The sequence below is a fragment of the Halotalea alkalilenta DSM 17697 genome (assembly GCF_000621205.1).
Classification (GTDB): Bacteria; Pseudomonadota; Gammaproteobacteria; order Pseudomonadales; family Halomonadaceae; genus Halotalea; species Halotalea alkalilenta.
The window spans coordinates 112,887-168,620 of the sequence record NZ_KK211231.1 but is presented as its reverse complement, the minus strand read 5'-3'; the positions used below and the strand labels follow the sequence as shown (position 1 = coordinate 168,620).

The 55,734-nt window shown below is 66.5% G+C and carries 53 protein-coding genes (2 of these 53 running past the window's edge); 29 read left to right on the top strand and 24 right to left on the bottom strand.

The window, feature by feature from the left end; genetic code table 11:
- The 12 genes from nuoH to Q376_RS0117355 all read left to right on the top strand — a co-directional run.
- On the top strand, positions 1-752 hold the 3' portion of the coding sequence (nuoH, locus tag Q376_RS0117410; protein ID WP_027351389.1) for an NADH-quinone oxidoreductase subunit NuoH. 235 nt of this gene lie to the left of the window's left edge; 752 of the gene's 987 nt are visible here — the last part of the coding sequence; the start codon falls outside the window, past its left edge; its stop codon occupies positions 750-752.
- Between the two features lie 10 nt (positions 753-762).
- Positions 763-1,302: an NADH-quinone oxidoreductase subunit NuoI gene (nuoI, locus tag Q376_RS0117405; protein ID WP_027351388.1), complete on the top strand. Its 540-nt coding sequence runs from the start codon at positions 763-765 to the stop codon at positions 1,300-1,302.
- A gap of 29 nt (positions 1,303-1,331) precedes the next feature.
- Positions 1,332-1,856: an NADH-quinone oxidoreductase subunit J gene (gene nuoJ, locus Q376_RS0117400; protein ID WP_027351387.1), complete on the top strand. Its 525-nt coding sequence runs from the start codon at positions 1,332-1,334 to the stop codon at positions 1,854-1,856.
- Positions 1,857-1,914: 58 nt separating this feature from the next.
- Positions 1,915-2,235 carry an NADH-quinone oxidoreductase subunit NuoK gene (nuoK, locus tag Q376_RS0117395; RefSeq protein ID WP_043448474.1) on the top strand — a complete coding sequence of 107 codons (321 nt, stop codon included), beginning with the start codon at positions 1,915-1,917 and terminating at the stop codon, positions 2,233-2,235.
- Positions 2,232-4,088 carry an NADH-quinone oxidoreductase subunit L gene (gene nuoL, locus Q376_RS0117390; protein ID WP_027351385.1) on the top strand — a complete coding sequence of 619 codons (1,857 nt, stop codon included), beginning with the start codon at positions 2,232-2,234 and terminating at the stop codon, positions 4,086-4,088. The genes nuoK and nuoL overlap by 4 nt, the downstream gene beginning before the upstream one ends.
- A 177-nt stretch (positions 4,089-4,265) precedes the next feature.
- Complete coding sequence (nuoM, locus tag Q376_RS0117385; protein ID WP_027351384.1) at positions 4,266-5,780, top strand: NADH-quinone oxidoreductase subunit M; 1,515 nt, start codon at positions 4,266-4,268, stop codon at positions 5,778-5,780.
- An 11-nt stretch (positions 5,781-5,791) separates the two neighbouring features.
- Complete coding sequence (nuoN, locus tag Q376_RS0117380) at positions 5,792-7,330, top strand: NADH-quinone oxidoreductase subunit NuoN (protein ID WP_027351383.1); 1,539 nt, start codon at positions 5,792-5,794, stop codon at positions 7,328-7,330.
- A 241-nt stretch (positions 7,331-7,571) separates the two neighbouring features.
- The gene (locus tag Q376_RS23280; protein WP_245598987.1) at positions 7,572-8,492 is read left to right on the top strand and encodes a homocysteine S-methyltransferase family protein; all 921 of its coding nucleotides are present in this window, start codon (positions 7,572-7,574) and stop codon (positions 8,490-8,492) included.
- A complete protein-coding gene (locus tag Q376_RS0117370) occupies positions 8,492-10,042 on the top strand; it encodes an ABC transporter substrate-binding protein (RefSeq protein ID WP_043448471.1) in 1,551 nt (516 codons plus the stop codon). The genes Q376_RS23280 and Q376_RS0117370 overlap by 1 nt, the downstream gene beginning before the upstream one ends.
- A 4-nt stretch (positions 10,043-10,046) precedes the next feature.
- Positions 10,047-11,030: an ABC transporter permease gene (locus Q376_RS0117365; protein WP_043448463.1), complete on the top strand. Its 984-nt coding sequence runs from the start codon at positions 10,047-10,049 to the stop codon at positions 11,028-11,030.
- Complete coding sequence (locus Q376_RS23275; protein WP_081803632.1) at positions 11,020-11,928, top strand: ABC transporter permease; 909 nt, start codon at positions 11,020-11,022, stop codon at positions 11,926-11,928. Before Q376_RS0117365 ends, Q376_RS23275 begins: the two co-directional genes overlap by 11 nt.
- Positions 11,921-13,558: an ABC transporter ATP-binding protein gene (locus tag Q376_RS0117355; RefSeq protein WP_027351380.1), complete on the top strand. Its 1,638-nt coding sequence runs from the start codon at positions 11,921-11,923 to the stop codon at positions 13,556-13,558. Before Q376_RS23275 ends, Q376_RS0117355 begins: the two co-directional genes overlap by 8 nt.
- Before the next feature lie 103 nt (positions 13,559-13,661).
- Here Q376_RS0117355 and Q376_RS0117350 read toward each other — a convergent pair whose 3' ends face one another.
- The 3 genes from Q376_RS0117350 to Q376_RS0117340 are packed head-to-tail and all read right to left on the bottom strand — an operon-like array spanning position 13,662 to position 16,678.
- Positions 13,662-15,137: a PhnE/PtxC family ABC transporter permease gene (locus Q376_RS0117350; protein ID WP_027351379.1), complete on the bottom strand. Its 1,476-nt coding sequence runs from the start codon at positions 15,135-15,137 to the stop codon at positions 13,662-13,664.
- A 12-nt stretch (positions 15,138-15,149) separates the two neighbouring features.
- Positions 15,150-15,803: an ATP-binding cassette domain-containing protein gene (locus Q376_RS0117345; protein WP_027351378.1), complete on the bottom strand. Its 654-nt coding sequence runs from the start codon at positions 15,801-15,803 to the stop codon at positions 15,150-15,152.
- Positions 15,800-16,678 (bottom strand): putative selenate ABC transporter substrate-binding protein, encoded by an 879-nt coding sequence (locus Q376_RS0117340; RefSeq protein WP_027351377.1) that lies wholly within the window; start codon positions 16,676-16,678, stop codon positions 15,800-15,802. The genes Q376_RS0117345 and Q376_RS0117340 overlap by 4 nt, the downstream gene beginning before the upstream one ends.
- A 216-nt stretch (positions 16,679-16,894) precedes the next feature.
- Here Q376_RS0117340 and Q376_RS23270 point away from each other — a divergent pair, with 216 nt between their 5' ends.
- Complete coding sequence (locus Q376_RS23270) at positions 16,895-17,503, top strand: histidine phosphatase family protein (RefSeq protein WP_052365476.1); 609 nt, start codon at positions 16,895-16,897, stop codon at positions 17,501-17,503.
- A 241-nt stretch (positions 17,504-17,744) separates the two neighbouring features.
- Positions 17,745-19,028 (top strand): SLC5/6 family protein, encoded by a 1,284-nt coding sequence (locus Q376_RS0117330; protein ID WP_027351376.1) that lies wholly within the window; start codon positions 17,745-17,747, stop codon positions 19,026-19,028.
- An 11-nt stretch (positions 19,029-19,039) separates the two neighbouring features.
- Here Q376_RS0117330 and Q376_RS23265 read toward each other — a convergent pair whose 3' ends face one another.
- Positions 19,040-19,825 carry an endonuclease/exonuclease/phosphatase family protein gene (locus Q376_RS23265; protein WP_052365489.1) on the bottom strand — a complete coding sequence of 262 codons (786 nt, stop codon included), beginning with the start codon at positions 19,823-19,825 and terminating at the stop codon, positions 19,040-19,042.
- A gap of 146 nt (positions 19,826-19,971) precedes the next feature.
- Positions 19,972-20,607 carry a thiol:disulfide interchange protein DsbA/DsbL gene (locus Q376_RS0117320; RefSeq protein WP_043448462.1) on the bottom strand — a complete coding sequence of 212 codons (636 nt, stop codon included), beginning with the start codon at positions 20,605-20,607 and terminating at the stop codon, positions 19,972-19,974.
- A 323-nt stretch (positions 20,608-20,930) separates the two neighbouring features.
- Between Q376_RS0117320 and yihA the strand changes: the two genes are divergently transcribed.
- From yihA to Q376_RS0117265, 11 genes are all read left to right on the top strand, one after another.
- Positions 20,931-21,560, top strand: coding sequence for a ribosome biogenesis GTP-binding protein YihA/YsxC (gene yihA, locus Q376_RS0117315; RefSeq protein ID WP_052365475.1), 630 nt, complete (start codon positions 20,931-20,933; stop codon positions 21,558-21,560).
- A gap of 423 nt (positions 21,561-21,983) precedes the next feature.
- On the top strand, positions 21,984-22,817 hold the full coding sequence (locus tag Q376_RS0117310) for a transketolase (RefSeq protein ID WP_027351373.1): 834 nt from the start codon (positions 21,984-21,986) through the stop codon (positions 22,815-22,817).
- Positions 22,814-23,761: a transketolase family protein gene (locus Q376_RS0117305; RefSeq protein ID WP_027351372.1), complete on the top strand. Its 948-nt coding sequence runs from the start codon at positions 22,814-22,816 to the stop codon at positions 23,759-23,761. The genes Q376_RS0117310 and Q376_RS0117305 overlap by 4 nt, the downstream gene beginning before the upstream one ends.
- Entirely contained in the window at positions 23,758-25,284 is a 1,527-nt protein-coding gene (locus Q376_RS23260) for an FGGY family carbohydrate kinase (RefSeq protein WP_052365474.1), read from the top strand. The genes Q376_RS0117305 and Q376_RS23260 overlap by 4 nt, the downstream gene beginning before the upstream one ends.
- Positions 25,284-26,240 (top strand): sugar-binding transcriptional regulator, encoded by a 957-nt coding sequence (locus Q376_RS0117295; RefSeq protein ID WP_027351371.1) that lies wholly within the window; start codon positions 25,284-25,286, stop codon positions 26,238-26,240. Before Q376_RS23260 ends, Q376_RS0117295 begins: the two co-directional genes overlap by 1 nt.
- A 52-nt stretch (positions 26,241-26,292) precedes the next feature.
- Positions 26,293-27,084 (top strand): SDR family NAD(P)-dependent oxidoreductase, encoded by a 792-nt coding sequence (locus Q376_RS0117290; RefSeq protein WP_027351370.1) that lies wholly within the window; start codon positions 26,293-26,295, stop codon positions 27,082-27,084.
- Between the two features lie 44 nt (positions 27,085-27,128).
- Positions 27,129-27,926: a GolD/DthD family dehydrogenase gene (locus Q376_RS0117285; RefSeq protein WP_027351369.1), complete on the top strand. Its 798-nt coding sequence runs from the start codon at positions 27,129-27,131 to the stop codon at positions 27,924-27,926.
- Positions 27,927-27,978: 52 nt separating this feature from the next.
- Positions 27,979-28,938: a substrate-binding domain-containing protein gene (locus Q376_RS0117280; protein WP_052365473.1), complete on the top strand. Its 960-nt coding sequence runs from the start codon at positions 27,979-27,981 to the stop codon at positions 28,936-28,938.
- A gap of 40 nt (positions 28,939-28,978) precedes the next feature.
- Positions 28,979-29,632, top strand: a complete 654-nt coding sequence (locus Q376_RS0117275; RefSeq protein WP_027351367.1) for a DUF2291 family protein — start codon at positions 28,979-28,981, stop codon at positions 29,630-29,632.
- The gene (locus tag Q376_RS0117270) at positions 29,629-31,149 is read left to right on the top strand and encodes a sugar ABC transporter ATP-binding protein (protein WP_027351366.1); all 1,521 of its coding nucleotides are present in this window, start codon (positions 29,629-29,631) and stop codon (positions 31,147-31,149) included. Before Q376_RS0117275 ends, Q376_RS0117270 begins: the two co-directional genes overlap by 4 nt.
- 13 nt (positions 31,150-31,162) lie before the next feature.
- The gene (locus Q376_RS0117265; protein WP_081803631.1) at positions 31,163-32,281 is read left to right on the top strand and encodes an ABC transporter permease; all 1,119 of its coding nucleotides are present in this window, start codon (positions 31,163-31,165) and stop codon (positions 32,279-32,281) included.
- A 37-nt stretch (positions 32,282-32,318) separates the two neighbouring features.
- Here Q376_RS0117265 and Q376_RS0117260 read toward each other — a convergent pair whose 3' ends face one another.
- The gene (locus Q376_RS0117260) at positions 32,319-33,020 is read right to left on the bottom strand and encodes an HAD family hydrolase (RefSeq protein ID WP_027351364.1); all 702 of its coding nucleotides are present in this window, start codon (positions 33,018-33,020) and stop codon (positions 32,319-32,321) included.
- A gap of 221 nt (positions 33,021-33,241) precedes the next feature.
- On the opposite strand from Q376_RS0117260, the gene Q376_RS0117255 reads away from it, so the two are divergent.
- Positions 33,242-34,339: a glycerol dehydrogenase gene (locus Q376_RS0117255; RefSeq protein WP_027351363.1), complete on the top strand. Its 1,098-nt coding sequence runs from the start codon at positions 33,242-33,244 to the stop codon at positions 34,337-34,339.
- Between the two features lie 45 nt (positions 34,340-34,384).
- Here Q376_RS0117255 and mdtD read toward each other — a convergent pair whose 3' ends face one another.
- Genes mdtD through argH form a run of 7 tightly spaced genes read right to left on the bottom strand, consistent with a single transcriptional unit; the run spans position 34,385 to position 41,536 of the window.
- Complete coding sequence (mdtD, locus tag Q376_RS0117250) at positions 34,385-35,797, bottom strand: multidrug transporter subunit MdtD (protein WP_027351362.1); 1,413 nt, start codon at positions 35,795-35,797, stop codon at positions 34,385-34,387.
- 23 nt (positions 35,798-35,820) lie between these two features.
- Complete coding sequence (locus Q376_RS0117245; RefSeq protein ID WP_027351361.1) at positions 35,821-36,753, bottom strand: tyrosine recombinase XerC; 933 nt, start codon at positions 36,751-36,753, stop codon at positions 35,821-35,823.
- A 13-nt stretch (positions 36,754-36,766) separates the two neighbouring features.
- On the bottom strand, positions 36,767-37,462 hold the full coding sequence (locus tag Q376_RS0117240; protein WP_027351360.1) for a DUF484 family protein: 696 nt from the start codon (positions 37,460-37,462) through the stop codon (positions 36,767-36,769).
- Positions 37,459-38,304 carry a diaminopimelate epimerase gene (dapF, locus tag Q376_RS0117235; protein ID WP_027351359.1) on the bottom strand — a complete coding sequence of 282 codons (846 nt, stop codon included), beginning with the start codon at positions 38,302-38,304 and terminating at the stop codon, positions 37,459-37,461. Before dapF ends, Q376_RS0117240 begins: the two co-directional genes overlap by 4 nt.
- Positions 38,305-38,331: 27 nt before the next feature.
- Positions 38,332-39,603 carry a diaminopimelate decarboxylase gene (lysA, locus tag Q376_RS0117230; RefSeq protein WP_027351358.1) on the bottom strand — a complete coding sequence of 424 codons (1,272 nt, stop codon included), beginning with the start codon at positions 39,601-39,603 and terminating at the stop codon, positions 38,332-38,334.
- The gene (gene lptM, locus Q376_RS25670) at positions 39,600-40,136 is read right to left on the bottom strand and encodes an LPS translocon maturation chaperone LptM (RefSeq protein WP_027351357.1); all 537 of its coding nucleotides are present in this window, start codon (positions 40,134-40,136) and stop codon (positions 39,600-39,602) included. The genes lysA and lptM overlap by 4 nt, the downstream gene beginning before the upstream one ends.
- Complete coding sequence (gene argH / locus Q376_RS0117220; RefSeq protein WP_027351356.1) at positions 40,133-41,536, bottom strand: argininosuccinate lyase; 1,404 nt, start codon at positions 41,534-41,536, stop codon at positions 40,133-40,135. Before argH ends, lptM begins: the two co-directional genes overlap by 4 nt.
- Before the next feature lie 244 nt (positions 41,537-41,780).
- Between argH and Q376_RS0117215 the strand changes: the two genes are divergently transcribed.
- Entirely contained in the window at positions 41,781-43,517 is a 1,737-nt protein-coding gene (locus tag Q376_RS0117215) for a M14 family metallopeptidase (protein WP_027351355.1), read from the top strand.
- Between the two features lie 249 nt (positions 43,518-43,766).
- Here Q376_RS0117215 and Q376_RS0117210 read toward each other — a convergent pair whose 3' ends face one another.
- The 11 genes from Q376_RS0117210 to Q376_RS0117155 all read right to left on the bottom strand — a co-directional run bounded on the left by Q376_RS0117210 (position 43,767) and on the right by Q376_RS0117155 (position 53,717).
- Entirely contained in the window at positions 43,767-44,801 is a 1,035-nt protein-coding gene (locus tag Q376_RS0117210) for a trans-3-hydroxy-L-proline dehydratase (protein WP_027351354.1), read from the bottom strand.
- A gap of 28 nt (positions 44,802-44,829) precedes the next feature.
- Entirely contained in the window at positions 44,830-45,552 is a 723-nt protein-coding gene (locus Q376_RS0117205) for an amino acid ABC transporter ATP-binding protein (protein WP_027351353.1), read from the bottom strand.
- Positions 45,545-46,195 carry an amino acid ABC transporter permease gene (locus Q376_RS0117200; protein WP_027351352.1) on the bottom strand — a complete coding sequence of 217 codons (651 nt, stop codon included), beginning with the start codon at positions 46,193-46,195 and terminating at the stop codon, positions 45,545-45,547. The genes Q376_RS0117205 and Q376_RS0117200 overlap by 8 nt, the downstream gene beginning before the upstream one ends.
- Positions 46,196-46,207: 12 nt before the next feature.
- Positions 46,208-46,873, bottom strand: coding sequence for an amino acid ABC transporter permease (locus Q376_RS0117195; protein WP_027351351.1), 666 nt, complete (start codon positions 46,871-46,873; stop codon positions 46,208-46,210).
- A 141-nt stretch (positions 46,874-47,014) separates the two neighbouring features.
- Positions 47,015-47,833 (bottom strand): ABC transporter substrate-binding protein, encoded by an 819-nt coding sequence (locus Q376_RS0117185; RefSeq protein WP_027351350.1) that lies wholly within the window; start codon positions 47,831-47,833, stop codon positions 47,015-47,017.
- 260 nt (positions 47,834-48,093) lie between these two features.
- Positions 48,094-49,017, bottom strand: coding sequence for a dihydrodipicolinate synthase family protein (locus tag Q376_RS0117180; RefSeq protein WP_027351349.1), 924 nt, complete (start codon positions 49,015-49,017; stop codon positions 48,094-48,096).
- Positions 49,018-49,195: 178 nt separating this feature from the next.
- Positions 49,196-50,050 (bottom strand): AraC family transcriptional regulator, encoded by an 855-nt coding sequence (locus Q376_RS23255; RefSeq protein ID WP_081803630.1) that lies wholly within the window; start codon positions 50,048-50,050, stop codon positions 49,196-49,198.
- 127 nt (positions 50,051-50,177) lie between these two features.
- On the bottom strand, positions 50,178-51,449 hold the full coding sequence (locus Q376_RS0117170; RefSeq protein WP_027351348.1) for an NAD(P)/FAD-dependent oxidoreductase: 1,272 nt from the start codon (positions 51,447-51,449) through the stop codon (positions 50,178-50,180).
- A complete protein-coding gene (locus tag Q376_RS0117165) occupies positions 51,446-51,682 on the bottom strand; it encodes a (2Fe-2S)-binding protein (RefSeq protein WP_155834400.1) in 237 nt (78 codons plus the stop codon). Before Q376_RS0117165 ends, Q376_RS0117170 begins: the two co-directional genes overlap by 4 nt.
- Positions 51,679-52,788: an NAD(P)/FAD-dependent oxidoreductase gene (locus Q376_RS0117160; RefSeq protein ID WP_211266709.1), complete on the bottom strand. Its 1,110-nt coding sequence runs from the start codon at positions 52,786-52,788 to the stop codon at positions 51,679-51,681. Before Q376_RS0117160 ends, Q376_RS0117165 begins: the two co-directional genes overlap by 4 nt.
- Positions 52,785-53,717, bottom strand: a complete 933-nt coding sequence (locus tag Q376_RS0117155; RefSeq protein ID WP_027351345.1) for a 4-hydroxyproline epimerase — start codon at positions 53,715-53,717, stop codon at positions 52,785-52,787. The genes Q376_RS0117160 and Q376_RS0117155 overlap by 4 nt, the downstream gene beginning before the upstream one ends.
- A 439-nt stretch (positions 53,718-54,156) precedes the next feature.
- Between Q376_RS0117155 and Q376_RS23250 the strand changes: the two genes are divergently transcribed.
- Positions 54,157-55,584 carry a sensor histidine kinase gene (locus tag Q376_RS23250; protein WP_052365472.1) on the top strand — a complete coding sequence of 476 codons (1,428 nt, stop codon included), beginning with the start codon at positions 54,157-54,159 and terminating at the stop codon, positions 55,582-55,584.
- A gap of 90 nt (positions 55,585-55,674) precedes the next feature.
- Positions 55,675-55,734: the beginning of a MipA/OmpV family protein gene (locus Q376_RS0117145; protein ID WP_027351344.1), read on the top strand. The gene runs 762 nt beyond the window's last position; only the first 60 of its 822 coding nucleotides appear in the window; it begins with the start codon at positions 55,675-55,677; the stop codon falls past the right edge of the window.

The following is a 55,734-nucleotide window of genomic DNA, read 5'->3' as shown; positions in this document are numbered from 1 at the left end:
ACAAGCGCCTGTTCGTGCTGGCGCCGATGGTGTCGATGGGGACGATCATCCTCGCCTTCATGGTGATCCCGATCACCCCGAGCTGGGGCGTGGCGGATCTGAACATCGGCCTTTTGTTCTTCATGGCGATGGCCGGGCTCAACGTCTACGCAGTGCTGTTCGCCGGCTACGCGAGCGCCAACAAGTACGCGCTGATCGGTGCGATGCGCGCCTCGGCCCAGACCATCTCCTATGAGGTGTTCCTCGGCCTGTCGTTGATGGGCGTGGTCGCGGTGACCGGCTCGTTCAACCTGCGCGACATCGTCGAGGCGCAGGCCGGGCTCTGGTTCATCGTTCCGCAGTTCTTCGGCTTCGTCACCTTCCTGATCGCCGGCATCGCGGTCACCCACCGTCACCCGTTCGACCAGCCCGAAGCCGAGCAGGAGCTCGCCGACGGCTTCCACATCGAATACTCGGGGATGAAGTGGGGGATGTTCTTCGTCGGTGAGTACATCGGTATCACCCTCGTCTCGTCGCTGCTGGTGGTGCTGTTCTTCGGCGGCTGGCATGGGCCCTTGCTACCCCCGTTCGTCTGGTTCGCACTGAAGACGCTGTTCTTCATGATGCTGTTCATCCTGCTGCGGGCCGCGCTGCCGCGACCGCGCTACGACCGGGTGATGAGCTTCGGCTGGAAGATCTGCCTGCCGCTGACATTGATCAACCTGCTGGTCACGGGCGTCGTGATCCTGCTCAACGCGCCGACAGGACAATGAGGGAAACGTCATGATCATCAAGCTATTGCATGGCACCTGGACCCAGCTGCGCACGGTGTGGATGGTGTTCACCCACGCCTTCAGGAAGCGCGAGACGCTGCAGTACCCCGAAGAGAAGGTCTACCTGCCGCCGCGCTATCGCGGACGTATCGTGCTGACCCGCGATCCCGACGGCGAGGAGCGCTGCGTGGCCTGCAACCTCTGCGCGGTGGCCTGCCCGGTCGGCTGCATCTCGCTGCAAAAGGGTGAGAAGGAGGATGGGCGCTGGTATCCCGAGTTCTTCCGGATCAACTTCTCGCGCTGCATCTTCTGCGGGCTCTGCGAGGAGGCCTGTCCGACCTCGGCGATCCAGCTCACCCCGGACTTCGAGCTCGGCGAGTTCCAGCGCCAGGACCTGGTGTTCGAGAAGAAGGACCTGTTGATCTCGGGCCCCGGCAAGGACCACGACTACAACTTCTATCGCGTAGCGGGCATGGCGATCGCTGGCAAGCGCAAGGGTGAGGCCAAGAACGAGGCCCAGCCGATCAACGTCAAGTCGCTGCTGCCCTGACTACGACCAAGCACAGGTAAGGACAAGCCGTGGAATTCGCCTTCTATCTTTCCGCCGCGGTCGCGATCCTCGCGACCATTGGGGTGGTCACCGGGCTCAACCCGGTGCACGCGCTGCTCAATCTGATCGTCTCGCTGATCGCGATCGCGATGGTGTTCTTCTCCCTCGGTGCGCCTTTCGCCGGGATCCTCGAGATCATCGTCTACGCCGGCGCGATCATGGTGCTGTTCGTCTTCGTGGTGATGATGCTCAACCTCGGCGAGGTGGTGGTGGCGCAGGAGCGCGCCTGGCTGAAGCCAGGGGTGTGGGTGTGGCCATCGATCATGGCCGGCGTGCTGTTGGGGCTTTTGATCGTCACCCTGCTGGTCGACTCGACCGGCTTCGGGATCAGCGGCGAGACCCAGACCCCGCAGGAGGTCGGCACGCTGTTGTTCGGCCCCTACCTGGTGGCGGTCGAGCTCGCGGCCTTCCTGCTGCTCGCGGCGCTGGTCACCGCGACCCACGTCGGCCGCGACGAGAAGCGCGACGATGGCCGCGGGGAGGGGGTGAAATGAGCCTGATGCGTGATCTGAGCAAGGCCGCCGCAGAGCGGCATCGCAGGGGAGACAAGCAATGAGTTCGATATCCGCCTCGATACCCATGGAGCACGGTTTGATCCTGGCGCTGATCCTGTTCGTGATCGGTGCCGCGGGGCTGCTGGTGCGGCGCAACATGGTGTTCGTGCTGATGTGCCTCGAGATCATGATGAACGCAGCGGCGCTGGCCTTCGTCGTCGCCGGCGCCGCCTGGGGACAGCCGGACGGCCAGGTGATGTTCATTTTGATCATCACCCTCGCCGCGGCTGAAGCGAGCATTGGACTTGCGCTGCTGATCCAGCTCCACCGTCGCTTCAAGACCGTCGATATCGACGCCGTCAGTGGGATGAAAGGATGAACCTTCTATTTCTCGTCACGCTCTTCCCGCTGCTCGGCGCGGTGCTGCTGGCCTGCTTCCGGCGCATGCCGGTCAACCTGGCGGCGATCATCGGGGTCGGTTCGATGGGGCTCGCCGCGCTGACCACCGCCTGGCTCGGGCTTGCATTCTTCGCCGCCGATCAAACCCCCTACGTCCAGCACCTGTGGAACTGGGTCGCGGTGGGCGACTTCCGGCTCGGCTTCGACTACCGCCTCGATGGTCTGTCGCTGACCATGCTCGGGGTGATCACCGGGGTCGGCTTCCTGATCCACCTGTTCGCCTCCTGGTACATGCGCGAGGACCTCAAGGACCAGACCGGCTACCTCTACACCCGCTTCTTCTGCTACATGAACCTGTTCGTGTTCAGCATGCTGGTGCTGGTGCTGGGCGACAACCTGATGCTGATGTTCCTCGGCTGGGAAGGGGTGGGGCTCTGCTCGTACCTGCTGATCGGCTACTACTATCGCGGCGAGGCCAATGCCTGGGCTGCGTTCAAGGCGTTCATCATCACTCGCGTCGGTGACGTCTTCCTGGCGATCGGCATGTTCCTGATCTGGGTCCAGTTCGGCACCCTCGATATCCAGACCATCCTCATCGAGGCGCCTTCGGTGCTGGCCGAGGGGGCGCTGCTCACCGAGGTCACCGCGCTGATGCTGCTCGGCGGCGCGGTCGGCAAGTCGGCCCAGCTGCCGCTGCAGACCTGGCTCGCCGACGCGATGGCCGGTCCCACGCCGGTATCGGCGCTGATCCACGCGGCGACCATGGTCACCGCCGGGGTCTACCTGATCGCGCGTACCCACGTACTGTTCGAGCTGGCGCCGTTCACCCTCGAGCTGGTCGGGGTGATCGGCATGGTGACGCTGCTGGTCGCCGGCTTCTCGGCGCTGGCGCAGACCGACATCAAGCGGGTGCTGGCCTACTCGACGATGAGCCAGATCGGCTACATGTTCCTCGCCCTCGGGGTGCAGGCCTATGACGCGGCGATCTTCCACCTGATGATCCATGCGTTCTTCAAGGCGCTTTTGTTCCTCGCCTCGGGCTCGGTGATCATCGCCTGCCACCATGAGCAGAACATCTTCAAGATGGGGGGGCTGGCCAAGCAGATTCCGCTCGCCTACGCCTGCTTCCTGGTCGGTGGCGCGGCGCTCGCGGCGCTGCCGATCGTCACCGCCGGCTTCTACTCCAAAGACGAGATCCTGTGGCTGTCGTTCGCAAGCGGCCATACCGTGCTGTGGCTCGGTGCGCTGTTCGGGGCCTTCATGACCTCGGTCTATACCTTCCGGATGATCTTCGTCGTCTTCCACGGCAAGGCCAACCTGCACGCCCACGCGCCGCAGGGCATCGCCCACCACCTGCCGCTGGTGGTGCTGATGGTGCTGTCGACCTTCGTCGGCGCGCTGATCACGCCGCCGCTGGCGGGCGTGCTGCCGGAGCTCGAGATCGACGCCGGGCATGCCACCCAGATCGCCGTCGAAGTGCTCGCGGCGATAGTGGCGATCGTCGGGGTCGGCATCGCCGCTGGCCTGTTCCTCGGCCGGCGCCGGCTGATGACGAGCCTGGTCGAAAGCGAGCAGGGTGGGCGGGTATGGCGCTTCCTGCATAGTGCCTTCGGCTTCGACACGCTCTACGACCGGCTGTTCGTCAAACCCTATCTGCTGGTCGCAAGGCTGCACCGGGTCGATTGGATCGATGCGTTGATCAATCTCTTCCCGGGCTTGGCGAAGCTCGCCAACTATGGCCTTTCGGCGTCGCAGAATGGGCAGATGCGCGGCTACGCGGCAACGTTCGTCCTCGGCGCGACCATCGTCGTGGCGGCACTGGTGCTTGGTTGATGCGCCTAAGGTCCGGCCCGATGAGTCGACGAGCGAAGGCGAGACGCGGCGGGCGTGGAAGAAAGAGCGGAGTTCATACGGATAAATGAGCATCTTGATGACATGCCCAACACAGTATCTTCGAGCGCAGTCGGTTTTCGGACGGACCGTAGAACAGGATAAGGAATCGACAACCCCATGATCCTCCCTTGGCTCGTACTGATCCCATTCATCGGCGGCCTGCTCTGCTGGCTGACCGAGAACATGGGCCTGAAACTGCCCCGTTACATCGCCCTGGCGAGCATGGCGCTGGTGCTCGTGCTGTCGCTCTGGCTGTGGGCGACCGGCGACTACCAGCTCACCGCGGTGGGCGATTCGCCCTCCTGGTCCCAGGAGTTCCGGATCGGCTGGATCGATCGCTTCGGTATCACCATCCATTTGGCGCTGGACGGCCTGTCGCTGGTGATGATCATGCTCACCGGCTTTCTCGGCGTGCTCGCCGTCGGCTGCTCGTGGAGCGAGATCACCAAGCGGGTCGGGTTCTTCCACCTCAACCTGATGTGGATCATCGGCGCCGTGGTCGGGGTCTTCCTCGCCATCGATCTCTTCCTGTTCTTCTTCTTCTGGGAAGTGATGCTGGTACCGATGTACTTCCTGATCGCGCTCTGGGGGCACAGCGGGTCGAAGGGCAACTCGCGGATTCGCGCGGCGATCAAGTTCTTCATCTACACCCAGGCATCGGGCCTTTTGATGCTGCTGTCGATCCTCGGCGTGGTGTTCGCCCACTACTACCAGACCGGCATCTTCACCTTCGACTACCAGGTGCTGCTCGACACCCCGATCGGCGGCGCGCTCGGCATGGTGCTGATGCTCGGCTTCTTCATCGCCTTCGCGGTCAAGCTGCCGGTGGTGCCGCTGCACGGTTGGCTACCCGATGCCCATGCCCAGGCGCCGACCGCGGGCTCGGTCGACCTCGCCGGGATCCTGCTCAAGACCGCCGCCTACGGCATGCTGCGCTTCGCCGTGCCGCTGTTCCCCGAGCAGTCGGCGATGTTCGCGCCGGTGGCGATGGCGCTCGGCCTGATCGGCATCTACTACGGCGCGGTGCTGGCCTTCTCCCAGACCGACATCAAGCGGCTGGTGGCCTGTTCGAGCATCTCGCACATGGGCTTCGTGCTGATCGCGATCTACTCCGGCAGCGCCCTGGCACTGCAGGGCGCGGTAGTGCTGATGGTCGCCCACGCCTTCTCGGCGGCGGGGCTGTTCATCATCTCAGGCCAGCTCTACGAGCGGCTGCATACCCGCGACATGCGCGAGATGGGCGGGCTGTTCGGGCGGATCGGTGCGCTGCCGGGCTTCGCTCTGGTGTTCGTGATGGCCTCGCTGGGCATCCCGGGCACCGGCAACTTCATCGGCGAGTTCCTGATCCTGTTCGGTGCCTTCGAGAGCGTGCCCTGGGTGGTGGTGATCGCGAGTGGCGGTCTGGTGCTCGCCGCGGTCTACTCGCTGGTGCTGATGCACCGGGTCTACTACGGAGCGCCGAAGGCGGACACTGCGCTGGAAGGGCTGCGTGTGCGCGAGACGCTGATGCTGGGCCTGCTGCTGGTGCTGCTGCTGCTCACCGGTTTCTTCCCGCAGTTGGTGCTCGATGTCTCGGCCCAGTCGATGACCGAGGTCGCGCAGTGGTTCTCCGTTCCATCTTCGCTTCAATAGACTGAGCCGCCATGAATCTGACACTGACACATCTGTTCGCGATCCTGCCGCTGATCATCGTCGGCATCACGGTCGTCGTGGTCATGCTTTCGGCGGCCTGGCGTCGGCATCATTTCCTCAACGCCACCCTCACCGTGATCGGTCTCAACCTGGCGCTGGCCTCGGTGGTCTGGGTCTACTTCGCAGGCCAAGGCGCGGTGGCGCCCGACCTCGCAAGTTCCGCGGTGGGCTTTCCGACCCTGGTCACGCCGCTGGTGATGATCGACGGCTATGCGCTTTTCTACATGGCGCTGATCCTGGTCGCGGCACTGGCCTGTTCGACCTTGGCCAATGCCTACCTGGAGGGGCTCGACGAGCACCGCGAGGAGTTCTACCTGCTGCTGCTGTCGTCGACGATGGGCGCGATGCTGCTGGTCTCGAGCATCCACATGGTCTCGCTGTTCCTTGGCCTCGAACTGATGTCGGTGGCGCTCTACGGGATGGCCGCCTACACCTTCAAACGCCGGGTGTCGCTCGAGTCGGGCATCAAGTACATGGTGCTCTCGGCGGTGGCCTCGTCGTTTTTGCTCTTCGGCATGGCGCTGCTCTACGCCGCCTACGGCACGCTCGAGTTCGCAAGTCTCGGCCTGCGCCTGGTGTTCGAGGATTCGGTCGGGATCTGGACCCTGATCGGCGTCGGCATGATGGTGATCGGGCTCGGCTTCAAGCTCTCGATCGTGCCGTTCCACATGTGGACCCCGGACGTCTACGAAGGCGCACCGGCGCCGGTTTCGGCCTTTCTCGCTACGGTCAGCAAGGTGGCGGTGTTCGCGGTGCTGGTGCGCTTCATGATCATGTCGCCTACCTTCGACACCAAGCTGCATACGGTGATCGCGGTGCTCGCCGCGCTTTCGATGATCGTCGGTAACCTGCTCGCGCTCGGCCAGACCAACCTCAAGCGCCTGCTCGGCTACTCCTCGATCGCCCACCTCGGCTACCTGCTCTCGGCGGTGGTCGCACTGCGCGCGGGAGTGACCGATGGCGGTGGCGAACTGAGTTTCACCGGCCAGCTGGTGCTCGAGACCACCGGCATCTATCTCGCCACCTACGTGCTCACCACGCTGGGCGCGTTCGGTGTCGTGACGCTGGTGTCGAGCCCGTCCCGTGGCCAGGACGTCGCCCAGCTGCACCACTTCCGCGGCCTGTTCTGGCGCCGGCCCTATCTGGCCGTGATCCTCACCTTCATGATGCTGTCGCTGGCCGGGATTCCCATGACCGCGGGGTTCATCGGCAAGTTCTACGTGCTGGCGCTGAACATGAACGAGGAGCTCTGGTGGCTCGCCGGCACGGTGGTGCTGGGCAGCGCGATCGGCCTCTATTACTACCTGCGGGTGATGGTTTCGCTGTATCTCGCCGAGCCGGGTGAAATCCAGCGCGACGCCGCCCACGATTGGGGCCAGCGCTCCGGCGGTGTGATGGTGCTGATCGCCGCACTCCTCACCCTGCTGTTCGGGATCTACCCGCAGCCGCTGATCGATCTGGTCCAGGCCGCGTCGCCAGTCGGCTATTGACCCCACCCGCCCCGGCTCGCCAAAGGCGGGCCGGGGGCGATATCCGATCGATTGAGCTGTGCAGAATAGCCGTTCAGCGCCCCCCTGTCGGGTGGTCGCCACTGGCCGCGGTACCGCCCCCACCAGCGCTCATCGGTGATATTCACATACGAAAAAAATCTTATAGCCTCAGTCGGCCCTCTGGTAGATTCCGGCGCTGAACTCGTGCGCCATCGGGTCAAAAATCGCCAGGGCGGATTCAATGAATACAAGCAGTGTGCGCATCATCGACGGTGGCCTGGGGCGAGAGCTGGCCCGCAGCGGCGCGCCGTTCAAGCAGCCGGAATGGTCGGCTTTGGCGCTCATCGAGGCGCCGTCCTTCGTGTCGCAGGCCCACCGCGCTTTCATCGACGCCGGTGCGCAGGTGATCACCACCAATAGCTACGCCGTGGTGCCCTTTCATATCGGCCAGGAGCGCTTCGAACACCTTGGCTTGGCGCTGGTCGAGCTCGCAGGCCGTCTGGCCCGCGAGGCGGCCGACTGCGCCGCCCATCCCGTGCAGGTGGCCGGCTCGTTGCCACCTGCACTGGGTTCTTATCGTCCCGATCTGTTCGAGCCCGAGGCGGCGAGGCGCATCCTCGAGGTCATCATCGCGGGACTCAGGCCCCATGTGGATATCTGGCTGGCGGAAACCCAGAGTTCCATCGCCGAGGTCGAGCTGGTGCGCGAAGTGCTGGGCGACGATCCCAGGCCTCTGTGGATCTCCTTCACCCTGGCCGACGAGCTGGTGCAGGGTAGGGCATCTCTTCGCAGCGGCGAGTCGGTCACCGCGGCGGCGCAGGCCGCCGAGCGTCTGCACGCCGAGGCGCTGCTGTTCAACTGCAGCCGCCCCGAGGTGATGGCGCCGGCGGTGGCCGAGGCCCGCGCCGCGACAGGGCTCGAACTGGGCGTCTATGCCAACGCCTTCGAACCGGGGGACTCCACCGGCGGCGCCAACGTGGGGCTCAGCCGGCTGCGCGCTGATACCGATCCGCAGGGCTACCTGGCGTGGGCACAGCAGTGGGTCGACCCTGGGTGCCAGCATGGTTGGCGGCTGCTGCGGCATTGGACCGGAACACATTGCCTGCCTGAGCGCTGCGTTCGAATCGCATCCGTCCAGCACCCGATAGGAACTCTTTGTTGATGATTTCACGCCGTCGCTTCATCGAAGGCGTCAGTGCCATGGGCATTGGCGCCGCGCTGGGTACTTCGCTGCCCTTTTCTTCCGCCCAGGCCTCCCAGGGCGAGGGCGAGCCAAAAAAAGGCGGTCACCTGATCGTCGGGATCGATAATGCGTCGAGCAGCGACCGGCTCGATCCCGCTTTTTGGTTCGAGACCTACATGTATTTCGTCGGCAGTCAGCTGTTCAACAATTTGCTCGAGATCGACGAAAATGGCGCACTGGTCCCCTCCCTGGCGCGTGCCTGGGAGAGCCCGGATCGTGGTAGAAGCTGGGTGATCGACCTGCGCGAGGACGTGCTTTTCCATGACGGACGCAAGCTGACGGCAAGCGACGTCGTCTATTCGCTCAACTATCACCGCACGCCCGATTCGAGCTCTCCGGTCAAGGTCTACCTGGATCCGGTGACGGCGATCGAGGCGACCGGCAGTCATCAGGTGACCATTAGTCTGGCCACGCCCGATGTCGATTTCATCAGCCTGCTGGCCTCCGTGCACTTCGTGGTGACGGCCGAGAATGAAGATTTCGCCAAGGGCATCGGCACGGGCGCTTTCATTCTGGAGAACTTCCAGCCCGGGGTGCGTACCCTGGTCAGGCGCAATCCAGACCACTGGAACCCGGCGCGGGGCCATGTCGACTCGGTCGAGACGCTGGCCATGAACGATGCCACCGCCCGGGTAGCCGCGCTGGTCAGCGGTTCGGTGCAGCTGATCAACCGGGTCGAGAAACGTGTCGTCGGCCGGCTCGAAAGCATGCCCAATATCCGCCTCCTGCGCACCCGGGATAGCCAGATATTCACCCTGCCCGGGCTTTCCAATCAGGCGCCCTTCGACAATCTGGATGCACGCCTGGCGCTGAAGTACGCCATCGACCGGCAGCAGATCATCGACAACGTGCTGGGCGGCTACGCCAGCCTGGGTAATGACAACCCCGTCTTTCCCTCCAATGCCTATTTCGCCGCCGACCTGCCACAGCGGCCATACGATCCGGACCGCGCGCGCTTCCATTGGCAGAAGGCGGGATTTTCAGGACCGCTGAGGCTTTCCGCGGCGGACGCCGGCTTTCCCGGCAGTATCGATGCGGCGCAGCTCTACCAGCAGTCCGCGCGCCGGGCGGGGATCGAGCTGCAGGTCGAGCGGGTACCGGATGATGGTTATTGGGAAAACGTCTGGCGCAAGCATGTGTTCGTCACCTCCAACTGGAGCAACCGTCCCAGCGCCGACGGCCTGCTGTCGATGGTATTCACCAGCGGCGCGGCCTGGAACGAATCGTTTTGGCAGGTGCCGTCTTTTGATGCCCTGGTGAGCGCGGCCCGCGGCGAGGCGGATGAGCAGCGGCGCAGACAGCTCTATCACGACATTCAAGAGGTTCTGGTCAACCAGAGCAGCACGATCATCCCGCTCTACGCCGACTCGCTGGATGCCAGCAGTGCCCGGGTCAAGGGTATTACCGCGACGCCAGGCTTTCCGCTCAGCGGCAATCGCGCCGCCGAGAAAGCCTGGCTAGAGGCATAGGCAAATGGTCAGCGCCTGGATCGACGCCGCCCGAAGGCCGCTGCCGAGGCTGATCGGTACGCGCCTGGCGCTGAGCCTGCTGATGCTGCTGGTGGTCTCCATGCTGATCTTCGCCGGCATCCAGCTGCTGCCGGGGGACGCTGCCAGCGCCATCCTCGGGCAGTCCGCCACGCCGGCTGCGCGTCAGCAGCTGGAGCTGCGGCTGGGGCTCGACCAGCCGGCCCTCTCACGCTATCTGAGCTGGCTGGGAGGCATGCTGCGTGGCGACTTCGGGGTGAGCTTCAGCAGCGGCCAGCCGATCGCCGCGGCCCTTGCGTATCGGCTGAACAATACGCTGTTCCTGGCCGGCTGCACGGCGCTGATTGCGGTGCCCCTGGCGCTGCTGATCGGGCTTTGGTCGGCCCTCCACCGGGGGAGCGTCTTGGATCGGGGGCTCAATGCCCTGACCCGGGCCGCGGTATCGCTGCCAGAGTTCTTTTCGGGCTATCTGCTGATTCTGGTCTTTGCCATCTGGCTCGGCTGGCTGCCAAGCAGCGCCGCGGTCTTCGGCGAGATGCCACTCTCCACCCGGCTCTATTTCATCGCGCTGCCCTGTTTCACCCTGATCCTGGCGGTGCTCGGGCACATGGCCAACATGACCCGGGCGGCGCTGCTGGCGATTCAACAGGAGAGCTACGTGGAGACCGCAAGGCTCAAGGGGCTCTCTCCCTGGTGCGTGCTCCGCTGCCATGTGCTGCCCAACGCCTGGCCGCCGATCATCAATGTGATCATGCTGAATCTGGCCTATCTGATCGTCGGGGTGGTGATCGTCGAAAACGTCTTCGTCTATCCTGGTCTGGGCCAATACATGATCGATGGGATCAGCAAGCGCGACATTCCCGTGATCCAGGCCTGCGGCCTGGTCCTTGCCGCCGTCTATATCGCGCTCAACCTGCTGGCGGACCTGCTCTCGATACTGGCCAATCCTAGGCTGCGCCATGTCGATTAAGCATCTGACAGCCGCCGAGCTGGTCGCTGCCGCAGGGCTCTGCCTGTTTCTCGCCTGCACGCTGCTGGCGCCTTGGCTTGCGCCCTATCCGCCGGATCAAGTGGTCGGGTTCTCCTGGGCCGCTCCTTCCCAGAGCGCTTGGCTCGGGACGGACAACCTGGGCCGCGACCTGCTGTCGCGGCTGATCTGGGGCACGCGCATATCGCTGGTGGTGACCCTGGCCGCGGCGCTGATCGCCTTTGCCCTGGGGGTGCTGCTCGGTTTCATCGCCGGTTTGCGGGGGGGCTGGATCGATCAGCTGATTTGCCGCTGCAGCGACGTGGTGATGTCGATACCCACGCTGATCTGGGCGCTCATCGTCCTCTCCCTGTTGCCCAAGACGCTGCCGATGATCATCCTTGTGCTGGGGCTGATCGAAGCCAATCGCGTCATGCGCGTGGCCAGATCGCTGGCGATGGATATTTCCACCCAGGGCTTCGTCGAGGTGGCGCGGCTGCGCGGCGAGCGGCTGCGCTGGATTCTGTGGCGAGAGATTTTTCCCAATGCCCTGACGGTGCTGCTGGCCGAGTTCGCCATGCGCTTCATCTTCATCATGCTGTTTCTCTCCGCACTCTCCTTCCTCGGCCTGGGGATTCAGCCGCCGACGCCTGACTGGGGCGGACTCGCCCGCGAAAACAAAGACGGCATCATCTTTGGCGTCTGGGCCGCGCTGCTGCCAGGTCTGGCGCTCGCCTGCCTGGCGGTGTGCATCAATGTCATCGTGGATGGGGTACTGAGTCGGCGCTCGACGCCTGGTGCCAGGCCGCGCGTGCCGGGTCTGTCCGCGGCGCTGCCGGTATCGAGCGCGGTCGACGTGCAGGCGGCGGATGCTGAAGGGGTGGGCGAGAAAAATGGCTGAACCTCTGCTACGGATCGAGGCGCTGCATATCGTCGCTGCTGAAAACGACGCGCGTTCGGTGGTCGATCGGGTCTCTTTCACGCTCGAGAGCGGCGAGGTGCTGGGGCTGATCGGCGAGTCGGGGGCGGGCAAGTCGACCATCGGCCTCGCCGCCCTGGGCAGCTGCCGCCCAGGCATGCGCGTCGCCGGTGGCGTGGTGAGCTTTCGCGGCAGTGACCTGCTGCGCCTGGACGAGCGGGGGCTGCGCCGCCTTCGCGGCAGCAAGATCGCCTACGTCGCGCAGTCCGCCAGTGCCGCCTTCAATCCCGCCCTGCCGATCGGCGAGCAGGTCATCGAGGTGGCCTATCGCCACGGCCTGCTGCGCCGCGACCAGGCGCGGGCCAAGGCGCTGGAGCTATTCCGAGAGCTGGGCCTGCCGCAGCCGGAAACTTTCTACGCCCGCTACCCCCACCAGGTGTCGGGTGGCCAGCTGCAGCGCGCGATGATCGCCATGGCGCTGTGTGCGGGGCCGGAGCTTTTGATCTTTGACGAGCCGACCACGGCGCTGGATGTGACCACCCAGCTAGGGGTGCTGGCCGCGATCGCCGAGGTGATTCGACGCTATGGGGTGGCGGCGATCTACATCAGCCACGACCTGGCGGTGGTCGCCCAGCTGGCGCAAAAGATCATGGTGCTGCGGCACGGCCGCTGCGTGGAGTACGGCGATGCCGAGCAGGTCATTCAAGCGCCGCGCGCGGCCTATACCCGCGAGCTGCTCGCCGCCCAGGCGCCGAGCGCGCCGTTGGCGGCGCTCCCGGCGCTTGATCCGGAACGGCCTGCGCGCCTGCTCGAGGTCGAGGGTGTCAGTCTCGACTATGCCAAACGCTCGGTGCTCAAGCAGGTATCGCTTGGGCTGGAGGAGGGCAGTACGCTCGGCGTCATCGGCGAATCGGGTTCAGGCAAGTCGACGCTGGGCCGGGTGATCTGCGGTCTGCTCAGGCCGCGCCAGGGGCGCCTCAGGCTTGGGGGCGAGACGCTGCCGGCCGGCCTCGATCAGCGCAGCCGCGAGCAGCTGCGCGCCGTTCAGCTGATTCACCAGTCGCCGGACAGCGCGCTCAACCCCAGGCAGAAGATCGGCCGGCAGATAGAGCGCGCGCTGTGCTGTTTCACCACGCTGAACGCGCCCCAGCGCCGGGCGAGGCTGCGCGAGTTGATGGCCCAGGTGGAGCTCGGGGTGGAGCTGCTCGAGCGCTATCCCGCCGGCCTCTCCGGCGGACAGAAGCAGCGGGTGTGCATCGCCCGCGCCCTGGCCGCCGAGCCGAGGTTGATCGTCTGCGACGAACCGACCTCGGCGCTGGACCCGCTGGTCGCCCAGGGAGTGCTGGCACTCCTGCGTCGCGTACAGCGAGAGAGCGGGGTGGCCTATTTGTTCATTACCCACGACCTGGCGGTACTGCGCCAGATCGCCGACCGGGTAGCGGTGATCAAGGACGGTGACGTGGTGTACCAGGGAGCGCTCGAGGGGCTGTTGAACGATCCCCCTGGTGGCTACATTCGCGACCTGCTCAGCGCGGTACCCGAGCTGCGTATCGGCTGGCTCGAGGAGCGGCTCGAGCGGCCTGCCGCCGGCGACAATGAGAACGTTGCCTAGCCTGGTAAGGAACCTAGGCCCAGGCCGCCTCGCCAGTCGGCTATCGAGACCAGCAGCAGCCGAGCCCCGGCCCGCATAGCGGACCGGGGCTCTTCTTTTCGGGCTAGCAGCCCTGGGCCTGGACGCTATGGCGCAGCCGCAGGTGGGCGCGCAGCCGGCGAGCGAGGATGTCGACTGCGATGTTGAGCAGGGCGGTGATCAGGATCAGGACCATGGCGCGATCGAAACGGATCTCCTGGATCGCGCTGTTGACGAAGAAGCCGAGCGTGGCAATGCCGAGAATGCCGAGGATCGCGGTCTCGCGCATGATGATCTCCCAGCGGTAGAAGAGCAGCGCGAGGAAAGGGCCATAGAGCCTTGGGACGATCTCATAGGCATAGCGGTTCAGTCCGCTGGGCGCGTCGGCGCGCAGCGTGATCTGGTTGCTGCGCTGGCCGAGCAGGTGACCGATGATGCCGCCGTTGTGCAGCGCCAGCGCCACTACCGCCGGCAGCATTGAAGGGCCCCACAGCTGCAGCAGGATGAAGGCGAGCAGGTACTCCGGGGTCGAGCGCAGGATCACCAGCAGCAGATGTCCCGCGGTGCCGCCCAGGCGGCCGGTGAAGTGCCGCGAGATCAGCGGGAACAGCAGCATCGCTAGCGCCCCTGTGAGCACCAGCGCGATCTGGGTCAGGACCAGGGTGTTCCAGAGGCCTGGCAGTGCCTGGTGCAAGATCAGGTCGCTGAGCCACGGGCCAAGGCCGCTTGCGCCTTCGCCCCTGCGCAGCGGCGCGGGAATGATGTCCTCGGTGAAGAACCGCGCCACGTTGTCCCACATGATCGGCATGCCGCCGCCGAGCAGGAAGGGCGCGGCGATCAGGTAGAACGGCAGCAGCCGGGGGCGGACCCAGAGCCTGATCGTCGCTATCAGCAGGTAGAACAGGATCAGCAGCGCCCCCACCGAGCCATAGCGGCCCTGGGCGAACGAGGACTCGAGGTAGTAGCCGAGCGTCGGCAGGCCGACGAAGCCGAGCACCGCGCTGGAGCGTAGCCCGCATTCGAGGCGGTAGGAGGTGTAGCTGACCAGGTGAGGCCAGGCTTGGCTGATCCGGGTGAAGGCCAGCCCCGAGACCCAGCCGGTGCCATGGGGCAGCGTGCGCGCGGGGTGGGGGTCGGTCTCGTCGAGAATCTCGGCGTAGACCTTGGCGAAGATACCCGCGTACGGGATGGCGATCGCCAGTACCCCGGTGAGCGGGTGCAGGCCGAAGAATTGCAGGAAGATCAGCGCCCAGAACAGTTCATGGATGGCGCGCACGAACGCGCACAGGGTGCGCGTCAGCCGGTAGCGGAATGCCAGCGCCAGCAGCAGCCCCGCGCCGGCGCCCAGGGCCACGCCGGTGAAGGCGAACGCCAGCGTGCGCAGGATCGCCACGCCGACGAAATCCACCGCGGCGAAGTCCGGTTGCACCAGGCCGAGGAACAGCCTGGTCAGTTCGCGCCAGGGGTCGACGGTGGTGATCGACAGATCGGCGAACCACAGGCAGAGCAGGGCGAGTGCGATGAAGCCCAGCGTGGTTCTGACGGTTGGCGAGTAGCGCATCCCGGGGCGTGCTCAGTAGAGCGCCAGCAGATCCCCGGCGCTGAGCCGGAGGCTGGGCTGGTCGATGGCGATGGCGCCGTCGCTGATACCGATCACCCGGTCGCAAAAGCGCAGCGCCAGGTCCAGGTCGTGCATCGCCAGCACGGCGGTGGGATAGGCCTCGGTAAGGGCGGTCATCACCACCTCGGCCTGCGGGCCGTCCAGCGCCGAGACCGGCTCGTCGGCGAGCAGCGCAGCGCCCGCCTGGAACAGCGCACGGCCCGCCGCGACCCGCTGGCGCTGGCCGCCGGAGAGTTCACCTGCCGGTGACCAGCACTTGTCCGCGATACCGAGGCGCGCCAGCAGTGGCATGACCGCCTCGACGTCGCGCCTGAAGGGGCGGGCGAGGGTGATCAGGTTGTACCAGCCCGGATGGGTGTGCAGGCGACCGATGAAGACGTTGTGGAACACCGTCAGGGTCGGTACCAGGCCGAGCTCCTGGGGCATCAGGGCCACGCCCTGTTGCCGCCAGTGAGTGTGCATGAGGCTCAAGAGCGTCGACTTGCCGGCACCGCTCTTGCCGACCAGCGCCACCCGCTCTCCGGGTGCCAGGGTCAGGTCGAGCGGCCCGAGTACCGCACGGTCGCCGTAGCTGGCGGTCGCATCGTGCAGCGCCAGCTGGCTCATTCGTCGATCAGGCCCAGTGCGATGCCGGTTTCGCGGATGGGAGCGTAGTCCTCGTTGCTCGCCGGGATGAAGCCCTCGCGCGGGAAGCTGGCCAGCAGTTCAGGATCGTCCATATCGAGCAGGGCCTGGCGCACCCGGTCGGTGAAGCCTTCGCCATAGCGTGCATCGACGTCGCCGCGAATGGACCATTGGTAGTCGGGATAGGTCGGGGTCTGCCAGATCACCCGTACCGCTTCGGGATCGATGTTGCCGGCTTCGACCTCATTCTCCCAGGCGGTGTAGTTCAGCGCGCCGAGCTGGTAGGCGCCCGAAGCGACCAGCGAGGCGGTGCGGCTATGGTTGCCGCTGTAGCCGACCCGCGAGAAGAGCTCGTCCGGCGCCACGCCGAAGCGCTCGCGCAGGTAGTATTCAGGCATCAGCCGCCCGGAGGTCGAGCCCATCGAACCGAAGGTGAAGGTCATACCACGGATCTCCTCCGGCAGCGTGTCCGCAGGCTCGAGACCTGTGCTGCGGTGGGCGATGAAGTAAGTAGTGAAGGCCGCGTCTTCGACGCCCTGGGCGATCGCCTGCGAGCCGGGCACCCGCTCACGGGCCTGCACCCCTGAGAGACCGCCGAACCAGGCCAGCTGCACTTGGTCGTTGCGAAAGGCGGTGACCGCCGCCGCGTAGGAGTTCACCGGTATGAAGCGTACCTCTACATCGAGCTCTTCAGAGAGGTAGTCGGCGACCTTCTGGAACCGCTCTTGCAGGCGCGTCTCGTCTTCATCGGGGATCGCGGTGAAGACGAAAGTGGCGGCCTGGGCCAGCGGAGCGGCGAGGAGCGCAAGGGCAAGGGCAGGAGCAAAGGCGAGACGACGAAGCATGAGCGGACGCATCCGTGTGGTGGACTAGGGACGGCTTGATCCTAGTCGGTGAGTTTTAAGCTTGGCTTTCGATCGACGAGCAGCAGCGCGACGGCCGAAAGTTGGCCGGGACATCGTATCGCAGGGCAATACCTGGCCAGGGCGTCGATAGACCAATGTCTGGCGCTGCGTGCGCATTTCTTTCCACCCAATCTTTTCAATCAAGTCTATCACCCAAGGAGACCACGTATGTCGCTGACCGAGGGGCGGCCCTGCATCGTGCCGGGCCTACGCGGCAGGGTACTGCTGATGCGCCATGCCCACAGTGAGGCCAACGCTGCCGGATTGATCATCAGCGACCCTCGGGTCGCGGTGGCCCACTATGGACTCTCCGAGCTGGGACGCGTGCAGCTCGATCGCCGGCTCGACGAATGGCGCTGGACGGTGCCTACCCGCATCGTCCACTCGCCGTTCAAGCGCGCGCTGGAGACCGCGCAGGCGGTAGCGAAGCGATTCGAGCTCGCGATTAGCGCCGACGAGGCGCTGCGCGAGCGCGGCTTCGGGGAGCTCGAGGGCGGTCCGGACGCTCGCTACAGCGAGGTATGGGCGCGCGATGCCGTCGACGCTTCCCATCGCGACTTCGGGGTGGAGAGCCTGGAAGCGGTAGCGGCGAGGATGCGCGACGCGCTCGAGCGGTGGGATGCGGCGTCCTCGCCTGCGACCACGCTGCTGGTGGTGAGCCATGGCGATCCATTGTCGATCCTGCTCGCTTCGCTGCTGGGTACGCCGCTCGGTGAGCATCGCATGCTCGCGCCGCTGGCGCCCGCCGGGGTGATCGAGCTGCGGCCCCGCGCTTGATACCCGAGCGGGGTTGATCGCTCATCTTGGGCGCCGCCCGTGCTGGCGCGAGTGCAACCCGGGAGGGGCGTCGAGTATTACCTTGGATTGCCTTTGAGTAGTACCTTGGTATGGGCGAGGCGCTGAACGGTCGCACCAAGTTGGTTCGTCGGCTAACATGCGCGGTTTCAAGAATCGCTTCGTCTTCGCCGGCGTGCCTGCGCCAGTGAGACGAACAGCCAGCCTCGCGGAACGCCTGACGATGAAAGAAACCCGCAGCGCGGTCGAGCAGGACCGCTCCTTCGTACAATCCACCCCCGCCGCGCTCGACCGGCGTGACGTGCATTGGATTCTCGGTCTCTACGGCACGGCGGTCGGTGCAGGGACGCTTTTTTTACCGATCAACGCAGGAATCGGAGGGTTCTGGCCGCTTTTGATGATCGCGCTGCTCGCCTTTCCGATCACCTTCTTCGCCCACCGTGGCTTGACCCGCTTCGTGCTCTCCGGCGCCGAGGCGGGGGACGTCGACATCACCGACACGCTCAAGCGCCACTTCGGTGCTACCCTCGGGCGGGCGGTGACGCTGCTCTATTTCTTCGCGATCTTCCCGATCCTGCTGGTCTATAGCGTGGCGATCACCAACACCGTGCAGAGCTTCATCGAGCACCAGCTTGGCTTGAGCGCGCCGCCGCGCGCCTGGCTGGCCGCGATGCTGATCGCCTCGCTGGTGCTGGTCGCACGCGGCGGCCAGCGGCTGATCCTGCGTGCGATGAGCATGCTGGTCTATCCATTCATCGCCGCGCTGATCGCACTGGCGCTGTTCTTGATCCCGCATTGGGACGGCGCCTTCCTCGCGTCCGCCGGTGCGCCGATCGACTTCGGTGGTCTGTCGCTGACCCTGTGGCTGGCGGTGCCGGTGATGGTATTCTCGTTCAATCACTCGCCGATGATCTCGGCCTTCGCCGTCGACCAGCATCGCCGCTATGGCGCCGCGGCCTCCCAGCAGGCGTCGCGGCTGCTGGCGATCGCCCATCTGATGATGGTGGTCACGGTTATGTTCTTCGTGTTCAGCTGCGTGATGACCTTGACCCCGGCCGATCTCTCCGCGGCCAAGGCACAGAACGTGTCGATCCTGTCCTATCTCGCCAATCGCCTCGACACCCCGCTGATCGCGCTGGCCGCGCCGTTGATCGCCTTCATCGCCATCGGCAAGTCGTTCCTCGGCCACTACATCGGTGCGCGGGAGGGCCTGCGCGGCCTGCTCGGCGGGCGCCATGGGGGCGGGCTGGGGCGGACGTTCGAATGGGGCTGCGCGCTTGGGATCGCCGCGGTCTGCTGGGGTGTCGCAACGCTGGATCCGAGCATTCTCGGCCTGATCGAGGGGCTTGGTGGTCCGGTGATCGCGGCGCTGCTGTTCTTGATGCCGATGATCGCGATCGCCACCGTGCCGGCGCTGGCTCGCTATCGCCGAGCCCCTTCCAACCCGTTCGTCGTCGTGGTTGGGGTGGTGGCGATCTCGGCTACGCTCTACGGCCTGTTCGGCTGAGCGGCGCCGCCCTAGACCAGCACGGTCTTGGGCGGCGGTATCCAGATATCGGAGGCCTCGTCGAGCGCGACGGCGCAGGCCTCGGGCAGCTCGATCTCGGCGGCTACCGGCAGGTGGTCGGAGAACAGCTGGTCGAGCACGCTGTACTGGCGCACGGTCAGGGTGCTCGAGATCAAAATGTGGTCGAGCGCACGCTTCGGCTGCCAGGCCGGATAGCTCAGCAGCGCTTCGAGCGGTTGGAGATCGATGGATTCGAAGAAGCGTGGATGCTTGCGCATCTGCTCGACGGTGCAATTAAGATCGCCCATCAGCACCACATGGCGCAGTGGCGAGATCAGCTCGCTGAGGTAGTCGAGCTGGCGGGCCTGGGTCTTGGCGCCCAGCGCCAGATGGGCGACGAACACGTGCAGGGCGTCGTCACCGATACCGAAGCGTGCGTGTATCGCACCGCGCCCCGGCGGCCCCGGCAGGCGGTGGTTTTCCACCCGCGCCGCGGGCAGCCGGCAGAGCAGCCCGTTGCTGTGCTGCGCGAACCGGCCGAGATTGCGGTTGAGCTGCTGGAAGCGGTACGGCATGTCGGCGCGGCTGGCGAGATAGTCGATCTGGTTGATGTTGCCGGAGCGAAAGCTGCCGCCGTCGACCTCCTGCAGTGCGACCAGGTCGTAGCCGCGCAGCAGTTCGCCGATCAACGCCAGGCGTTTGCCGCGCTTGGCGTTGGGCAGGAAGTGCTGCCAGCCGTTGGTGAGATACTGGTAGTAGGCTCGGGTGCTGATGCCGACCTGGAGATTGAAGGTCATCAGCTTGATTCTGCGAGGAGCCGGTGCCGCCTGTATGCCCGCGCTCGTCGGGTGTGAAGGACCGGCTTCCTTGCGTGCATCGTTCAACTCGATCGATCCTCCTGGCTGGCAGCGGTCGGCGGCGCTGGGGCCGCCGACCGCTGGATTCAATTCGAAGCCTGTTCGCTGCGCACTCGTTCGATCACCTGATCGGCGACGGTGAGCATGTTGGTCAGCCCGCCTGCGGTGCTCGGAGTGATCACGTAGGTGCCGTCGATGACGATCGCCGGTACGCCCATCAGCTGGTAGGCGCGCATTTGGGCATGCGCCTGGTTGACCTGGCTCTTCACCCCGAACGACTCCAGCGTCTCCTGGGCCTGCTGCTCGCTGACCCCGTAATCAGCATAGAATTTGGCGATCGCAGCGTCACTGTCCAGCGGCTGGCCGTTCTTATGGATCGCATCGAAGAACGGCTTGTGGGTCTGATCGAGGATGCCGAGATCCTCGGCCGTATAGTAGGCGCGGGCGTGGGTCACCCAGTTGCGTCCCATGGTGCCGGGCAGGCGCTCGACGTCGATATCATCGGGCTGTTCGCTCGCCCACTGCTCGAAGTCGGGCTCCAGCGCATAGCAATGGGGGCAGCCGTACCAGAACACTTCCTGGACCAGGACCTTGCCGTCGGCGGTGTCATGGCTGACCGGCTGGTCGAGTACCGTGTAGCCCGGGTTCGATTGGGCGCTCGCGGTGGCGGCGATTGCGCTCAGACCGGCGGCGAAGGCGATGGTCGCCAGTTTCTTCAGCATTGCTCTCGTTCTCCTGATGATGGACATCCTCGCGCTGGCTGCACCGAGCACTCGAGCCGCGCACCGCTGGGTTAGAGCGATACTCGGCCGATCGGTTCCACTGGTGCATCTTCGCCGCTCGGGGGTTGAACCCCGCCGGGCGCGCGATCCTGGACTCAATGGTACACTTTAGCCCTAGGGACGCGCGATCCAAGCGTCTTTCGAAGCGAATCGAATCACCGTCCACAGCTCCATCGGTGCGCAACCGAGGGCGGGCGGCTCACCCACCGGGCCCCAACCCCAGCCCGGGCAAGCCAAGCTCCATCGCGGGCAGGATATCCAGCATGTCGGATCGACCGAGCGCCGAACGCGCCGTATCTCTCAACTATCGTGCCGCGCGCTTTTTGATCAGCGCGCCGACGCTCGCTACCTGTCCCCAGGACAGCGGTGCCGAGGTCGCTTTCGCCGGCCGCTCCAACGCCGGCAAGTCGAGCGCGATCAATACCCTCACCGGGCAGAAAGCGCTGGCGCGCACTTCGAAGACGCCTGGGCGCACCCAGCTGATCAACTTCTTCGCGCTCGACGACCAGCGTCGGCTGGTCGACCTGCCCGGCTATGGCTTCGCCAAAGTGCCCGAATCGGTCAAGCTCGAGTGGCAGCGCCATCTCGCCGACTATCTCCAGCATCGTCAGGCGCTCAAGGGCGTGGTGCTGCTGATGGACGTGCGCCATCCGCTCACCGAGTTCGACCAGATGATGCTCGGCTGGGCCGAGCAGGCCGGACTGCCGCTGCACCTGCTGCTGACCAAGGCGGACAAGCTCAAGCGCGGCGCGGCGACCAACGCGCTGCGCCAGGTCGAACGCGCCCTGGCCGGGCGCACCGAGCAGGTCGAAGTGCAGCTCTTCTCCTCCCTCGCGCGCCAGGGGCTCGATACTCTCGAGGCGCGCCTGAACGGCTGGCTGCGCGGCGACTGAGCAGCCAGGCAAGACCTCGCTTGAATGACGGCGGCGCCCCTCGGGGCGCCGCCGCAGACTGCTGACTGAGCATTCGTAGATGGCACGTGGAAGACGTCGCTGGGTCAAAGGGGGTTGTCATCAACCTCTGCTGGCACCGGCGAAGCCTTGCGTTCGGCTCGATACCCGTGGGTTTCGAAGTTACTTGTTGGGGGCGAACTCGAAAGAAGGGGTGAATAAATATTCATGTTCCTCTGGATAAATAAAATACCCCAGGCGAGCATAAGTATAAGTTTTTGATCGTATTGTAAAAAGTATAAAAGTTGAATAGACCAAAGTTGCTCTGATTTGGTCCTCGGACCCATTGACCTGGCCAGGCGGGGCGGTGATTAATGGCGTGAAATATATATGCACAGCATGAATATTTATTCAAAGGAGCGTGCCATGCCTCTGCCTTCGCGATTAACGACCGAGGACATCCCCGATCTGTGTCAGAAAATGCGCGGCACGTTATTGACCACCATCGTCAATGCCAGGATGGGGCACGTCGGCGGCGATCTTTCCGTCATCGATATTCTCGGCACGCTCTATTTCGGCGTTCTGCGCGTCGATCCCACCGATCCTCACGCCGAGTCCCGTGATCGCTTCGTGCTCAGCAAAGGACACTGTTCGGTAGCGCTCTACACCACCCTGGCCTATGCGGGCTTCCTGCCGATCGAGGAGCTGGCGAGCTTCGCCGCGCCCCTTTCACGGCTCAATGGCCATCCTTGCAATCGCAAGCTGCCCGGGGTGGAAACCAGCACCGGCCCGCTCGGCCACGGGCTGCCGGTCGCCACCGGCATCGCCATCGGCGGCAAGCTGAGCGGCGCCGATTGGCGGGTCTTCGTGGTGGTCGGCGACGGTGAGCTGCAGGAGGGCAGCAACTGGGAAGCGATGATGAGCGCCGCCCACCAGCGCCTCGACAACCTGACCTTGATCGTCGATCGCAACCAGCTCCAGCAGGGCGACCGGACCTCGGCGGTGACCAGCATGGAGCCGCTCGCCGAGCGATTCGCGGCATTCGGCTGGGAGACCCACGAGGTCGATGGACACGACCACGCCGCGCTCGAAAGCCTGCTCTCCTCGCCGAATACCAGCGGGCGGCCGCGCTGCCTGATCGCCGCCACGGTGAAAGGCCAAGGGGTATCGTTCATCCGCGATCGTGTCGAGTGGCACCACAAGGTGCCGAGCCGCGAGCAGCTGGCCACCGCGCTCGCTGAGCTGGAGGTGGCGTCATGAGCGAGCTGTTCGATTGTCGGGACGCGTTCGTCGCCACCCTCGAGGAGCTGGCCGAACAGGACCCGCGCATCGTCGCGGTGGTCAACGATTCGATCGGCTCGAGCAAGCTGACCGGCTTTCGCCGGCGCTGGCCCGAGCGGTTGATCAACGTCGGCATCGCCGAGCAGACCCTGGTCGGCGTCGGTGCGGGGCTCGCCAATGCCGGGCACAAGCCGTTCGTCTGCGCCGCTTCCTGCTTCCTTACCGGCAGAGCGCTCGAGCAGATCAAGGCCGACATCGTCTATTCCCAGGCCCAAGTGGTGCTCTGCGGGATCAGCAGCGGAGTCGCCTACGGCGAGCTCGGGCCGACCCATCACTCGATCGAGGACCTCGCCTGGACCCGGGTGCTGCCCGGGCTCGAGATCATCGTCCCCGCCGACCCGGTCGAGACCGCTGCCGCCGTTCGCTACGCCTATGCCGCCGAGGGACCGGTGTTCCTGCGCCTGAGCCGGATCGGCGTGCCACGGCTGCTCGACGAGCGCTACCGCTATGAGCCTGGCCGGGCGCAGGTGCTGCGCGATGGCGCAGATCTGACCCTGATCGCCTGCGGGGTCTTGGTCCACCGCGCGCTCGAGGCCGCCGAGCGGCTCAGCGACCTGGGCCTCGAGGCGCGGGTGTTGAATCTGGCGAGCATCGCCCCGCTGGATCGCCGGGAGATCGTGCGCGCGGCGCAGCAGACCGGGGCGATCCTGACCCTCGAAGAGCACAGCGTGCGCGGCGGGATGGGCTCCGCGGTGGCCGAGGCGGTGGTCGCCGAGGCGCCGTGCCGAATGAAGCTGATGGGCTTCGAGGATTTCGCACCCACCGGTGAGGCGAACTTCCTGCTCGATCACGTCGGCATGTCGGTGGACGGTATCGTCGACGCCGCGCAGCGGCTGGTCGGCGAGCCGCTGGTGGCGAAATGAGCGCGGCGACGCCCGCCCTGCTCGCCATCGACCAGGGCACCACCAACGCCAAGGCGCTGCTGGTCGGGCTCGACGGTACGCCGCTGGCGCTCGGCCAGTGCGCGGTGGCCTGCCGCTTCCCGCGCGCGGGCTGGGTGGAGCAGTCGGCGAGCGAGCTGTGGCAGGCGGTGCTCTGCGCGATCGAGCGCTGCCTGGAGGCTTGCGGTCCGGTGTCATTGGTCGGCATCGGTATCAGCGCGCAGCGGGAGTCGGCGCTGGCCTGGGATGCGCGGGATGGCCGTCCGCTTGGGCCGGTGATCGGCTGGCAGTGCCGGCGTACCGAGGCGCACTGCGAGCGGTTGGTCGAGGATGGCCTGGATGCATGGATCCGCAGCGTCACTGGCCTGCCGATCGATCCGCTGTTCTCGGCGAGCAAAATGCGCTGGCTGCTCGACCACGCCGCGCGGGATACGCCGCGCGAGCGAGTCCGGCTCGGCAATGTCGACAGCTGGCTGCTGTGGCAGCTGAGCGGCGGCGCCGTGCATGCCACCGATGCCTCCAACGCTTCCCGTACCCAACTTTGCGATATCGCCAGCGGCCAATGGTCGCCCGAGCTTGCCGAGCTGTTCGGCGTGGCGATCGAGAACCTGCCCACTATCCACTCCTCGGCGCATCGCTTCGGCGTCACCCGCGCCTGCGGGCGGCTGCCCGGCGGGGTTCCGATCGGCGCGCTGATCGGCGACTCCCACGCCGCACTGTTCGCCCAGGGCGGTTTCCTCCCCGGGGTGGTCAAGGCGACCTTCGGCACCGGCTCCTCGGTGATGAGTGCGACGCACGGTGTAGCCCGCACGCTGCCGGGCCTGGCCACCACTATCGCATGGCAGCTGGGCGGCGAGCGCTGCTATGCGCTCGAGGGCAATGTCACCGTCAGCGCCTCGATCCTGCCTTGGATGGCGCAGCTGCTCGGACTCGATGGTTCGGTCGCGCGGCTGGCCGCGCTGGCCCGCGAGGCCGACGGGGAGGATGCCGCGATCCTGGTGCCGGCGATGGTGGGATTGGGCGCGCCTCGCTGGGTCAATGGCCTGAGTGGATTGATCGACGGGCTGAGCTTCTCGACCAGCCGTGCCGAACTGGCCCGTGCGTCGTTCGATTCGATCGTCCACCAGATCAGGGACGTGGTCGATGCGATGCGCTACTGCGCAAGCGGCGAGGCCCTCGCTATCACTGAGCTGCGGGTCGACGGTGGCGCCTGCGCCAATCATTGGCTGATGCAGCGCCAGGCCGATGTCCTGGCGCTGCCGGTCAGGCGCTCGTGCCACGCCGAGCTCTCGGCGCTCGGCGCCGCCTACCTCGCTGGGCTGGCGCTCGGTGTCTGGCCCGACCCGGAGGCGATCGAACGCCTGGCGCCGGCGCGCGAGCGCATCGAGCCGCGCGACGTCGCCGCTGCCGAGCGTCGCCACCGGCGCTGGCTGGTCGCGGTCGAGCGCACGCTGCACCGGGCCGGCAGCGGCTGCGAGGCCGCCGCGATGGAGGCCGAGGCCTGATGAACCCGCTCTTCGAGATGAGGCTGGTGACCAAGGCCGCGCACCTCTATTGGATCGAGCGGATGCGCCAGGTCGAGATCGCGAGCCGGCTTGCGGTGTCGCAAGCGACCGTCTCGCGGCTGCTCAAGCGAGCCCACCGGGAGGGCATCGTCAGCGTCTCGATCCACTCGCCGCAGGGCATCTATCCGGAGCTCGAGCAGCGTCTGGCGGCGGCGCTCGGGCTGCGCGAGGTGGTGGTCAACGAGTGCAGCAGCGATACCGAGCAGGCGATCGTCGCTTCGATCGGCGAAGCCGCCGCTTTCTATCTCGAATCGACCCTCGGTGCGGATGAGGTGATCGGGCTCTCCTCGTGGAGCTCGGCGCTGCAGGCGATGAGCGAGCGGCTGTCACCGAACGCAGAGCTGCGGGCCGAGAAGGTGGTGCAACTGCTCGGCGGCATGGCCAGCAGCGGTGACGAGCACCTCGCTGAAACCTTGACCCGTCGGATCTCGACCCTGGTAGGGGCACGGGCGCACTTCATGCACGTCGCCGGGATGGCGAGCTCTGCCCAGGCATGCCAGGTGATGCTGAGCGAACCCTACGTGCAGGAGACCGTGCGGCTGTTCGAGCGTGTCTCGCTGGCACTGCTCGGGATCGGCACCCTGGAGCCATCGAAGTTCCTCGCCCGCAGCGGCAACACCTTCTCGAAGCAGGAACTGGCGAGCCTGGCCGAGACCGGTGCGGTGGGCGATGTCTGCCTGCGCTTCTTCGATCGCGATGGGCGAATGATCGACCACCCCTTGAACCAGCGGGTGATCTCGATCGAGCCGCGGATGCTCGAGCGGATCGAGCGGCGCATCGGCGTGGCCGGCGGCGCCCACAAGGTCGAGGCGATCATCGGCGCCGCGCGCGGTGGCTGGATCCACACCCTGATCACCGACCGCTTCACCGCGCAGCGGATTCTCGAGTGGCTCTGAGCCGGACCCGTCCCGGCTTCGAGTGCATGCCAGGACCCTAGGGAGCAATGCAATGCGACGTTTCGAACGAAAGGTAGTGGTGGTGACCGGCGCCGATCGCGGTATTGGCCTTGCGATCGCCGAGCGCTTCGCCCGCGAGGGTGCGCGGCTCGCGATCGCATCCAACCGCGCTGAGATCCATGCCGCGGCCGAGCGGCTCGCGGCCCAGGGGGGCGAGGTCTTCGCCCACGAGCTCGACGTCACCGATGCGAGCCAGGTCGAGTCGTTCTTCGATGCGGTGGTGGCGCGCTTCGAAGGGGTCGATGTCTCGGTGCACAACGCAGGCGTGATCACCATCGCGCCGCTTGCGTCGCTCGAAGAGCGCGACTGGGACCTGGTGATGGACGTCAACGCCAAAGGGGTCTTCCTCTGCTGCAAGGCGGCGATCAGGTGCATGCGCCCGGCCGGGCGCGGCGCGCTGATCAATATGGCCTCGGGTCAGGCGCGCCAGGGTTTCATCTATACCCCTCACTACGCGGCGAGCAAGTTCGGCGTGCTTGGCCTGACCCAGAGCCTGGCCAAGGAGTTCGCCGACCAGGGGATCACGGTCAACGCGATCTGTCCCGGCATCGTCGAGACCGAGATGTGGGACTACAACGACCGCGCCTGGGGGGCGCTACTGAGCCGTGACGGGAAACGCTACGCCCCTGGGGAGCTGATCGAGGAGTGGATATCGCGGATCCCGATGAAGCGCGCCGCCCGCGGCGAGGACATCGCCGCGGCGGTAGCCTTCCTCGCCTCGAACGATGCGCGCTACATCACCGGCCAAGCGATCAACGTGGACGGCGGCATGGCGATGAACTGAGCCAGCGCCGCGGCCGATCTTGAACATCTGGGAGTCATTCGAGCATGTCCAGCCAATACGATACCCGCCTGCGCTATGGCGTCGATTTCGATTTTTCCCTCGAGGGCAAGGTAGCGATCATCACCGGCGGTCTCGGTGGCATCGCCACCGCCACCAACCAGGCACTGCTCGGCAAGGGCGCGCGGGTCGCGGTGCTCTATCCCGCCTTCGAGGCGCACCGCCGTGACGAGGTGCTTGCCGGCTTTCCCGCCGACCGGGTGCGCGCCTTCGAGTGCGACGTCACCGATGAGGCCAGCGTGGCCGGCGCGGTGGCGGCGGTGGTCGAGGCGTTCGGCGACCTGCACATCCTGATCAACGCCGCCGGCACCATCACGCTGACCCCGGCCGAGCAGATCCCGCTCGATGAATGGCGCCGGCAGCTCGATGTCTGCCTCACCGGCCCTTTCCTCTGCGCCAAGCACGCTGCACGGCACCTGCTCGCCAGCGGCCACGGCGGCAAGATCGTCAACATCGCCTCCCAGGCGGCGAGCGTGGCGATCGACCACCACTGCGCCTACACCTCGGCCAAGGCGGGTCTTCTGGGAATGACCAAGTCGATGGCCAAGGAGTGGGGCCCGAAGGGCATCACCGTCAACAGCGTGTCGCCCACCGTGGTGCTAACGCCGATGGGCGCGGCGGCCTGGGAGGGCGAGAAGGGCGAGCGGATGAAGACCCTGATCCCCACCGGGCGGTTCGCCTACACCGATGAGATCGCCGCCGCGATCCTGTTCCTGGTCTCCAATGCCAGCGACATGATCAACGGCGCCGACCTGCTGGTCGACGGCGGCTACACGATCTGGTGAGCGGCGCTGGCTGCCCGGCGCACGCTCGTTTTCACTCGAGGAGTCACACACCATGAACACTCTCTGCCGCCTCGGATCCGCCTGCCTGGTCACCCTGGCACTCGGCGCCGCCGCACCGCTTGCGGTCGCTCAAGACACCGCCGACAAGGGCACCATCGCGATCCTGGTCAATTCGCTGGACAACCCCTACTACGCCGCCGAAGCGCATGCGGCCGACGCCAAGGCGCGCGAGCTCGGCTACCAGACCCTGATCCAGTCGCACAACGAAGACGTCAACCGCCAGCGCGAGCTGATCTCGCTGGCGGTAGGCCGCGGGGTCAAGGGCATCGTGCTCGACAACGCGGATTCCTCGGCGAGCGGTGCCGCGGTGCAGTACGCCAAGGACCAGGGGGTGCCCACCGTATTGATCAATCGCGAGATTCCCCAGGACGGCGTGGCGCTCGCCCAGCTCACCCACAACAACGTCCAGGCGGCCTCGCAGGTGGCGCAGGCGTTCGTCGAGCGGATGGGCGAGCAGGGTGAATACGTCGAGCTGACCTGCAATCTCGCCGACAACAACTGCGTCACCCGCTCCGAGGCGTTTCACCAGGTGCTCGATCAGTATCCCGAGATGACCATGGTCGCGCGCCAGGACGCCAAGGGGGTGCTGCTCAACGCCAAGCAGTCGATGGACTCGATCCTCCAGGAGCATCCCAACGTCCGCGGGGTGATCGCCGGCAACGGCCCGGTGGCGCTCGGTGCCATCGCCTCGCTGCAGGCCGCGCGCAGGGACCAGGTGGTGGTCGCGGGTATCGACGGCAGCAACGACGAGCGGGACGCGGTTCGAGCCGGTCATCTCTACGCCACCGCGATGCTGCAGGCGCAGCGGCTCGCCAGCGACGGCGTGGTCGTGCTCGACGCCCACCTGGCCGGTGCAGACGAAGGGGGCCCGGAGCGCAGGCTCTATCGCGGCATCCTGATCACCGAGGATAACGCCGGCAGGGTCAAAGACTTCAGCTATTCGGACGAGTGAATCGGACGGTGGCGACCTTCCAACCTGGAGTGACTTCAGCATGTCTACGGTGACCATCAAGCACGCCGCCCTGGTCCTGCTCCTGGTCGGGTCCAGCGGTTTCACCCTGGTGCCGCGCGACGAGGTCGCACAAGCCGGCGCCAGCGGGCAGCGTGCCGCGCTCGACGCCGGCCAGCTGTTCGGCCAGGACATCGTGCCCTATGCCCGTGCCCATGCGGCGCCGCTGACCGAGGTGGCGCGGGCGATCGATGAGGATTTCGACGCGGCCTGCCAGCGCTATGGGCGGCAGGCGAGCCAGGCATTCCCTTGCAGCTTCTGGGTCCACGCGCAGGGCAGCGTCGAATCGATCGACAGCGGCTCGAGGGTCGGCAAGGCACCGCTCGCCGGTACCGGCGTGGAGGACAAGCCGGTCGCGCTGCTGGTCGGGCCGGTGATTCCCGGCACCGCGGTACGCGATGCCTTCCCTGACCTGAGCTACGACGATTTCGGTGACCAGGGCGCCTTCGCTCGCTTCTCCTCGGCGCTCAATGACCAGGTCAGGGCGGTGATCGAGGCGCGTGGCCCGCTCGAGGCCGGGCAGCAGCTCTCGTTCAACGCTGTCTTCAGCGCCTGGGACGGCAGCGATGCGGCGTTCGAGCTGATCCCGGTCGAGTTCGATCCACCCCCTGTCACAGATCAAGGAGCAGCGCCATGAACGACGATTCGGTGGTGGTCGAGGCCCAGGGCCTGGTCAAGCGCTATCCGGGCACCATTGCGCTCAAAGGCGTCGACTTCGAGGTCCGCGCCGGCCGCGTCAATGTGCTGATCGGCGAGAACGGCGCCGGCAAGTCGACGCTGATGAAACTGCTCGCCGGCGCCGAGCGGCCGACCCTGGGGCGGATCCTGGTCGAGGGTCGGGAGGTCTCGTTCGCCAACGTGCGCGAGGCGGAGCGCGCCGGGATCGGGATCATCTTCCAGGAGCTCAATCTGTTCCCCGACCTGAGCGTATGCGAGAACCTGTTCATCGGCGCCGAGCGCTGCCGGCTGGGCGTGATCGACCAGCGTAGCCAGCATGAAGAAGCCAGGCGGCTGCTTTCCCGGGTCGGATTGGCGCTCGATCCGGCGACGCCGCTGGGCGATCTCTACGTCGGCCAGCAGCAGCTGGTCGAGATCGCCCGGGTGCTCGGCAAGCAGGTCAAGGTGCTGATCATGGACGAGCCGACCTCGGCGCTCAGCCAGCACGAGGTCGAGATCCTGTTCGGCATCATCGCGGCGCTCAAGCGCGAGGGCGTGGCGGTGATCTACATCTCCCACCGGCTCGAGGAGATCATCCGCGTCGGTGACCATATCACCGTACTGCGCAACGGCGAGGTGGTCGGCGTCGACGAGGTGTGCAACATCGACGTGCCGTGGATCGTCGCCAAGATGGTCGGCGCGGCGCGCAAGGCATTCGACTATCGCCCGCGTGAGCTGGGCGAGGAGGCGCTCAGGGTCGAGTCGCTGTCGTTGAAGAAGCCCAACGGCACCCTGGCACTCGATGCGGTTGGTTTCAGCGCGCGGCGCGGCGAGATCCTCGGCATCTACGGGCTGATGGGCGCGGGCCGCACCGAGCTGCTCGAGACCCTGCTCGGGCTGCATGCCAGCGCCCGCGGGCGGATCGTCGTCGACGGGCGCGAGCTTGGCCGCTCCCGCGCCGCTCGGCGCATCGAACGGGGCATCGCCCTGGTCCCCGAGGACCGGCAGCTCTCTGGCATGGTGCAGTCGATGTCGGTGGCCGAGAACATGACCCTGTCGAGCCTCGTGCGCTGGTGCTTGCGCTGGCCCGGCGGGCGCGTGGTGCGCCCGGGGCGCGAGCGCGAGGCGTGCCGGCGGATGGTCGAGCGATTGGGGATCAAGACCGCCGACATCGACGAGCCGATCACCTCGCTGAGCGGCGGCAACATGCAGAAAGTGGTGATCGCCAAGGCGCTGCTCACCGAGCCCAGCGTGCTGCTGCTCGACGAGCCCACCCGCGGCGTCGATGTCGGCGCCAAGGCCGAGATCTATCGCGCCATGCTGGCGGTCGCCGAACGCGGCGTGACCGTGCTCTATACCACCTCCGAACTCGACGAAGCGCTCGCCGTCGCCGACCGCGTGCTGGTGCTCTCCAGCGGGCGGCTCAGCGCGGATCTGCCGCGCGATCGCGCCGATCGCGACGAGATCGTTCGCAAGTCCACTCCCTTCGCCGCCTGACAGGAGCCAGTCCATGTCCCATATCTCGTCAAGGCATGTGCCGCATGCGACAGCGACCCGCGTCGAGCCGCCGCACGGCGCCGAACCCACGGCCGCCCCGGGCACGCTTCTGGGCAGTCGCAAGGGGCAGCTCAAGCTGCTGCTGCGCATCCTCAAGCTGAGAATCTTCGTCGCGCTGGCGGTGGTGCTGCTCTATTTCTCGCTCACCACCGGCAACTTCCTCTCCACCGCCAACCTGCTGATCATGGCCCAGCACATCACCGTCATCGCGATCCTCTCGATCGGGATGACGCTGGTGATCCTCACCGGTGGCATCGACCTCTCGGTCGGCTCGGTGGTCGGTTTCAGCGGCATGGTCGCCGGTTTCCTGATCAGCCGGGGAATTCCCATCGGCGACCAGGTGCTTTTCCTCAACGTTTTCGAGGTGGTCGTCGTGACCTGCCTGGTCGGCCTCGCGATCGGGATGATCAACGGTGCGCTGGTGACCTGGCTGAACGTGGCTCCCTTCATCGCCACGCTGGGGATGCTCTACGTGGTACGCGGTGCGGCGCTCCTGTTCAACGACGGTGCGACCTTCTCGGAGCTCGGCGGCCATGCCGAATTCGGCAACACCGGTTTCGCGCTGCTCGGCGGCGGCACGCTGTTCGGCATCGGCTATCCGGTCTGGCTGCTGGTGGCGATGACCGTGCTGGCCGCTGCCATCGCCGCGCGCACTCCGATCGGCCGCTACATCTATGCGATCGGCGGCAACGAGCGCGCCGCGCTGTTCTCCGGGCTCAAGGTCAAGAAGGTGAAGCTGTTCGTCTACGCCTTCTCGGGCTTTTGCGCCGCGCTGGTCGGACTGGTGGTCACCTCCCAGCTGCAGACCGCCCACCCGATGACCGGCAACACCTACGAACTGATGGCGATCGCCGCGGTGGTGCTCGGCGGCACCGCGCTTTCCGGCGGGCGTGGCACCGTGATCGGCTCGGTGATCGGCGCCTGCGTGATCAGCATCCTCAACGATGGGATGGTGATGTCCGGGGTCAGCAGCTTCTGGCAGATGGTGATCATGGGGCTGGTGATCATCCTCGCGGTGGTGATCGACCAGCTTCAGCAGCGGCTGCAGAAGAAGGTGATGGTCGCGCTCTGAGGATCATGCGGCGAGGACTGGGCGGAGAAGGTCGTGCTCAGGCCCCTTCGAGCCGCTCGAGCACCTTGGGCAACTCGCGCACGTGGCGCACGCGGTGGACGTTGCCGGGCAGCGGGCGGGGCTGGTCGAAGATGTCGATCCACACCGCCTGCATGCCGAGCCGCGCAGCGGGTTCGATGTCATGCTCCCAGGAGTCGCCGACGTGGATCGCATGGCGCGGGTCGACGCCGCCGAGCGCTTCGAGAGCGTGGAGGAAGACCCGCTCGTCGGGCTTCGGCATGCCGATCTCGCCGGCCTTCAGGCAGACGTCGAAGTGGCGGGCCAGCGGCAGGCGGGTGACGTCGACGTTGCCGTTGGTGATCACCGCCAGCCGGTAGCGCTTGGCCAACGTCTCGAGCAGCGGGTCGACCTCGGGGTAGGGCTCGACCCGGTGGCGCAGCTCGAGCATGTAGTCGATCGCCTGCTCGGTCAGCGCCCCGGCGTCCGGTTCCTGGATGCCGTGCTCGAGCAAGATCCGGTGGAGCACCTCACGGCGCACGTAGGTGACGTCGCCGCGACGGTCGGTGAGGGTGGCGGCGAAGGCCATCCTGCGCGCGGCATACTCTTCGAGCGGAAAGGCATCGGCATGCTGGATGCGCTCGTCCAGCCAGCGGTAGTGCTCGGCCTCGAGATGGGCCATCACCGGGCCGTTGTCCCATAGCGTGTCGTCTATGTCGAAGGTCAGGGCGTCGAGGCGCATTGGGTCTCCGGTTGGCTTGAATCATTGCATCCACGATGCCATGAGGGGGCGCAGCGCGCCAGCCTCGCGGGCTCCCGCCGGGTGCTTAAAACAAACCATCGATGTCTGGGCTGAATCCCCATTGACCATACAAATTATGTGGTTAATGATGAAGGCAATGATGGAGAAACGGCATGCCGCCCGGGCGGTTTCGAGCATTCGCGCAGTCAAAGAGGTGAGCCATGAGCAGATTCATATTCTCATCACCAAGGAAGTACGTGCAGGGCAGTGGGGTGATCGGCGAGCTGGGCAGCCAGCTGGCGGTGCTGGGGGCTAAGGCGTTCCTGGTCGCCGACGATATCGTCTGGGAAATCGTCGGTTCCGAGGTGAGGAAATCGCTCGAACTGGCGGGATTGGATTTTCATTTCGAGCGCTTCAACGGCGAAGCGTCGGTCAGCGAGATCGGCCGCCTGGCGGCGGTCGCCCGCCAGCAGGGGACCGACATCGTGGTCGGTCTCGGCGGCGGCAAGACCCTGGACACGGTGAAGGCGGTCGCCGATGAGCTCGAGCACAGTGTCGCCATCGTGCCGACGGTTGCGTCCACCGATGCCCCCTGCAGCGCGCTATCGGTGATCTATACCGATCAGGGCGTGTTCGAAAGCTATCGGTTCTACGACAAGAACCCCGACCTGGTACTGGTCGATACCGCGATCTGCGCCCAGGCGCCGGCGCGACTGTTCGCCTCCGGCATCGCCGATGGCCTGGCCACCTTCGTCGAGGCGCGGGCGGTCGCGCGCAGCCATTCGAAATCGATGGTCGGCGGTGACCCCACCGTCGCCGCCATGGCGATCGCCGAGGCCTGCGAGCGCACCCTGCTGACCTATGGCTTCAGCGCTTTCAAGGCGGTGGAGCGAAAACTGGTCACCCCCGCGGTGGAGGCGGTGGTCGAGGCCAACACGCTGCTCTCGGGGCTCGGCTTCGAAAACGCGGGCCTCGCCGCGGCGCACGCCATCCACAACGGCTTCACCGCGGTGCAGGGCGACATCCACCACCTGACCCATGGCGAGAAAGTGGCCTACGGCACCTTGACCCAGATGGTGCTGGAGCAGCGCGCGGACGAGGAGATCGCGCGCTACGTGCGTTTCTATCGCTCGATCGGGATGCCGACCAGCCTCGAGGAGCTCCATCTGGAGAACGAATCCTGGGACAACCTGGTCAGGATCGGCGCTTTGGCACGCGCCGAGGGGGATACGCTGGGCAATCTCGACACCGGGCTGAGCGCGGAAGACGTAGCGAACGCGATCCTCGCCGTCGACGCGTTCAGTAAATCCGTCCAGTAGCCGCGGATCGCGGCGCCAGCGGGGTCTTGCTGGCCCCGCTCGGCCTCAGCGTCGCCGCCTCGGCCGGGTACGGCCGTCGCCGGGATGGAGCTGGAAGAAGATTATCGATGCCAGCATCGCCATGCCGCCGACCGCGAGGAAGGTCGCGGCGAAGGCGTCGAGCACCGTGCGCGCATCGCCCTCGGCGCCAGTGCTGAAGCCGCCGAGCAGCGCCGCCGAGCTCGCGACCCCCATACCGATGGAGAGCTGCATCACCACCGCTAGCAGGCTGTTGCCGCTGGCGGCGTTGTCGCCCTCGAGATCGATCAGGGTGATGGTGTTCATCGCGGTGAATTGCAGCGAGTTGACCAGGCCCAGCGCCGAGAGCTGGAGCAGCAGCAGCCAGTAGGGCGTGGCGGGACCGAGCAGCCCCAGGCTCATGATCAGCGCCCCGAGCAGCAGCGTATTCGCCACCAGGGTGCGGCGATAGCCGACCCGGTCGAGCAGCGGTCGCACCAGCGATTTGGCCAGCATCGCCGCCAGCGTCATCGGGATCATCGACAGACCCGCGCGCGATGGGGAGAAGCCGAGACCTAGTTGCAGCAGCAGCGGGATCAAGAACGGCAGCGCGCCATTGCCGAGGCGGGCGAAGAGGTTGCCGATGATGCCGACGGTGAAGGTACGGATGCGAAACAGCGTCGGTGAGAACAGCGGCTCGTCGATGCGCAGCGCGCGCAGCCAGTAGGCGGCCAGGCAGCCGAGCCCCGCGACCAGCAGCACCACCACCCTCGGGCCCGAGAGATGCATGTCGCCAAGGCCTTCGAGCGCCAGTGAGAGCGAGAGCGTCGCGGCGGAGAACAGCACGAAGCCGGTGGCATCGAAGCGCTGGCGGCGTTCGCGGCGAAAGTCGGGCATCAAGCGCGCGCTCAGCACGCAGCCGATCACCCCGATCGGCAGGTTGATCAGGAAGATCCAGTGCCAGGAGAGATACTCCACCAGCCAGCCGCCGACCGTAGGGCCCGCCAGCGGGCCGATCAGCGCCGGTATGGTGACGAAGCTCATCACCCGTACCAGCTCGCTGCGCGGGAAGGCGCGCAGGATGGTCAGCCGCCCGACCGGTACCATCAGCGCGCCGCCGAATCCCTGGATCACTCTTGATACGATCAGCGCCTGCAGGCTTTCCGACAGTGCGCAGAACAGCGAGCCGAGGGTGAACAGCGCGATCGCGATGCAGAACACCCGGCGGCTGCCGAAGCGATCGGCGATCCAGCCGGAGATCGGGATCAGCGCGGCCACGGTGAGGATGTAGGCGATCACCACCGACTGCATGCGCAGCGGGTTCTGGCCGAGGTCGTGGGCCATCGCCGGCAGGGCGACGTTGAGGATGGTGGCATCGAGGGACTGCATGAAGAACGCCACCGCGATCAGCCAGGGCAGCAGCCGGGCGGTGTGCGGGTCTAGCGTGCGGGGTTCCTCCATGCGTTGCGGGCTCCTTGGTGCGATCACTCCTGCGCGCGCGGCGTGCGTCGCCGCGCACGAGGATGGGCTTTGTCGTAGGTCTCGGCGAGATGCTGCCAGTCGAGCCGGGTGTAGATCTGGGTGGTGCTCAGGTGGGCATGGCCGAGCAGCTCCTGCACCGCGCGCAGGTCATGGCTCGATTCGAGCAGGTGGCTGGCGAAGGAGTGGCGCAGGCGGTGGGGATGCAGACGCTCGGGCAGGCCGCGCTCGACCGCCATGCGCGCAAGCCGCAGCTGCACCGCGCGGGGACCGAGCCGGTCGCCGCGCTGACCGACGAACAGCGCGGGCTGCTCAGGGCCTGTGAGCTGGCGCCTGGCCTCGAGCCAGGCCGCGAGCGCCTGGTGGGCGCGGCGGCCGACCGGCACCTGGCGCGGTTTGCCGCCCTTGCCCCACACCCGCACCCGCTGCTCATCGAGATCGCCGAGATCGAGCCCGACCAGCTCGGAGAGCCGCAGGCCCGAGGAGTAGAAGAGCTCTAGCATCGCCTGGTCGCGTATCGAAAGCGCGGAGCCGTCATGGGGGCAGTCGAGGAAGTGCTGGATCAGGTCGACATCGACCGGGCGCGGCAGCGTACGGGTCGGCACCGGGGTGTCGAGCAGTCGCGCCGGGTTGCGCTGGATCAGCCCTCGCTCGATCAGCGCATCGCAGAAGCGCCGCAGTGCGGCCTGCCGTCGCGCCAGGGTGCGGCCTGAGAGGCCGCGGCTGCGCTCGTGGCCGAGATAGCGGCGCACCAGGGCGACGTCGAACCAGCGCCAGTGCCGGTCGGAGAACCCCGCCTGGCGCTCGACGAAGCTGGCGAAGCCGTTGAGATCCCGGCGATAGGCATCGATGGTCGCCGCGCGCTGGCGGCTGGCGAGCTGCGCGATGAAGCGCTCGAGTTCGGCGCGAAGCGGGCTGATGGCTGGGTCTGCGCTCATGTCCACGGTATCTTCAGCGCCGCGACTGCTGGAGCAGGCGGCCGACCACCTCGCCGAGATAGTCGACGAACAGCGTGTCGAGCGTCGGGTTGAAGCGCTCCCGCGAGGGAGTGGCGAGCAGCAGGTAGCCACTGTGGTGACCGATCGAGAGGCGGGTGACCGCCCCCGAGCCCTGGCTCGCGACGCCAAGCGGGTGGGTCGGCAGCAGCCGGCGCCACTGCTCGGCGTCGAGCGCCACGCAGCGGCAGTGGCGGCTATCGAGCAGTGCCTCGAGCATCGCCGCGGTAGCGCTGTCCAGCCCATGCTGCGGCGGGGTCAGCTCGCCGGCTTCCGGCATTGGGCGCCACACCGCCATCGCAGGAATCTCGAACTGGTCGCCGAGCTGGTCGGCGAGGGCGTGGAGCACCGCGTCGTCGCCTTCACTCTCGAGCAGTGCCAGCACCAGCGCGCGCAGCTGGCGATACTGGATTTCGGTGTCGCGTGCGGTATCGATCAGCCCCTGCAGCCGGCGTTCGACCTGCTCGAGCCGGCGGCGCATCACCAGGGTCTGGCGCTCGAGCAGCGACACCGCGCCGCGACCGGCGTCGGGATGCGGCACCTTCAGGCGCTCGAGCAGCGCGTCGCGGCCGACGAAGAACTCAGGGTGGGTCTCGAGCCACTCGGCGACCCGCTGGGGGTCGAGGGTATCGCTCATCTCGCGTGCGTTCATAGCTCGAGCCTGCCGTCGAAGACCTTCTCGGCCGGCCCGGTCATCACCACTTGGTGGCCTTCGCCCGGCCATTCGATCGTCAGCCGTCCGCCCGGCAGCTCGACCTCGACGCGCTGTTCGAGCAGGCCCTGCTGGATTCCCGTGACCACCGCGGCGCAGGCGCCGGTGCCGCAGGCCAGGGTTTCGCCGACGCCGCGCTCGAATACCCGCAGGCGGATATGGCGCCGGTCGACCACTTCCATGAAGCCGACGTTGACCCGGTTGGGAAAGCGGCGGTGCGATTCGAGTACCGGACCGAGGGTGGCCACCGGCGCAGTCGCCACCGAGTCGACCACCAGCACCGCATGAGGATTGCCCATCGAGACCACGCCGAATTCGACCTGCTCGATGCCGTCGATCGGAGTGTCGAGGCGCAGCTGGTGCTTGGGTCCGGCGTGCTTCGCTTCGAAAGGTACCCTGGATGCGTCGAGCACCGGCGTACCCATCTCGACCGTGACCCGTTCATCGTTACCGACCTTGAGCGTGAGCGGACCGCCGCTGGTCTCGACCTTGAGTTCGCGCTTTCTGGTCAGGCGCTGGTCGAGGACGAAACGTGCGAAGCAGCGCGCGCCGTTGCCGCAGTTCTCGACCTCGCTGCCGTCGGCGTTGAAGATCCTGTAGCGGAAATCCATGTCCGGGTGGCGCGGTGGCTCGACCAGCAGCAGCTGGTCGAAGCCGATGCCGAAGTGGCGGTCGGCGAACTCGCGCACCTGGTGGCTGTCGAGGCGCGCGCGCTGGGTCACCAGATCGACGACCATGAAGTCGTTGCCCAGCCCATGCATCTTGGTGAAGTGTAGAAGCATCTTCTCAAGCCTCGGTCTGTCAGCGCCTCAGGGCAGTCGCCGCTCGCCGGCCCACAGCTGGGCCAGCGGTTCGCGCTCTCGCACCAGGAAGGCCTGGTCATCGTCGACCATCACCTCGGCGGGACGCGCTCGGGTGTTGTAGTTCGACGCCATGGTGAAAGCGTAGGCGCCGGCCGAGCCGACCGCGAGCAGGTCGCCGGCGGCGAGTTCGAGTTCGCGCTGCTTGCCGAGGAAATCGCCCGACTCGCACACCGGACCGACCACGTCGTAGGCTGCGCGCGTGCGCGCCACGCCGTCGTCGCGCTGATCGACCCGCTCGATGCGCATCCACGCCTGGTAGAGCGCCGGGCGGATCAGGTCGTTCATGCCCGCGTCGATGATCGCGAAATGCTTGGTCTCGGCGGGCTTCAGGAACTCGACCCGGGTCAGCAGCACGCCGGCGTTGGCGGCGATCGAGCGACCCGGCTCGAAGATCAGCTCGAGTTCGCGGGTCAGCGCGCTGCGCGCCAGCCGCTCGCGCAGCGCACTGATGTAGTGCGCGGGGCTGGGCGGGGTCTCGCCGTTGTAGTCGACGCCGAGGCCGCCGCCGAGGTCGAGGTGCCTGAGCCGGATGCCGTCGGCGGCGAGCCGCTCGACCAGGGCGATCAGTCGCTCCAGGGCATCCATGAACGGCGCCAGCTCGGTCAGCTGCGAGCCGATGTGGCAGTCGACCCCGACCACCTCGAGGTGATCGAGCGCCTGGGCGCGGGCATAGATTGCCGGCGCATCGCCGATCGCGATGCCGAACTTGTTGTCCTTGAGCCCGGTGGAGATGTACGGGTGGGTGCCGGCGTCGACGTCGGGATTGACCCGCAGCGATACCGGCGCGCGCAGGCCCAGCCGCGCCGCGCAGGCGTTCAGCCGTTCGAGCTCGGGGAGCGATTCGACGTTGAAGCACTTGATCCCGAGTTCAAGGGCGCGTGCCATCTCGTCGTCCCGTTTGGCAACGCCCGAGAACACCACCTTGGCGGGGTCGCCGCCGGCGGCGACCACTCGCTCGAGCTCACCGAGCGAGACGATGTCGAAGCCGGCGCCCAGGCGCGCGAGCAGGTCGATCACCGCCAGGTTCGAGTTGGCCTTGAGCGCGTAGCAGACCAGGTGTGGGCAGCCCTCGAGCGCCTGCTCGTAGGCCAGGAAGTGCTCGCTGAACGCGGCCCTGGAATAGACGTAGCAGGGCGTGCCGAAGCGGCTGGCGAGCTCGCCGAGGGCAACGCCCTCGGCATGCAGCACGCCATCGCGACGAGGGAAGTGCGGGGTCATTGACTCACCCCGCGATCGGTCTGCCCGCCGGCCGCTGGATAGGGAGTGAACGGCACGTTGCGCCAGCGCTCGGCACCGGAGGGCGGTGCGCTGCCTTGAGTGGCCGGCAGGGTCTGCTGGACACGGGGCGGCTGGGGCTGCGCCTGGGGCGCGCTTGCCGCGGGCGCAGGCGCTGCCGGTGCGGCTTCTGGCATGGCCTGCGCTTCCGGCGTGGCCGGAGCGACGGGTGTTGTGGCCGCGGGCGGCGCCACTGGTACCGGGGGCGGCTCGGTGGGCTGGCTCGGCGCGGCTGGTGCGGCCTCGCTCGAATCCGGCCCGGTCGCGGGCTGCTCCTGCTCCTGCTCCTGCTCCTGCTCTTGCTGCGGCTCTTCGATCGGCCGGCCCTGCTCGTCGATGCCGTAGGCATTGCCCGGGTCATACCGCTCGCGTGCTTCCTGGTCGTCGGGCATGTAGAGCGGGCCGGTCTGGCCGCACCCGGCCAGCACCAGGGCCAGCGATGCCAAGGTCAAACGGCTCGCGCGGGAGAAGATCATCGACGTGCCTCCCGGCCGGCGAGGGCCTCCCGGGCGCGTTGGGCCGCGGCGCGGACCTGGTCCGGCGCGGTGCCACCGATGTGGTTGCGCGCCGCCACCGAGCCCTCGAGCGTCAGCACCTCGAACACGTCCGCGTCGATCACGCTGGAGAAGCGCCTGAGCGTCTCGAGGCTCAGCTCGGAGAGATCCTTGCGCTGCTCGATGCCGTAGGCGACCGACTTGCCGACCACCTCGTGGGCATCGCGGAAGGCCACGCCCTTGCGCACCAGGTAGTCGGCCAGGTCGGTGGCGGTCGAATAGCCGCGTCGCGCCGCCTCGAGCATGTTGTCGCGCTTCGGCTCGATAGCCGGGACCATGTCGGCGAAGGCGCGCAGGCAGCCCTTGACCGTGTCGATGGTGTCGAACAGCGGCTCCTTGTCCTCCTGGTTGTCCTTGTTGTAGGCCAACGGCTGCGATTTCATCAGGGTCAGGAGGCTGGTCAGGTGGCCATAGACGCGCCCAGTCTTGCCGCGCACCAGTTCGGGCACGTCGGGGTTCTTCTTCTGCGGCATGATCGACGAGCCGGTGCAGAAGCGATCGGGCAGGTCGATGAAGTCGAACTGCGAGCTGGTCCACAGCACCAGCTCTTCGCTCATCCGAGACAGGTGCATCGCCAGGATGCTGGCGAAGGCGGTGAACTCGATCGCGAAGTCGCGATCGCTGACCGAGTCCAGCGAGTTCTCGCTCGGGCGCTCGAAGCCGAGCAGCTCGGCGACGTAGTGGCGATCGATCGGGTAGGTGGTGCCGGCCAGGGCGGCGGCGCCCAGCGGCAGCACGTTGACCCGCTTGCGGCAGTCGGCGAGGCGCTCCTGGTCGCGAGCGATCATCTCCTGCCAGGCCAGCAGGTGGTGGCCGAAGCTCACCGGCTGCGCCGTCTGCAAGTGGGTGAAGCCGGGCATGATGGTGTCGGCCTCCTTGGCGGCGAGCTCGATCATGCCGTGGCGCAGGCGCGAGAGCTCGGTGTCGATGAAGTCGATCTCATCGCGCAGGTAGAGGCGGATGTCGGTGGCGATCTGGTCGTTGCGCGAACGCCCCGTATGCAGCTTCTTGCCCACCGCGCCGATCCGATCGGTGAGCCGCGCCTCGACGTTCATATGAATGTCCTCGAGCGCTACCGACCATTCGACCTCGCCGCGTTCGACCTGCGCTTCGATCTCTTCCAGCCCCGCGACGATCACCGCCCGCTCCTGCTCGCTCAGTACGCCGACCTTGGCGAGCATGGTGGCATGGGCGATGGAGCCGCGGATGTCATGGTGGTAGAGGCGCTGATCGAAACCGATCGAGGCGGTGAAGGCGGCGACGAATTCGTCGGTGGGTTCGCTGAAGCGCCCGCCCCAGGACTGGTTGGTGTGTTGCGTCATCGGTGTCGTCGTTCCTGGCAGAAAAGAAGCCCCGTTGATGGACCGGGACCGCGTCTCGAGAGTTTCGCCCGAGTGTATCAGACTCTCTCCTCCAGCCGCGCCCTGCGGCATTCGACTCGCCATCCGCACGCGGCACGGCTTTCCTCGCCCTCCCATCCTGCTTAGGATGCGGAGTCACGATCGCGATGATCATCATTTCCGCGATGTTCCCGCAGCGCCTCGGCCCGAAAGGTGTGACGACTCGATGAGCCTGATCCACGAAGAGCGCTTCGAGCGCACGCTCGAAGCGCTGGTCTCCCGCCATGCCGGCGCAGCCCGGCTCGAGGCCTGGACGTTCGACGACCTCGAGAGCCGGCGCGAAGCCGAGCGCGTGCTGGCCGCGGCCGGCGTCAAAGCGCGCATCCGCAGCGCCTACAAGCCGCTGCTGCATTGGTTTCTCGAGGATGCCGACTTGAGTGGCGTTCGTTCGATCGAGGTCGGCTATCCCGTCGTCGCGCCCCCCGCCAATCGATTTCTGCTCGAGGCCTATCCGCTCGCCGCCATGACCGGCGATGCCGAGCTGAGCTTCACCGCCATCGAGGGCGACGGCCTCGACTACATCGTCGAGCTCGGCTACCTCGATGGGCGCAAGGAGTGCCAGCGGGTCTTCGCGCCCAATCACCTGCATCTCGACTTCGTTGCCGAAACCGTACTCTCGCCGACCGGCTGGGAGCGCATCGATGGCGACCCTACCGGCCACCGGCTGGAGACCGACTACGAACGGCTGTTCGCCTCGGCGATGCGCGCGGTGGTCTCGCATGACTGGGGCAGCGAGGAGCCATATTTCGACGAGTTGAACGTTCGCGTGCGCCTGCCCATCGACGACCAGCGCCTGCCCCACGGCGAGGAGGTGCTGAGCCTGCGCGAAGCGCTGCACGAAGACATCTACTTCTCGCTGCTCGAGGTGTTCCAGCTCAAATCCGCCCGGCCGCTCGGCGATCGCGGGCTCAAGCCGGGCCAGATCGTACCGGAGATCCTGCCCAGCGACGGCCTGGTCGAGCTTTGCATCGAAACCCGGCCGCTGTCGCGGATGGAGGACCCGGTCCCGGGGCTGCAGCGGCTGGAAACCGCCGAACGGCCGCTGAGCATGGCACAGGTGCGCGCCGAACTCGGGCGGCTCGAAGGCGTGGCGTTCCAGGCGCTCTCCCGCGCCGGCAGGCTGGTCGAGGCACGCTACGTCGAGGGCAGCGACGTGCCGGTGATGATCAGCGGTGGCCAGCATGCCAACGAAACCACCGGGGTCGTCGGCGCCCTGCGCGCGGCGCATGTGCTCTCCGCGCGCAGCGGGGCGCACTTCACCGTCGCACCGCTGTTGAATCCCGACGGCTACGCGTTGCACCAGAGGCTGTGTCTCGATAACCCGCGGCACATGCACCACGCCGCGCGCTACACCGCACTGGGCGATGACCTCGACTATCGCCCGCTCGGGGAAAGCGCTGAGCGTCTAGGCGAAAAGCGGGTCAGGATCGAGGCCGAGCGATTGAGCGCAGCCAAGCTCCACGTCAACCTGCATGGCTATCCCTCGCACGAATGGACCCGACCGCTCTCGGGCTACGTACCGCGCGGCTTCGCGGCATGGACGTTGCCCAAGGGTTTCTTCCTGATCGTGCGCCATCACCGGGGTTGGGAGCGCGCGGTCGAACGGCTGCTGGACGAGGTGAGCTCGAGGCTCGGCCGCGTCCCCGGCCTGCTGGCGTTCAACCAGGCGCAGATCCGCTGCTACCAGATCCACGCCGAGACGATGGAGTTTCGCTTCATCAACGGCTTTCCCTGCCTCGTCTCGCTGGACGAGCGCGATAGCGCACCGATCACGCTGATCACCGAGTATCCGGACGAAACGATATATGGCGAAGCGTTCATCGCCGGCCACACCGCACAGATGGAGACCGTACTCGCCGCCTATGACGCCTTCCAAGGCATCGCCGCCGACGGTTTGGATTGAGTTCGTCCGGTCAGGCATACCGCGAACGGATCAACAAGCCGTTCGTCCCGAGCATCCCGAGTAGGCGAAGCGCATCGAGGGGCACGAACGGGAGGTGGGCCGGGCTTGGCGCCATCCCCTAACCGTTCGTCCCGAGCGGCGCCGATACGCGCCGAGATCGAGTGCCGGCTCGGCACTGGGGGCGCCAGTCGAGGGATCGAGCGGCGGCGGTAAGGCCGTGCTCCTCACTGCGAACGGGGCTGGGAGCGCTCAGTCGCCGTGCGCAGGCCAGGTATCGGAGAGCCGATAGCCTTCGGGCCAGGGGTCGGCCGGGTCGAGCAGGTGCTGGTGGATGCCGGTGATCCAGGCGCGGCCGGAGATCGATGGCAGGATCGCCGTCCGCCCGGCGAGCTCGGTGCGGCCTTGGATGCGGCAGTCGAAGGTCGAGCCGATGATCGAGCGCCCGATGAAGCGCTCGCCCTCGGCGAGCTGCCCCTTGGCGTGGAGTACCGCCATACGCGCCGAGCAGCCGGTGCCGCAGGGCGAGCGGTCGATCTTGCCAGGGCGGATCACTACCGCGTTGGTCGCGCAGGCCACCCCGCGCTCGTGAGCCAGCGGCGCTGCGATCTGGCAAAAGGAGATGTGGGCCCAGTCGGGATTGAGCGGATGGGTGAAGCCGAGCTGCTCGTTCGCCGCTCGGGTGATCCTGAGCCCGGTGGCGACCAGCTCGGCCGCTTCGTCGGCGGTGAGCGAGAAGCCCAGTCGCTGGGCGTCGGCGATCACGAAGCTATCGCCGCCGTAGGCGGTATCGACCTTGAGCGAGCCGATACCTTCGACCTCGATCCACGCATCGAGCCGGTCGGCGAACGATGGCACGTTGCGTATCTCGATGCGCTGCGCCTTGCCGTCGCGGCAATCGGCGATCACTTCGATCAGCCCCCCGGGCGCTTCCAGCACCAGCCGAGTCTGCGGTTCGGTCATCGCGATCATGCCGGTGTCGAGCAGCACCGTCGCCACGCACAGCGAGTTGGAGCCCGACATCGGGGGCGTATCGGCCGGCTCCATGATGATCCAGCCCATTTGCGCGCGCGCATCCTTCGGCGGCACCAGCAGGTTGACGTGGCGGAACACGCCGCCACGCGGCTCGTTGAGCACGAAGTTGCGCAGGCCGCCGTCGCGGGCGATCCAGCGTGACTGCGCCCACAGGGTGTCGCCCGGCGGCGGCATGACACCGCCGACGATCACGTCGCCGACCTCGCCCTCGGCGTGGCAGCTGACGACATGCACCATCTTGCTCGAACGCATCTGGTCGCTCCTGTCATACCATGGCGCACTAGCGCACCGATTTGAGGAATTCGGCGGTCTCGGGGCGCTGCGGTGCGTTGATCACTTGGGCGGGCGGGCCGATTTCATGCACCAGGCCGTTGCGGAAGAACGCCACCCGGTCGGAGACATCGCGGGCGAAGCGGATCTCGTGGGTGACCAGCAGCATGGTCATGCCCTCTTCGGCGAGCAGGCGGATGGTGTCGAGCACCTCTCCGACCAGCTGCGGGTCGAGCGCCGAGGTGGCTTCGTCGAACAGCATGTAGTCCGGCGACATCGCCAGCGCCCGCGCGATCGCCATGCGCTGCTGCTGGCCGCCGGAGAGCTTGGAGGGAAACACCTCGAGCTTGTCGCTCAGGCCCACGTGGGCGAGCTGCTTCAAGGCGATCTCCTGCGCTTCGGCGCGGCCCAGCCCGAGCACCTTGCGTGGCGCCAGCATCACGTTCTCCAGCACGGTAAGGTGTGGAAAGGCGTTCCACTGCTGGAACACGATGCCGATCTTCCGCCGCAGCCGGTTGAGGTCGGTACCCTTGGCATGCACCTCGATACCGTCGACGCGGATGCTGCCCCGTTGGATCGGCTCGAGCCCGTTGATGCACATCAGAAGCGTCGACTTGCCCGAACCGGAGCCGCCGATGATCGACACCACCTCGCCTTTGGCGACGGTCAGGTCGACGCCCTTGATCACTTCGAGATCGCCGAAGGATTTGTGCACCTGGTCGATTTCAATCATCTTCCTGCCATCTCCTTTCCAATCGCGCCCCGAGGCGTGCGACCACCAGGCTCATGAGGTAATAGATCAGCCCCGCGATGCACAGCACCAGCAGCGGCTCCTGGATCCGGGTGACGATGGTCTGCGAGGCGCGCAGCAGCTCGATGATCCCGATCCACATCACCAGCGCCGTGTCCTTCATCACCGACAGCACCAGGTTCAGCCAGCCGGGGAAGGCGACCCTGGTGGCGACCGGCAGCACGATGTAGCGCAAATCCTGCCAGTAGCTCATCCCCAGCGACCTGCTCGCCCGCCGCAGGCTGGTGGGTACCGCGAGCACGCCGCCGCGGACGATCTCGGTGCAGAAGGCTGCGGCGTAGACTCCGAGCACCACGCAGCCGACGGTGAAGGCGCTCCAGTCCAACCCGACCAGGCTCTTCAGCGAGTTGAACAGCACGAACTGGATCAGCAGCGGCACGCTGCGGAAGACGTCCAGCGCCCAGGATAGCGGCAGGGTGGCGTAGGGCATCGCCGCGCGCAGCAGGCCGAAGACCACGCCTGCCAGCGTGCCGATCAGCATGGCGGCGGCGGTCAGCTTGAGCGTCACCCAGGCGCCCTGGAGCATGAACAGCAGGTCGTTGGCGGTCAGGCTGGTCGAGAACATGGGACCTCCCCGTTAATAGCGGAACAGGCGCCAGGCCAGCAGGCGGGCGACGAGGACGATGACCTTGGTGATCAGGTAATAGAGCACCGCGGCGATGGCGAAGAACTCGAAGGTGCGGAAGGTGCGCACGTTGTAGTCCTGGGTGACCCCGGTGAGGTCGTCGTTGAGCCCGACGATCACCCCGAGCGAGGTCATCAGCACCGCCCACACCATCTGGTTGGTCAGGGGGTGGTAGACGATACGCAGCAGCTGAGGGAAGACGATCAGCCGGTAGGCCTGGAACGCGCCCATGCCCAGCGAGCGTGCCGCGCGCATCTGGGTGTCCGGCACCGCCTTGAGTCCACCGCGGAAGTTCTCCGCCAGATAGCCCGCGTTGTTGAAGGTGATTCCGGCCAGCAGTGCGGCCCAGGAGCTTATGTGCCAGCCGAACGACCCCAGGCCGAAGTAGAGCATGTAGATCTGGAACAGCGACGGGGTATTGCGTGCGATCGATACCCACAGGTTGGCGAAGGCCCGCGGTAGCGGATTGTCCATCCGGCGCATCACCGTCAGCGCCAGCGCCAGCAGCACGCCGAGGATCATCGACAGCGCTGCGGTCTCGAACGTGACCCAGGCGCCGGCGAGCATGTCCGGCAGCGCTCTGAGCGCCGGGCGCCACTGGAAGGTGTAGTCGAACATGGTCTCACTCCCCTCCCTGGCGGCCGGCCCGTTCGGCGCGCTGGAGGGAGCGCCACCTCTGGATCAGCTCGCGATCCGCCAGCCCGAACGCGGCGGGGCCGCCGCCCGGTGGCATCGCGGTGGGTGTCATCGAAGACCCGCTCAGTAGTAGACGCCGGGCACGGTCAGTTCCACCGGCGTGCCGCCCACCCATTTTTCGTAGAGTTCGGCGTAGCGGCCGGTGCGCACCTGCTGGTTGACGAACAGGTTGAGGTAGTTGAGCAGGCCGTATTCGCTGCGCCTCGCGGCCAGCGAGACGTAGTCGATCACGTAGGGGGCGTCGCCGGCGATCTTGAGTCCCGGATAGCGCCCGGAGTTGACCGTCGCCGCGGCGACGGTATTGGTCACCACGGTGGCTTCGATATGGCCCTGGGCGACGGCCAGCAGGGTATCGTTCTGGGTCTGGTAGGCGCGGAAGCTGCCGCCTTCCCAGCCATCGACGTCCCGCTCCAGGGCGATCGCCTCGTAGGTGCCGCTGGTATTGCCCACGGCGCGTCCCTCGAGGTCGTCATAGCCCTCGATACCCGTGTCCTCGCGGGTCAGCACCACCATCTGGAAGGCGAAGTAGGGCACCGTCATGCCCACGGTCTTGGCGCGCTCGAGGGTGTCCGAGGTCGAGGCGACGATCACGTCGGCGCGATTGGAGACCAGCGCGGGAATACGATCGGGGAAGGGCGTTTCGACCACCTCGGCGTCGACGTCGAGCACCCGCGCCAGATCGTTGCAGTAGTCGACGTCGAAGCCGGCGGGCTGGTTGTCGTCGTCGCGAAATCCCATCGGCGGAAAATCCAGGGTCACCGCGCAGCGCAGCGTCCCTGAACTGATGATGTCGTCGAGTTTGTCGGCAAGGGCGATATCGCTCGTCGAGACCGCGAGAACGGCGGTGAGAGACAGAGCCAGGGTGCTGTTCTTGTTCGTCATTGGAGCCTCTTGGGAACGGTTGTTGTTCTACTCGTCTTGGCGCCTGCAAGGGAATGGTCGGTGCACGGAGCCTCGAAAGAGCGCACCGATGGATGGGGTGAGTGGGGAGTAAGAGGGTTACAGCTTGCCCGCGGCCAGCGAAGCGGGCTTGAGCCTTTTCGCCGAGCGGGATGACGAAAGCGGCACAGTCGCCGCGAGCTTTTCAGCAAGGCTTCAGCCGGCCGGCGGCAGCTTCATCGATGCAAGCACCGGTGCAAGGGCTAGACCAGCCCGACGTCGGGCAGGCTCGGGCGGGTGGCCAGTGCCTTGGCCATGATCCGCTCGACGAATTCCCGGTCGGTTGGCGGCAGGGCCAAGCGCGGCGGGCGGCTCAGGGCGCTGCCGCGACCGGCGAGCTCTTCGCAGAGCTTGATGCACTGGACCAGGTCCGGGCGCGCATCGAGGTGGAGGATCGGCATCAGCCATTCGTAGATCGGCATCGCCTCATCGAAGCGGCGGGCCTTGGCCAGGCGGAAGATGGTCTCTCCCTCCTGGGGGAACACGTTGGACATCCCGGACACCCAGCCTTCGGCGCCCACCGCGATGCTCTCCAATACTACGTCGTCGAGGCCGGCGAAGAGGATGAAGCGGTCGCCTACCTCGTTGCGTACGTCGATGAAGCGGCGGGTATCGCCGGAGGAGTCCTTGAAGCACACCACGTTGTCGCAGTCGGCCAGTGAGATCAGGATTTCCGGGGTGACGTCGTTTTTGTAGATCGGGGGATTGTTGTAGACCATCAGCGGCAGATCGACGTTTTTCGCCACATAGCGATAGTGCTCCGCGGTCTCGAATGGCTTGGACGAATAGACCAGTGCCGGCATCAGCATCACGCCATCGACGCCCACTCGCTTGACCGCATTGGCCGCATTGGCCGCCTGGGCGCTGGTGAACTCGGCGACCCCGCAGATCACCGGTATACGGCCCTTGGCGGCGTCCACGGCGACCTCGGTGACGGCGATCTTCTCATCCAGCGTCAGGGAGGTGTTTTCACCGACCGAGCCGCAGACCACCAGGCCGGAAACGCCGTCACGCACGAGATGGGAGATGACCCTGTGGGTGGCTTCGAGGTTGACGGAAAAATCGTCGTTGAATTGGGTGGTGACGGCGGGAAAGACGCCGCTCCAGTCGATGGTTCCACGGCTCATGGGGTGACGTTCCTGTGATCGATGGGGTCAAGGCGGCGAGGCCACAGCGTCGAGGGCCTCGCCGCGACATCGATGTAGAGTGACCGCCCGAGCGTCGGCTGGCTTGAGCCTTTTCCCCGCCGAGGACGACGAAATCCGCACAGCCTGCGCGGTGGCGCCGGGCGGGGGATAAGGGCGCTCAGCGAATGATCGAGAGGCGGAACTGCCGCGGCGTCATCCCGGTGAGCGACTTGAACTGGCGGCTGAAGGCGCTGTGGTCGGTGTAGCCGCAGCGCAGCGCGATCTCGGTGATCGGCAGTTCCCCCTCGGCGAGCAGCCGGCAGGCGTGTTCGAGACGCGCCTTGTGGATCATCTGGCGCGGGGTCAAGTGGAATATCCGCTTGCAGTAGCGCTCGAGCTGGGCGACCGAGAGCTTCGCCAGACGGGTGAGCTCCTCCATTCCGATCGCGCGGGAAAAATGGCTGCGGATATAGGCATCGACCAGCGCCAGGCGCTGGAACGCGGGGTGGTCGGCGCGGGCATCCTGGAGGTCGTGGGAGATCCCGGTCATGCCGATGATCCGCTCCTCCCGATCGAGCAGCGGCAGCTTGTAGGTCAAGCACCACCCAGGCTCGCGGCCGGAGAACAGATGCAGTTCGAGCTGCTCGTGGATCACCGCGCCATGATCGAGCACCTGGCGGTCCTGCTCGGTATAGCCGGGGCCCAGGGAGGCGGGAAACACCTCCTTGGAGGTCTTGCCGAGCAGCGGTGCGATACGCCTGAAGCCGCAGCGCTGGGCGAGGGTGAGATTGGCGTGCACGTAGCGCGCCTGCGGGTCCTTGATGAAGAACACCACGCCCGGGATGGCATCGAGCAGCGGGCCGATCGGCTCTAGCGCGTCGAGTAGCGTCTCCAGGCTGCGCGGGCGCTGGCGCGCAAGCCCCGCACCCAAGACCGCCAGTGGAGGATACTCGGTATCGCTACCGGTGCGGGGGAGCAAAGGGGTGAAGAAACGCCTGGATACGCCGGCGCCGCTGTGTCCGATCGCAAGCATGGGGATTCTCCCGGTTCGCTGATTATTGTCGTTGTATTCGCCTGCCGCCGGGCTTCATCGCCGCCTCGGAGGCGGCGGCGGCTTGGATGACAAGCTTGCCCTCGATCCGACGATACGCGCCCTTGGACTACTCTTGCACCTCCTCCATGCCGGCGAGCAGCAGGCTGTCGATGCGCGCCGGCGACAGCGGCGGCCGGGGCGGCGGCGGCGCCCAGCCGAACAGCTGCGCGGTCGCCGCGGCACAGACCCGACCCTGGCAGGCGCCCATTCCGCAGCGGCTGGCAAGCTTCGCGCGGCGCCAGTCGGAGTGCGCCTCTAGCTCGCCGAGGGTGACCTCCTCGCAGCGGCATACCAGGGTGGTGGCGCGACGCGGCGGCAGGCGGCTCGAATCGAGCGCGAAATGCTGCTCCAACTGGGCGGCGAAGGCTTGCCAGCGCGCGCGGCGCCGGCTCAGCGCGGCGGCGAGAGGGTACTGGTCGGCCGCGGCCAAGCCGGCGATCCGCCCTTCGACCAGCGCCAGCTCGCTGCCGCCGGGGCCGGTGCATTCGCCGGCGGCGTAGACGCCCGCCACCGAGGTGGCCTGGTGCTGGTCGACCAAGATTCCCCGCTCGTCCAGCGCACAGCCGAGCAGCTGGGCGAGCTCGGTGTTGGCGACCAGGCCGAAGCCGCAGGCGAGGCGGTCACAGGCGATCTCCCGGCGCTCGCCGAGGGATTCGATCACCACGGCTTCGAGCCGCCGTTCGCCCAGCGCTTCTATCAAGCGGCTGGCGGCGCGATAGCGCGGGTTCGCCAGCGCTATCGCCTGGGCCAGCTTGGCGGGCCATCGCCATAGTCCGATGGTGAATCCGGCCAGCGCCTGCCACGGCGACTGTTCGGCCAGCGCCACCAGCCGGCCCCGCTGCGCGCGAACCGTCGCTGCGCAGGCCAGCAGCAGCGGGCCGCTGCCGGCGATCGCGATGCGCTCGCCACGCACCGTCAGCCCGCCTTTGATCAGCGCCTGCAGGCCGCCGGCACCAGTCACGCCGGGCAGGGTCCAGCCGGGAAACGGCAGCAGCCGTTCACGGGCGCCGGTGCACAGCAGCAGGCGGTGGTAGTCGATCACCCCGGCATCGTGCTCGCGCTCGACCAGCAGCCGCCCCGGCGCGGGTGCGTCGATCACCCGGGTGGCGCTGCAAAGGCGCAGCCCGGGCAGCCGCTCGAAGCGCTCGCGCAGCGCTTGCGCGCGAAGGGGCAGGTCGACCCTCGGGCCGGCGCGCCAGATCTGCCCTCCCGGCGCGGGGTTGTCGTCGATCACCACCACGCTCATGCCATGGTCAGCGGCGGCGCAGGCGGCGGCCATGCCGGCCGGACCGGCGCCTACGATCAGCAGTTCGCACTCTCTTGGCAGCCGCTCGTTCATCGTGTCCTTTCCACTTCCATACCCTCGCGGATCAGCGTCTGGCAGGCCAGCCGGCGCCGGCCGTCGATGCACACCCGGCACTCCTGGCAGATGCCCATACCGCAAAACGGTGCCCGCGGGCGACCGGCGAGGTCGCTTCGGGCGTGGTCGTCACCGCTGGCGGCGAGCGCGGCGGCGACGCTGGTTCCCTCCGGCAGGACGAGGGCTTCGCCGTCGAGGGTCAGCCTGATCATCGTTGCCCATCCGCGGGCGCGCTTGCCCGGAAGCGTTCGAAACGGTAGGGACTCGGGTCGAGAGGGGGATGCTCGCCGAGCACCCCCGCACGGATCAGCGCCGCGGTGCTCGGTGCGGTGGTCACGCCGAGGCCTTCGTGGCCGAGCGCGAGCCACAGGCCCTCGCGTTCGGGATGGCGGCCGATGATCGGCAGCCCATCCGGGGTGGCGGCACGAAACCCGGTCCAGGCACGGATCGCATTGATTGCGCCGAGCGCCGGCAGGTAGCCGCGCGCGCGTTCGAGCATGCGTGCGAGCAGCGCGGGCTCGACGCGGGGGTCGAGGGTGTCGAACTGGCGGGTCGAGCCGATCAGCAGCTGGCCGGTGGGGCGTGCCTGGAGGTTGAAGGCCACCGACGTACCCTGGCCGGCGTGGGCGCTGGCGCCGTAGCCGAGCTCGACCAGCTGGTGGGAAACCCGGCCGGGATAGCGATCGGTGACCAGCAGGTGGCCCTTCTTCGCTTCGATCGGCAGCCCTTCGAGCAGGGCACCCGCCTGCAGACCGGCGGCCAGCACGATCACCCGTGCCCCCAGCCTGCGGCCGTCGGCGAGACGCACCTGTTGATCTTCGAGCGCGGTCACCTGGGCGCGTTCGAGGGTGATACCGACGCATTCCAGCAGCCAGTCGGCGACCCGGGGGGCGTAGAGGATCGCATCGCTTTCGACCCTCAGTGCGCCGCTGAGTCCAGGGCGCAGCAGCGGTTCGAGCGCGGCCAGCCGGGTAGGGGTGATCAGCTCGCTGCCTATGCCTGCCATGGCGAGCGCGGCGCGTTTGTCGTCGGCGGTGGCGAGGTCGTCCTCGTTCTCGGCCAGCCACAGCGTGCCGCAGCGATGGTAGGCGCCGCTCGCCGGCAGGCTCGGGGCCAGGGCGCGCCAGCGGGCGAGCGAGTCGCTGCACAGTGCAAGCTCGGCGGCGCTGCCATCGAGGCTGACCAGATGGCCCATGCCCGCGGAGGTGGCGGCGGGCAGGCCGGCATCGACCACCCGCACCGAGAGACCCGCCAGGGCCAGCGCGTGGGCGCAGCTGGCGCCGACGATGCCGGCGCCGATCACTATCGCATCGCTCACCGCGCGATGCCCCAGGCGAAGGGATCACTCGGGTCGATCAGCAGGGTCGCCTCCCCGCTCAGGTGGGCGCGGCCGCGAATGGTGGGAATCAGCTGCTGTTCTTGCCATTCGTAGTGAGCTTCGAAGCGGCTGCCGATCACGCTCGCCTGGTGCCAGGGCTGGTGGGGAGCGAGCAGGCCATCGGCGGCGAGGCAGGCGAGCTTGGCGCTGGTGCCGGTACCGCAGGGCGAGCGGTCGTACTCCCCGCCGGGACAGAGTACGAAGCTGCGGCTGTCGGCCTCGGGGTCGTCGGCGAAGAGTTCGATATGGTCGATCTGCGCACCGTGCGCGGCGCGAATCCCTGCCTGCTCGAGCGCCTTGAGCAATACGCGGGAGTAGGCGGTCAAAGCGTCGAGATTGTCGGCGGCGATCCTTTGGCCGTGGTCTGAGGCCAGAAAGAACCAGTTGCCGCCCCAGGCGACGTCGCCGCGTACCTCGCCATGGCCGGGCACCGTCACCGGGACGTCCTTGGCGAATCGGTAGGCGGGTACGTTGCGTACGCTCACCGAGCCGTCCGGGTGGAGGGTGGCGAGCACGTTGCCCACCGGCGTCTCGATCCGGTGCTCGCCGGGGCCCATCCGGCCGAGATGGGCGAGGGCGGTGATCAGGCCGATGGTGCCGTGCCCGCACATACCGAGGTAGCCGGTATTGTTGAAGAAGATCACCCCGGCACTCGCGGCTGGATCGAAAGGGCGGCAGAGCAGGGCGCCGACCATCGCCTCGCTGCCGCGCGGCTCGAGCACGCAAGCGCGCCGCCAGCGGTCATGGTCGCGGGCGAGCAAGGCGCGGCGTTCGTCGAGTGGACCTTCGCCGAGCGCGGGGAAACCGTCGATGACCAGGCGGGTCGGCTCGCCGCCGGTATGCGTGTCGATGATCGAGATGCGCTGCATGGTGGGGTCCTGGCCTGTGAGCAGGCCCCAGCATCTCGCGCCCGGTCGGCCCCGGGCTTGTGGCTTTTCTCTTCCCGGGATGACGAAATCGGCACATTGCCCAGTGCGAGCAGGGCTGGTAGTCGAGAAGTTACCGCCGGCGGCGTCCGGAATGGACCTGGTGCCCGGGCGCTATTCGTGCCAGTTTCGCCTGATCGGGTCTGCCTTGAGCGCGGCAATTCGCCTCGAATCGAACCTATCGTCGCCGCGGCTCGTTGGTTCTTTCTACTCGCCTGCTGGATGTCGTTCATCTCGCGGAGATGGAGCGATAGCAAGGGGATCGAACGGTGTAACTCTCCTTCAGCCATCCACAACGATCTGATGGTCAAAGCCCTATCCGATGCATGACACCTCGCTTTGGAGGGCGTGATGGAGGAGAGGGCATCTATGGAGTAATTGGATGAAGCGTGATTCATGGCGAAACGTGATCGATATCGTGCAGGGCGGCCGACCGGACGGATCGAGATGGTCCGAAAGCCTATCGATCCGGCTGCTGATCACCTGCACAGTGGCCTTGATCGTTACGGTGACGCTGGTTTCCTTGGCCGTCGTAACGCTCTTGGAATCGAATCCGACGTCGTTTTTGGGCCGACATCGACAAAACGATATGGGAACCCGCCTCATCGATACGCTCAGGTACGATGCCCAGGGCAATCCGCAGTCAGTCACCTTGATCGATGAAATCCACATATGGCGGGCGGCGTTCCCGGATCAGTTCCAGTACCGGGTGTTGGACCCGAAGGGCACGGTATTGCTTTCCTCCGAGCACGTGAGCTCCGATTTTCCATCCGCCGATGACTATTTCGATCCTCAGGCGGAAAGGTTCGCGGTCGAAAGCGATGGACTTGGATTCCATGTGGAGACACTGCCCTTCACCTACGATGGGAAGCAGTTCTTTCTACAAACGGCGGTGAGCGATCAACTGAGCGAAGTCATCGTTCGCAACCGGCTCAAGCCGGTATTCACCACTGCCAAGATCATCGCGGGGATATCCCTGTGTGTCTTCATCCTGGCGATATATTTCACCTTCCATAGCATGTTCAGGCCCTTGCGCCGGGTATCGGATGCGGCAGCCAAGATTTCACCCGAAAACCTGACCTCCCGGCTCTCGCTGGATGGCATCCCGAGTGAAGTGAGGCCGCTGGCGGAAGCCTTCAACAGCGCGCTGGATCGGTTGGAAGAAGGGTTCAGGGTCCAGCAATCGTTCTTCGCCTCGGCCGCGCACGAGCTCAAGACGCCGCTCACTTTGATCCGCGGACAAATCGAACTGCAGGGTGACTCGAGCCAGCAGGCCCGGCTTCTCCAGGATGTCGACCTGATGTCGAGGCAGGTCCAGCAACTGCTCCATATCGCTGAAGTGAGCGAGTTGTACAACTATCGTTCCGCGAGCACGGACGTGGTCGCGGTAGTGGACGAAGTGATTCGTTATCTCGAGCGCCGCGCCGAGAAGAAGCGCGTGCGGATCGTAGTGGCGCAGGACGCGCCTGTCTCCCCGTTGGAGGCGGATAAGGCGGCCTTGTTCATCCTGCTCAAGAACCTGGTCGAGAATGCGGTGGAAGTTTCGCCTGAGTCCGCCGTCGTCACCATCGATATCTCCAATCATTCGGTGGCGGTAAACGATCAGGGGGAAGGCATCGACCCGAGCGACTTGCCGCATATCTTCTCGAAGTTCTGGCGAGCGCCCGGCAACAAGTACGAGGGAGCTGGTCTGGGCCTGGCCATCTGCCGGAAAATCGCTAACACCTATGGTTGGCAGCTGTTCGTCGACCGCTCGGTTGCGCATACGCGATTCGTGGTTTTGTTTGATGATCGAGTCGCTGATACATAAAAACTATATGGAGCCCGCTGGCAGTAAGTATGAGGTAAGTCTGTGGAAGCCAGGATGAAGACCTGAGCTCTTCATTTCCAGGACCACACCATGACGCTGTTCACTCGCTCCAAACGCTGGTCAATGCTGCTGCCTGCCTTCGCGTTCGTG

Bases quoted from the DNA above. Each gene is read 5' to 3' on its own strand.
- Q376_RS0117240 (WP_027351360.1), bottom strand. From the start codon at position 37,462: ATGAACGCACGCGAGATGAGCGATACCCTCGACCCCCAGCGGGTCGCC.
- nuoM (WP_027351384.1), top strand. From the start codon at position 4,266: ATGATCCTCCCTTGGCTCGTACTGATCCCATTCATCGGCGGCCTGCTC.
- Q376_RS0117245 (WP_027351361.1), bottom strand. From the start codon at position 36,753: ATGAGCGCAGACCCAGCCATCAGCCCGCTTCGCGCCGAACTCGAGCGC.
- Q376_RS0117310 (WP_027351373.1), top strand. From the start codon at position 21,984: ATGCCTCTGCCTTCGCGATTAACGACCGAGGACATCCCCGATCTGTGT.
- Q376_RS0117275 (WP_027351367.1), top strand. From the start codon at position 28,979: ATGTCTACGGTGACCATCAAGCACGCCGCCCTGGTCCTGCTCCTGGTC.
- Q376_RS0117205 (WP_027351353.1), bottom strand. From the start codon at position 45,552: ATGATTGAAATCGACCAGGTGCACAAATCCTTCGGCGATCTCGAAGTG.
- Q376_RS0117365 (WP_043448463.1), top strand. From the start codon at position 10,047: ATGGTCAGCGCCTGGATCGACGCCGCCCGAAGGCCGCTGCCGAGGCTG.
- Q376_RS0117215 (WP_027351355.1), top strand. From the start codon at position 41,781: ATGAGCCTGATCCACGAAGAGCGCTTCGAGCGCACGCTCGAAGCGCTG.
- Q376_RS0117320 (WP_043448462.1), bottom strand. From the start codon at position 20,607: ATGCTGAAGAAACTGGCGACCATCGCCTTCGCCGCCGGTCTGAGCGCA.
- Q376_RS23280 (WP_245598987.1), top strand. From the start codon at position 7,572: ATGAATACAAGCAGTGTGCGCATCATCGACGGTGGCCTGGGGCGAGAG.
- nuoL (WP_027351385.1), top strand. From the start codon at position 2,232: ATGAACCTTCTATTTCTCGTCACGCTCTTCCCGCTGCTCGGCGCGGTG.
- Q376_RS0117355 (WP_027351380.1), top strand. From the start codon at position 11,921: ATGGCTGAACCTCTGCTACGGATCGAGGCGCTGCATATCGTCGCTGCT.
- mdtD (WP_027351362.1), bottom strand. From the start codon at position 35,797: ATGGAGGAACCCCGCACGCTAGACCCGCACACCGCCCGGCTGCTGCCC.
- Q376_RS0117290 (WP_027351370.1), top strand. From the start codon at position 26,293: ATGCGACGTTTCGAACGAAAGGTAGTGGTGGTGACCGGCGCCGATCGC.
- Q376_RS0117165 (WP_155834400.1), bottom strand. From the start codon at position 51,682: ATGATCAGGCTGACCCTCGACGGCGAAGCCCTCGTCCTGCCGGAGGGA.
- Q376_RS23270 (WP_052365476.1), top strand. From the start codon at position 16,895: ATGTCGCTGACCGAGGGGCGGCCCTGCATCGTGCCGGGCCTACGCGGC.
- Q376_RS0117155 (WP_027351345.1), bottom strand. From the start codon at position 53,717: ATGCAGCGCATCTCGATCATCGACACGCATACCGGCGGCGAGCCGACC.
- Q376_RS23275 (WP_081803632.1), top strand. From the start codon at position 11,020: ATGTCGATTAAGCATCTGACAGCCGCCGAGCTGGTCGCTGCCGCAGGG.
- Q376_RS0117285 (WP_027351369.1), top strand. From the start codon at position 27,129: ATGTCCAGCCAATACGATACCCGCCTGCGCTATGGCGTCGATTTCGAT.
- Q376_RS0117330 (WP_027351376.1), top strand. From the start codon at position 17,745: ATGAAAGAAACCCGCAGCGCGGTCGAGCAGGACCGCTCCTTCGTACAA.
- Q376_RS0117200 (WP_027351352.1), bottom strand. From the start codon at position 46,195: ATGTTCTCGACCAGCCTGACCGCCAACGACCTGCTGTTCATGCTCCAG.
- Q376_RS0117370 (WP_043448471.1), top strand. From the start codon at position 8,492: ATGATTTCACGCCGTCGCTTCATCGAAGGCGTCAGTGCCATGGGCATT.
- Q376_RS0117170 (WP_027351348.1), bottom strand. From the start codon at position 51,449: ATGAACGAGCGGCTGCCAAGAGAGTGCGAACTGCTGATCGTAGGCGCC.
- nuoI (WP_027351388.1), top strand. From the start codon at position 763: ATGATCATCAAGCTATTGCATGGCACCTGGACCCAGCTGCGCACGGTG.
- nuoK (WP_043448474.1), top strand. From the start codon at position 1,915: ATGAGTTCGATATCCGCCTCGATACCCATGGAGCACGGTTTGATCCTG.
- lptM (WP_027351357.1), bottom strand. From the start codon at position 40,136: ATGATCTTCTCCCGCGCGAGCCGTTTGACCTTGGCATCGCTGGCCCTG.
- Q376_RS0117345 (WP_027351378.1), bottom strand. From the start codon at position 15,803: ATGAGCCAGCTGGCGCTGCACGATGCGACCGCCAGCTACGGCGACCGT.
- Q376_RS0117185 (WP_027351350.1), bottom strand. From the start codon at position 47,833: ATGACGAACAAGAACAGCACCCTGGCTCTGTCTCTCACCGCCGTTCTC.
- Q376_RS23250 (WP_052365472.1), top strand. From the start codon at position 54,157: ATGAAGCGTGATTCATGGCGAAACGTGATCGATATCGTGCAGGGCGGC.
- yihA (WP_052365475.1), top strand. From the start codon at position 20,931: ATGTCGGATCGACCGAGCGCCGAACGCGCCGTATCTCTCAACTATCGT.
- Q376_RS0117340 (WP_027351377.1), bottom strand. From the start codon at position 16,678: ATGCGTCCGCTCATGCTTCGTCGTCTCGCCTTTGCTCCTGCCCTTGCC.
- Q376_RS0117270 (WP_027351366.1), top strand. From the start codon at position 29,629: ATGAACGACGATTCGGTGGTGGTCGAGGCCCAGGGCCTGGTCAAGCGC.
- Q376_RS0117280 (WP_052365473.1), top strand. From the start codon at position 27,979: ATGAACACTCTCTGCCGCCTCGGATCCGCCTGCCTGGTCACCCTGGCA.
- nuoN (WP_027351383.1), top strand. From the start codon at position 5,792: ATGAATCTGACACTGACACATCTGTTCGCGATCCTGCCGCTGATCATC.
- Q376_RS0117265 (WP_081803631.1), top strand. From the start codon at position 31,163: ATGTCCCATATCTCGTCAAGGCATGTGCCGCATGCGACAGCGACCCGC.
- Q376_RS0117180 (WP_027351349.1), bottom strand. From the start codon at position 49,017: ATGAGCCGTGGAACCATCGACTGGAGCGGCGTCTTTCCCGCCGTCACC.
- Q376_RS23260 (WP_052365474.1), top strand. From the start codon at position 23,758: ATGAGCGCGGCGACGCCCGCCCTGCTCGCCATCGACCAGGGCACCACC.
- Q376_RS0117260 (WP_027351364.1), bottom strand. From the start codon at position 33,020: ATGCGCCTCGACGCCCTGACCTTCGACATAGACGACACGCTATGGGAC.
- argH (WP_027351356.1), bottom strand. From the start codon at position 41,536: ATGACGCAACACACCAACCAGTCCTGGGGCGGGCGCTTCAGCGAACCC.
- Q376_RS0117305 (WP_027351372.1), top strand. From the start codon at position 22,814: ATGAGCGAGCTGTTCGATTGTCGGGACGCGTTCGTCGCCACCCTCGAG.
- dapF (WP_027351359.1), bottom strand. From the start codon at position 38,304: ATGCTTCTACACTTCACCAAGATGCATGGGCTGGGCAACGACTTCATG.
- Q376_RS0117210 (WP_027351354.1), bottom strand. From the start codon at position 44,801: ATGCGTTCGAGCAAGATGGTGCATGTCGTCAGCTGCCACGCCGAGGGC.
- Q376_RS23255 (WP_081803630.1), bottom strand. From the start codon at position 50,050: ATGCTTGCGATCGGACACAGCGGCGCCGGCGTATCCAGGCGTTTCTTC.
- Q376_RS0117195 (WP_027351351.1), bottom strand. From the start codon at position 46,873: ATGTTCGACTACACCTTCCAGTGGCGCCCGGCGCTCAGAGCGCTGCCG.
- Q376_RS23265 (WP_052365489.1), bottom strand. From the start codon at position 19,825: ATGACCTTCAATCTCCAGGTCGGCATCAGCACCCGAGCCTACTACCAG.
- Q376_RS0117350 (WP_027351379.1), bottom strand. From the start codon at position 15,137: ATGCGCTACTCGCCAACCGTCAGAACCACGCTGGGCTTCATCGCACTC.
- lysA (WP_027351358.1), bottom strand. From the start codon at position 39,603: ATGACCCCGCACTTCCCTCGTCGCGATGGCGTGCTGCATGCCGAGGGC.
- Q376_RS0117255 (WP_027351363.1), top strand. From the start codon at position 33,242: ATGAGCAGATTCATATTCTCATCACCAAGGAAGTACGTGCAGGGCAGT.
- Q376_RS0117295 (WP_027351371.1), top strand. From the start codon at position 25,284: ATGAACCCGCTCTTCGAGATGAGGCTGGTGACCAAGGCCGCGCACCTC.